The following is a 54,695-nucleotide window of genomic DNA, read 5'->3' as shown; positions in this document are numbered from 1 at the left end:
CAAAATAGCCCAGTCCATGGCATCCAACGGCGTACCTTCCGATCGCAAACCGATCCCGCCAAGGTAGCCGCACGGTGCAGGTGAACGCCGCCGAAGACCGTTGATCCGGCATTCCGAAGACCGGGTGTGCGACGAAATCATGAAGTCATGAACGACTCGGCAATGGTGCGACCGACGACCGCCACGGAACGCGACGAGCGGGCCAGCCAGAACGGTGGCCGGCCCACGCTGGAATTCCGGAAGCGGGTGCCGTACGACACGTATGTGCACGCCAGCACGCTGCACACCCTGCAACAGCCGCTCAGCGGTGACCCGGGGGAGATGTCGTTCCTGGTGGTCAGCCAGATCATGGAGCTGTACTTCGGTCTGCTGCGCCACGAGCTGACCCTGGCGCGTGACCACCTGCGCGGGGACCAGATCTGGGAGTCGCTCGCCCCGCTGCGCCGCGCCGGGCTGCACCTGGAGGGCCTGAACGCGGCCTGGCAGACGCTGCGCTGGATGACCCCGGCCGACTTCAACCGCTTCCGCGACCTGCTCGGCGAGGGCTCGGGCTTCCAGTCGGCGATGTACCGGCAGATCGAGTTCCTGCTCGGGCTCAAGAACGCGGCGCTGATCCGGCCGTTCCGCGGCAGCGAGGCCTACGACGAGCTGACCGCGGCGCTGCACACCCGCAGCCTGTGGGACGAGGTGATCGCGCTGCTGGAGCGGCAGGGCCACGACATCAAGCCCGACCTGCTCGACCGCGATGTCACCACCGACCACGACGCCGACCCGTCGGTGGCCGAGGCGTGGGTGCGCATCTACCGCGATCCCGGCCCGGACAACCACCTGCGGCTGCTGGGCGAGGCGCTGACCGAGCTGGCCGACCGCTTCGGCGACTGGCGTTACCTGCACCTCAAGGCGGTCCGGCGGACCATGGGCGCGAAGACCGGCACCGGCGGGTCGAACGGGCTCGCGTGGCTGCAGCGCAGCATGGACCGGCCGGTGTTCCCCGAGCTGTGGACCTCAAGAACCGATATGTGACGCGGCGCGCTGGTACTGGATGTCGGTGGTGAAGACCTCGAAGCCGAGCCGGCGATAGAGCGAGACCGCTGCCGCGTTGGACTCGTCGACGTAGAGCAGCGCGTCGGCCAGGCCCCGCCCGGCGAGGTGCTGCAGGCCGGCGATGCTGAGCGCGGCCCCCAGGCCCCGGCGGTGACCGGCCGGGTCGACGCCGAGCACGTAGATCTCGCCGATCGCGGGTTCGGTGCCGTCGGCGGGATGCACCTTGGTCCAGTGGAAGCCGAGCAGCCGGTCGTCGGCCGGGTCGACAGCGAGCAGGAAACCGGCCGGGTCGAACCACGGCTCGGCGAAGCGTAGCTGCAGGTCGTCCTCGCTCCACCGGCCCTGCTCGGGGTGGTGCGCGAAGGCCCGGGAGTTGACGTCCAGCCAGGCCTTGTCATCAGCGCCCGGCTCAAACGCACGGACCCGCACGCCATCGGGCAGCGGGACCTCGGGCAGGCCGGTCAGGCTGCGGCGCATCTGCCAGAGCACCCGGGCACGGGTGAAGCCGGCCTGCTCGGCGAACGCGCGGGCGCCGGGCTCGTCGCCGTGGGCCCAGAACTGCAGCTCACCGGGGCCGAGCGCGGCTAGCAGCGCGGTGGCGTGGCCGCGCAGCCGGTGCTGCGGGTGCACGACGAGTTCGCCGGCGGTGCCGTTCAGGTAGGCGTAGCCCGCCAGCTCGTCACCGTCGGTGCAGGCCAGGAAGTGGCGGTGCGTGATGCCGCGCAGGCCGAGCACGCCGTCCTCGGACAGCGGGGCGACACCGTCGGCCTCGTCCGCCGCGGTGGCCAACGCGAACACGTCGGCCACCTGGGCGGGGGTGAGCCGGTCGGTGGACCGGACGGCTGTCACGACCAGCTCAGACCGGCAGCGAGACGGGCTCGTTGTCCGGTAGCTGGCGGCCGTTGGGCGGGGCCACGAACTTGTAGCCGACCTGGCGCACGGTGCCGATCATCGACTCGTATTCCGAGCCGAGCTTGGCGCGCAGGCGTCGCACGTGCACGTCGACCGTGCGGGTGCCGCCGAAGTAGTCGTAGCCCCACACCTCGCGCAGCAACTGGTCGCGGGTGAACACCCGGCCGGGGTGCTGAGCCAGGAACTTGAGCAGCTCGAACTCCTTGTAGGTGAGGTCGAGCGGGCGGCCCTTGAGCTTGGCCGCGTACGTGTCCGGGTCGATGGTGAGTTCACCGGCGCGGATCGAGCCGCCGGCTCCCGAGGTGGCGTTGTTCAGCCGGCCCACACCCAGGCGCAGCCGGGCCTCGACCTCGGCCGGTCCGGCACTGGCCAGAATGACGTCGTCCACTCCCCAGTCGGCGTTGAGCGCGATGAGGCCGGCCTCGGTGACCACGGCGAACAGCGGCACCCCGATGCCCGTGGCGTGCAGCATGCGGCAGGTCGCGCGCGCCTCCGACAGCTCGGAGCGGGCGTCGACGAGCACGGCGTCCGGGCTCGGACCCGACACCAGCGTGCGCACGTCGCGCGGCGCGGTGCGCACCGAGTGGGGCAGCAGGTCCAGCGCGGGCAACACGGCGGAAGGTTCACCGGCGCGGGCCGTCACCAGCAGGAGGATTTCCACACTCACCTCGATCCTCGCGGCGTGGAGCCGCTCAGGTGACCCGGTCTGCACAGCACGTGCCGGCAAGCGGCAGATGCGGGGCATCCGGAGGTCTCGTCCCGGCGTCACCGACGGGTGGGCTGCGAATACCTTAACCGATGCCTTCGCCAACCCACCCCATTGAAGAACACGGAGTGACGCAGTAAACGCTCTGCCACGGGCCGGTCAGGAGCGCGATGCGGACGTTGCGGCCCGGGTCTGGCACCATCGCAGGCGTGTTCCCCACCACTCCGCGAGACAGCGATGCCTGGGACGACGATGTCTCCCGGGAGATCGCACGATCCGCGCCGGGCCGGTCCGCGGCCGGGTTCCATGCCGGTGACCGTTCGGAGGAACACGACCGCGAGGACGAGGAGGACTTCGAGGAAGAAGTTCGATTCGTTCCGGTACGCCGCCAGCTCTCGATCGCCATCGCCGGCTTTGCCGCCCTGCTCGGAGCCGGGCTGATCCTGGGCGCGCAGACCTCGGGCCCGGATGCGCGGTGGCCGTACGCCATCGTGATCTTCGGGGTCCAGGCGCTCTATGTCCTGGCCTTCACCATGGCGATCCGGCCGCCCGCCGCGGGCATCACCGCCGGGGTCTGCGTGGCCGCGGGGGCGGTGGCCGACTACGTCGCGGTGACCACCGAGCCGGCCGGCGTGGTGCGGCTGCTCTACGTGCTCGCCGGCGCCTTCGTGCTGGCCCTGATCGGCCAGACCATCCGAGCGCAGGACCGGCTGCAGCTACGCGATGCGCTCGGCGGCACGTTCGTGGTGGTGCTGGGGGTGATCTCGTTCGCCCTGCTGCTCGTGCTGACCCGCAAGCCGATCGGCACCCAGGCGGTGCTGGTCGGGCTGACCGCGGTGGGCATCGCGGTGCTGCTGGCGCACCTGATCGATGCGATCTGGCCGAAGCCGCGGATCGCCCTCCAGGTGCCGCGCGGCGCGACCGGGGTGGTGGCGGGCGCGATGCTGGGCACGCTGGCCGCCGCCGGGCTGGGCAGCGTGCTGGTGCTGCCGCTGACCCCGGCCAAGGGCGCGATCCTGGGCTTCGTGGCCGCCGGTGTCGCCTCGCTGGTCGATCTCGCGGTCAACTACTCCGAAGCGGGCCGAAGCATGGCCGGCGAGGCACCGACGTTCTGGGTCGCCCGGCACATGCAGGGTCCGCTGGGCGCGTTCTCGCTCTCGCTGCCGATCACCTACATCCTGACCGTCACGCTTCTTTAGTCGTGGCATTGGGCATATAGAGTCGCCAACCCCCGCAGCGGCACGATGAGGAGTCCTGGTGGCTGACGTGTACGGAACGGCCAAGCCGCGCAAACGCCGGGGCCGGCGGGGGCTCATCGTGCTCCTGGTGCTGCTCGTCCTGCTGGCCGCAGGGCTCGTGGTGGCCGACCGGTTCGCCGCCTCGTACGCCGAGCAGACCATCGGCGACCGGGTGTCCGAGCAGTTGACCCGGCAGCAGGCGCATGCCAACGAGCCGGACGTGTCGGTCGAGGGTGTGCCGTTCCTGACCCAGGTCGTCAAGGGGAACTACCAGGAAATCAAAATCCTGCTGGACAACTTCTCCGCCCCGGCCGGCAACAACCAGACGATCAAGATGGCGCAGCTCGACATCCGGGCCAAGGACGTTGACGCGCCGCTGGACACGCTGCGCAGCGGCACCGGCGAGATCACCGCGGGCACGGTGACCGGCACGGGCGCCATCACGTACGCGGATCTGGCCGGGTTGATCGGTCAGGACGGGCTGACCGTCAGCGAGAAGGACGGCAAGCTGGTCGGTGCCGCCCCGGTGCAGGCGCTCGGGCAGACCTTCAACGTCAGCGGGACCGCGACGCTGGAGGTCAAGGACGGCGTGGTGCAGGTGCGCTTCGCCGACGTGACAGCGGCCGGGCTGCCGGACATCCCGCTGGTCCGCAACCTCGTGGACAACTACGTGAAACAACTGTCCTACAACTTGGACGTCCCGGCGCTGCCGCTCAACCTCAAGGTGCAGAAGGTCGAGCCGCGCCCGGAAGGCCTGGTTGTCACCGCCGGTGCGAACAATGTGCCACTGAATTCCGGCGGGCTGTGACGTCCGACTCCATCCCGGATGCTGGTCGGCGGTGTTCCGGGCTCTGGAACCGCTGGTAGGGTCGCTTCCCATGAGCCTGTTGCTCACCAAGAGGCGCGCGGTCGACCTGTGCCGTGTGGCCGCCTGCCTGTGTCGCCCCGTCATCTGACGGGGCCATCCGGCATTTCTTCGCCCGGCAGTGGCGCCGTACGCAAAGCGTGATCCGTATTCCGGGTTGGCGCGCGTGCGACCTCTTTTTGATAGATCCGCGCGCCGGCTCACCATTCCTCACCTGACAAGGGAGCAATCCGATGAGTCGCGATACCGCACTCGTCTCTGCCGACTGGGCCGAGAAGAACCTGGGAACCCCGGGCATTGTGTTCGTCGAGGTCGACGAGGACACCACCGCGTACGACGGTGGGCACATCCCGGGTGCCATCAAGCTCGACTGGAAGACCGACCTGCAGGACCCGGTACGCCGGGACTTCGTCAACCAGGAACAGTTCTCCAAGCTGCTGTCCGAGCGGGGCATCGGCAACGACGACACCGTCATCCTGTACGGCGGCAACAACAACTGGTTCGCCGCCTACGCGTACTGGTACTTCAAGCTCTACGGCCACGAGCAGGTCAAGCTGATCGACGGCGGCCGCAAGAAGTGGGAGCTCGACGCGCGCCCGTACAGCAAGGACGCCGTGCAGCGCCCCGCCACCCAATACCAGGCCAAGGCCCCCGACCTGTCGATCCGCGCCTTCCGCGACGAGGTGGTCGAGGCCATCGGTGTGAAGAACCTGGTCGACGTGCGCAGCCCCGACGAGTTCGCCGGTCGTCTGCTCGCCCCGGCGCACCTGCCGCAGGAGCAGTCGCAGCGTGGCGGTCACATCCCCACCGCGATCAGCGTGCCGTGGAGCAAGGCGGCAAACGAGGACGGCACGTTCAAGTCCGACGAGGACCTCGCCAAGGTCTACGGCGACGCCGGTCTGGACGGCAGCAAAGACACCATCGCCTACTGCCGCATCGGCGAGCGTTCCTCGCACACCTGGTTCGTGCTCAAGGAACTGCTCGGCCAGGAGAACGTGAAGAACTACGACGGTTCCTGGACCGAGTACGGCTCGCTCATCGGCGTGCCGATCGCGCTGGGCGACGAGCCCGGAAAGGCGTGACCCGATGACCACCCCTTCGAACATTGCGGACGGCTGCGCCGCTCCGGACCAGTCGGCGCCCCTCCCCGCCGGCGTCGACCTGCAGAAGGAAACGGTGATCACCGGCATCGTGAAGAACGCCGAGGGTGAGGCGGTGGGCGGCGCGTACGTCCGCCTGCTCGACGCCACCGGCGAGTTCACCGCCGAGGTGGTCACCTCGCCCGAGGGCGTTTTCCGGTTCTTCGCCGCGCCCGGTTCCTGGACGCTGCGGGCCCTGTCGCGCCACGGCAACGGCGACCTCACCGTCGACGCCAACCGCGGCGTCAACGAGGTCGGCCTGAGCGTCGTTGCCGCCTGACCCACGCTCTGTTGAGGCGGGATCCCCGATCAGGGGGTCCCGCCTTGTGCGTGCGGGGACGGAAACCGGACGGTGAAGTCCGTGCCCCGGCCCGGCTCGCTGACCACGTCGATCGTGGCGCCGTGAGCCTCGGCGATCTTGCGGGCGATGGCCAGCCCGAGACCGCTGCCCCCGGTGGCCCGGCTGCGGGATTCGTCGGCGCGCCAGAAGCGGTCGAACAGCTTGGGCAGGTGTTCCGCCGCGATGCCGACGCCGGTGTCGCGTACCCAGATCGATGTCGCGTCGGCACCCACGGTGACCGAACCGCCGGCCGGGGTGTAGCGGATCGCGTTGGACACCAGGTTGCCGACGAGCTGGCGCAGCCGGACCGTGTCGGCCGGCAGCACCGGGTCACCGTCGATCGCCATGGTCAGGCGCACCCCGGCGGCCAGCGCGGTGCTGCGGTGGCTCTCCACCACGTGGGTCAGCACGTCGTACAGGTAGATCGGCTCGGGGTGGATGCGCAGCGTGCCCGCATCGGCGGCGGCTAGGTCGCTCAGGTCGTCGATGATGTGCTGCAGCAGCACGGCCTCCTCGTGCAGCAGCGTCAGCAGTTGGGCATCGGTGGGCGCGAGGTCGTCCTGGGCGGCTTCCAGCCAGCTGCGGATGTTTGACAGCGGTGTCCGCAGCTCGTGGGCCACGTCGCTGACCATGGCCCGGCGTTGCGCCTCGGCCTGGTCGCGGCGCTCGGTCGAGTCATTGAGCGCGCGGGCCAGCCGGCCGATCTCGTCATGGGTGGACACCGCGGCGGGCGCCTGCTGGTCGGCAGCCTCCGTGAGGGCACGCAACGGGCGGACGAGCCGGCGACCGGCCAGCACGGTGACGACGATCGTGGCGAGCAGGACGGCACCCGTCACCGACACGATCCGCACGGTGTTGGCCCGCGACAGCGTGAAGCGGGTCTGATCCGAGCCGGTGCCGGGGTCGGTCACGAACAGCAGGGCGGCCGGGGCGACGTACGGCTGCAGCATCGTTTTCCGGGATTTTTCGATGCAACTGCGGACGCGGGCCGTTCCCTCGGCATTGCTCGGTGAGTACACACCTCGCTGATACGCCTGCACAGTGTCGGGGAGCGGGGATTGGTTCTTCGCCACAAAGAAACTGAGGTCCGGTGCGATCTGCAGGACAAGGTTGTCCTCCAGGTTGAGGCAGGAGGCTGCCATCCGACCGAGTTTTTCCAGCGTCTTCTCCTCGGCAGGGGTGCGCTCGAACGCGCTGGTGCGGCAGTCCAGCGCTTCGTCGCTGGGATCGGGGGTGGTTACGGTGACGGAGAAGCGTCCGGTCGGCAGGGTCTCGATCTTCCCGTCAAGTCCCAGTTTGCGCAGGCAGACCAGCTCAACTTCGGCGGCCTTGCGCAGCGAGGCGCGCTGGTTCACGGGTACGAAAAACGGCCCGGCCGCCCGGCTGTCGATCCGGTCGGTGCCGCCGGTGAGCCCGAGGTCGAGGTTGAGCGGGTCGATCGTGGCGGACGGCCGGGCGGTGCGCAGCGAGGGACCTGTCGCGTCGGTGTCGGCGAGCACGAGCCGGTCCTCGGTCATCAGCGTGATCCGCCGGCCCAGCTTGGCGGCCCGCTCCTGGATCAGCGCCGGCGCCCCGGACCAGTCGGGGTGGGTGGCCGCGTAACCGACGAGCATGTCGTAAACGCCCTTGTCGTCGGTCAGCGATTGACCCTGCTCCTGGCTGATCGCGCGGGTGGCGGTGCGCGCGGCCAGCCAGGCGGTCGCACCGATCGCCGCGATCGCGATCAGCACCGACGTGGCCAGCAGCCGGGTGATGAGGCTGTGCCGCAGCGGTACGCGATTGCGGGTCATGTGCCGGCGGCCAGCTTGTAGCCGACCCCGTAGACCGTGATCAGCTGGGCCGGCCGCTGCGGGTCGACCTCCACCTTGCGGCGCAGGTTCACCACATGGACGTCGATGGTGCGCTCGGTCGAACTGCGGTCGATGCCGCGGGTGTGATGCAGCAACTGCGCGCGGGTGAAGACCCGGTCGGGCTGCTCGGCCATGGCCGCGAGGATGGCGAACTCGCCGCGGGTGCACTCGATGAACGCGCCGTCCACGCTCACCCGATGGCCGACCGGGTCGACGCCGATCCGGCCGATCCGGCGCAGTGCCGAGGGGGCGGCCGGGGTGCCCCGGGAGGCTCGGCGCAGCAGGGTACGTACCCGGGCCATCAGCTCGCGCGGGCTGAACGGCTTGGTCAGATAGTCATCCGCGCCCAGATCCAGCCCGAGCAGCAGGTCCTCCTCGGTGGTGCGGGCGGTCAGCATCAGCACCAGCACGTCGGACTCCTGGCGCAGCGTGCGGCACACCTGCAGACCGTCCAGGCCGGGCATCATCACGTCGAGCACCACCAGGTCGGGCCGCAGCCGCCGAGCCTGGTCGAGCGCCGTGCGCCCGTCGTGCACCACGACCGCCTCGTGCCCCTCGGCGATCAGGTAGCGGCGTACAACCTCCGCCTGCCGCGGGTCGTCGTCCGCCACCAGCACCTGAGCACCCATGGCGGCGATGATAGGACCGCTGTGCGCGTACGACGGAGTCATTCTGCGTTACCTGACATCTTCCTAACGATCTCGCGTGACGCTCATCGGCATGCAACACGACGCCCTGACCGAAGTCCTCCCGCTGGTTCCCGAACCGCCCCGCCGGCGGCGCCGGGTCGTGGGCTGGCTGCTCGCCGTTGTGCTGGCCGGCGCGGCGGTGGCCGGTGGCGTGGTGCTGGTGACCCGGCACCGTGCGGCCGCCAAGCCGAAGCCGGTCGAGGCGGTCGAGGTGGCAACCGCGAAGATCGAGCGCCGCGACCTGTCCACCACCAAGTCGATATCCGGCAGCCTCGGCTACGGCGCTGCCCATCCGCTGGCCGGCCACAGCGAGGCGACGGTGACCTGGCTGCCGTCAGCCGGCGCCACGATCAAGCGTGGCAAACAGCTGTTCCGAGCCGACGACAAGCCAGTGAGCCTGTTCTACGGCAGCATGCCGCTCTATCGGACGATCACCGGCGAGAACCTGCTCGGCCGGGACGTGCGGATCGTGCTGGAGAACCTGCGCGCGCTCGGCTACCGGACCGGCACGCAGCCGTGGGTCAAGGGCCAGAAGGACGGCGAGGCCGTGCTCACCAAGGATTTGATCGCGGCGATCAAACGCTGGCAGACCAACCTCGGCCGACCGGCGAACGGGCAGATCGCGGTCGGCGACATCGAGGTGCTCAGCGGTGCGGTCCGGATCGACGCGGTGTCCGTGCAGCCCGGCGCGCCTGCCAACGGGCCGCTCATGTCGGTCACCTCGACCCGCAAGGTCATCACCGTGGACGCCGAGCCCGCCGACGCCGCAACGATCAAGATGGGCGACCGCGTCACCGTGACCCTGCCCGACGACGGTACGGCAAAAGCCCGCGTCACTTCCGTCAGCCGGATCGTCGCCACCGAGGAAGGAACCAGCGCTCCCAAGATGGCGGTGTCGGTGATCGTCGACGATCCGAAAAAGCTCGCCGAGCTGGACTCCGCCGACGTCCGGGTCGACTTCCCCGGGCGAAGCGCCAAGGATGTGCTCGCCGCGCCGATCGAGGCCCTGGTCGCGCTGGCCGAGGGCGGGTATGCGGTGCAGGCGCCGTCCGGTCTGGTGGCAGTGCAGACCGGGATGTTCGCCGATGGCTGGGTCGAGATCAGGGGCGACGGTCTCGACGAGGGCACGGATCTGGTGGTGTCCTCGTGACCGCCGCCGTGCTTGCCGTTCGCGACGCCGGCATGGTGTATCCGGGCGGCGTGACCGCGCTGGCCGGGGTCAGCCTGCACGTCATGGCCGGCGAGCTGGTCGCGATCGTCGGCCCGTCCGGCTCGGGCAAGTCGACGCTGCTCAACATCATCGGCACGCTGGACCGTCCGACCTCGGGCACGGTGCTGATCTCAGGGCAGGATGTCGCAAAGCTGTCCGACCGCCGTCTGTCCCGGCTGCGCGCCCGGGAGATCGGCTTTGTGTTCCAGCAATTCCACCTCACCGACGGGCTGAGCGCTGCCGAAAATGTCGCGACCGGCCTGCTCTATGCCGGAGTACCCCGCAAGCAGCGTAAGCAGCTCGCTTTGCAGGCCCTGGCCCGCGTCGGCCTCACCCATCGGGCCTGGCACCGGCCGCAGCAGCTCTCCGGCGGCGAACGGCAGCGGGTCGCCATCGCCCGTGCCCTGGTCAACCGCCCGTCGCTGGTGCTGGCCGACGAGCCCACCGGCGCCCTGGACACCGCCACCGGCCAGGCCGTCCTCACGCTGCTGCGCCGCCTCAACGCCGACGGCACCACCATCGCCCTGATCACCCACGACCGGGACATCGCCGCCTCGCTGCCCCGCCAGATCGAGATCCGCGACGGCCGCCTGGTCCGTGACTCCCTGGGGGCAGGGAATTGAGCCCGCGTGACCTCTTCGGCCTGGGATTGATCGGCCTGCGCACACGTCCGGGCCGGGCGGCACTGTCGGCGCTGGGTATTTCGATCGGCATCGCCACCATGATCGTGGTGACCGGCATCCCGGCGTCCAGCCAGGCCGCGCTTCTCAGCGAGCTCACCGCGTTGGGCACCAACACGCTGCAGGCGGCGGCGCTGCCGGACCAGGACCCGCCGGCGCAACTGCCGGAGTCGGCAGTGGGAATGGTCAAGCGCATCGGCCCGGTGACGGCGGCGAGCGCGGTCGCCAACACCCATGCCATCGTACGGCGAAACGACCGCACCGATCGCAACGACGGCAGTGGCCTGACCGTGCTGGCCAGCCGTCTCGATCTGCTGCCGGTCATCAACGCCCGGATCCAGCACGGGAAGTGGCTGGACGAGGCAACTCAGGGGTTCCCGGCCGTGGTGCTCGGCTCGGTAGCCGCGTCCCGCCTCGGGATCACCGGTCTGCCCGCACCGCTCGTCGTCATCGGCGAGCAGAAGTTCAGCGTGATCGGCATCCTGGAAACGACCCCGCTGTCGCCGGACGTCGACCGCTCGGTGCTGGTCGGCTGGGACGCGGCGAAGTCCGTGCTCAAGTTCGACGGCCATCCCACGGTTCTCTACGTGCAGGCTGACGAACCTCACCTTGAGGCCGTACGGGATGTGCTGGCCACCACGATCTCGCCGGAGCGGCCCGGTCAGGTCGTGGTCACCCGGCCGTCGGACGCGCTGGCCGCCAAACGTGCCACCGAAAGCAGCTTCTCGGTGCTGTTCCTGGCGTTGGCCGCGGTGGCGCTGGTCGTCGGCGGGATCGGAGTGGCCAACACGATGGTCGTCTCGGTGCTGGAACGCCGGTCGGAGATCGGTCTGCGCCGGGCACTCGGAGCCACCCGCGGGCAGATCCGGGGCCAGTTCCTCACCGAGTCGGTGGTGCTCGCGACGATCGGTGGCCTGGCTGGCACGACGCTGGGCTCGCTCGCCACCGTCGGGTACGCGGCCTGGCAGGAGTGGCCGCTGGTCATCCCGCTGGAATCCGCGGTAGCCGGGGTGGGCGGTGCCGTGATCATCGGGGTGCTGGCCGGCGTCTATCCCTGCGTACGGGCGAGCCGTCTGACCCCCACTCAGGCGCTGGCGACAGTGTGAAGGCGGCGGCCGGAGCTTCTCGCTGCGGCCGCCGCGTTACTTACTTCTTGGCGGCGACTTCGCGCTCGCAGTCCGGCGCCAGGTCCAGGCCTTTGCTGATCGACTTGGCGTCGTTGTTGTCACCGCCGAAGGCATAGCTCAGCCCGTCCTCGGCTACTTCGACGTACTCGACGCCCTTGTCCTTCAGGCACCTCACCACGTCCCGGGCGAAGTCCTTGGCCTCCGGGTTCGCCGGATCTTTCTCCCAGGGCGGCAGCGGGTAGTACTGCGGCTCACAGATCCGGTTGGCGGCGTCGAACTTGGCCTGCTCCTTCTTCGACGCCGGCCTCGCCGCCCCCGCACCCTTCGCGGCCTGCTCCTTGGAGGCGCCGCCGTTCTCGACAATGCACTTGTTGTACGGCTCAAGCAACGCAAGGAACTCCTCCGACGTGGTGTCGAGGCGTTCGCGGGGCCGTTCCTTGGCGGCCTTCGACGGGGCCGGGGGCGGGCCGGCGCTGGTGAGGGTGGCTACCTGCGCGTCGGACTTGGTGGGCTGATCCGCTTCAGACCCGCACGCGGTAAGCGCGGCCAAGGCGACAGCGGCCACGAACAGGGTTTTCCTTCTCGGTGTGTATTTCACCGCGTCAGCCTGGTCAGCGGACGTTAGGAAGATGTCAGATCGCCTTGATCGCGGGTGGTCCACAGGGCGTTGGACCTGTGGGTGGCTGCGAGCGGTGTCGTGCGAGCATGGCGGGCGTGACCTCGCCCGCCGACCCACCTGCGCAACCATCGCCAGCCGAGCCTGCGCTGCCGTCGGCCGGGCCCGGACAAGCCGGACCGCAACCGGGGCCGTGGCACCTGCCGCCGGAGCCGAAGCGCAAGTGGCGTCCCTGGCTTGTCGCGACTGTCGCGGCTTGGGGGGTGCTGCTGGCCGGGGGCGCGATCTGGGCCGTACGCAATGATCCGCCGACCGTGGCCGAGCAGCGCACCATCGCCGACGCATTGCCGCTGGTCGGGCTCGTTACCGGGGTCGTGGTGCAGGCCGCCGACGCGCCGGATCGGACCGTGGAGATCGGCGCGCTGACCGTTGATCGGGGCTGCTCGATCACGCCGGTGCGGCCGGGCGTTGAGGCGCTGCGCGACGTAACCGTACGGGTGCGCGATGACCAGGTGCCCGGGGCGCTGGATTCGGTGGCTGCCGGCTTGCCCGCGGACTACCGCGCCGAGGTGCGCCACAACGAGGCCAGCACCAGGTTCGCTCTGCACGCCGACGCAGGGAACTTCGTGGGGGTGGACGCGTCGGCCGCGGGCAGCGCCACCGCCTTTACCGTGCAGGTGTCCACCGGGTGCCGCCCCCGCGATGCGAGCATCGACGCCAGCCCGGCGGCCGGGACCGGCACTGCGCCACCGGCGTTCCTTGACGTGCTCAAAGCGCTTGATGTGCAACCGAAGTACACGGTCAACGAGGCGGCGTGCCCGAACGGGAAGACCGCCCGGACGTTTCTGGTCGAGGGCGCGAAGGTTTCTCAGGATCTCGGCTGGGAGTTGGGCGGCGTCACCGGGGGCGCGGTGGTGATCCGGGCCGACGCGCACGAGTGGGGCTATCGGGTCGGCGAGGTGTCGCTGGTGGTGACCGAAAACGATGGGTCGGCGCGGATCAGCGGCACGGTCGGCTGCCGCTGAGGTGACGGGAGGCAACCTATTTACGGCGCTCAATTGGTGTTTTACGCTTCCGTAACAAACGGATTCGCACAGGATCCATCATGAGCGCACGTTGTTGCGCACTTGGAGGCCGCCGTGGAGCGTCGCACCTTTCTTGCCACAACAGCCACCGCCAGCGCAGTCGCGGCCGTTGGAATCAGTGAGCCGGCGTCGGCGGCAACCACCCTGACAGGCAACCGAGCGCCCCTGCACCCCGATGCCTTCCTCCGCCTCCCGCCGGGCTCGACCAGGGCCACCGGCTGGCTCGCCACCCAGCTCACCCACCAGCTCGACGGCATCAACGGCCGGATGACCGAGATCTCGCACTTCCTGGACTACCCGAACACCGGGTGGATCAAGCCGAACCTCGGCGGCTGGGAAGAGGTGCCGTACTGGCTGAAGGGGTTCAGCAGCCTGGGCTACGTCACCGGCGACGCCCGCGTGATCGCCGAGACGCAGCGCTGGATCAACGGCGTGCTCGCCACCCAGGCGGCCGACGGCTACTTCGGTCCGCAGGCGCTGCGCACGAGTTTGAACAACGGCCCCGACCTGTGGCCGCACATGCCGATGCTGCACGCCATCCGCAGCTACCAGGAGTTCACCGGCGACACCCGGATCGTGCCGTTCCTGACCCGCTTCTTCACCTACGTCAACGCCCAGGCGACCAGCGTGTTCTCGCAGAGCTGGGGCAGCTTCCGGTGGGCGGACACCCTCGAAGTGGTGTTCTGGACGTACAACCGGACCGGGGATGCGTTCCTGCTCGACCTGGCCCGCAAGATCCACGCCAACTCGGCGAACTATCTGAACAACCTGCCGTCGCCGCACAACGTGAACCTGGCGCAGGGGTTCAGGGAGCCGGCCGTCTACTCGGTGCTGTCCGGCGACCCGGCGCACCGGCAGGCCAGCTATCAGGACTACGCGACGATCATGACCCGGTACGGGCAGTTCCCCGGCGGTGGTTTCGCCGGTGACGAGAACGCCCGCGAGGGCTTCGGTGACCCGCGGCAGGGCTTCGAGACCTGCGGCATCGTCGAGTTCATGGCCAGCCACGAGATGCTGGCCCGGATCACCGGGGACCCGGTGTGGGCCGATCGCGTCGAGGACCTCGCGTTCAACTCGTTGCCCGCCGCGCTGGACAACGCACAGACCGGCATCCACTACATCACCAGTGCCAACAGCGTCGCGCTGCTGGACCGGCCGGGCACTCAGGGCCAGTTCCAGAACGGGTTTGCGATGCAGGCGTACATGCTGGGCATCGACAACTACCGGTGCTGCCCGCACAACTACGGCATGGGCTGGCCCTACTACGTCGAGGAGATGTGGCTGGCCTCGCCGGACGGGGGCCTGGTGGCGAACCTGCACGGCCCGTCGCGGGTCACGGCCAAGGTCGCGGCCGGTACGGCGGTCACCGTCGCAGCCGAGACGACATACCCGTTCGGGGACACGATCACGTACACGGTGAGCCCGGCGACGGCGGCGACGTTCCCCCTGTATCTGCGGGTTCCGGGCTGGTGTGCCGAGCCGAGTGTCACGGTGAACGGGTCGGCGGTGGCGATTGCGGGCGGGGCGTCGTACGCGAAAATCAGCCGGACCTGGACCAACGGTGACCGGATCGTCCTCAAGCTGCCGATGCGTGCGCGGACCCGGACCTGGACCGGCAACCACGGCTCGGTGTCCGTCGACTTCGGCGCCCTGACCTTCTCGCTCGCGATCACCGAGAACTGGTCCCGCACCGGGGGCACCGACAAATGGCCAACTCAGGAGGTACGTCCAGGTTCCGCTTGGAACTACGGCCTCGACGGCGCGACCAGCTTCGCGGTGACCACCGGGCTGGGCAACCCGGCGGACCCGTTCACCCCGGCCGGCGTACCGGTGAAAATCACCACCCTGGCCCGCAAGATCACCGGCTGGACGGCCGATTCTGATCAGATCGTCACGCCGTTGCAGGACAGCCCGACGCCCTCCAGCGAGCCGGCCGAGACTGTGACCCTGATCCCGATGGGGGCGGCGCGGCTGCGGATCACCTCGTTCCCGGTGATCGGCGCGGGCCGGCCGTGGGTGCCGCTGGGCGTGGCGTTCCGCCTCCAGAACCAGCACAGCGGCAAGGTGCTGGGCGTCGACCAGATGTCGTTGTCCGACAGCGCCCGGGTGGTGCAGTTCGCCGACAGCGGCACTGCCGACCATCTGTGGCAGGTCGTCGACAACGGCGACGGTTATGTGCGGCTGCGCAACGTCAACTCCGGCAAGGTGCTCGGTGTGGACCGGATGTCGGTGGCCGACGAGGCGCAGGTCGTCCAGTTCACTGACAACGGCACCGCCGATCACCTGTGGCAGGTGCTGGACAACGGCAACGGGTACGCCCGCATCCGCAACAAGAACTCCGGCAAGGTGCTCGCGGTCGACGGCATGTCCACGGCCGACTCGGCGAACATCAAGCAGTACGCCGACAACGGCACCGCCGACCACAACTGGCGCCTGATCCCCGACGGCACGGTGAAGCTGCAGGTCACCCACACCGGCAAGGTGCTCGCCATCCAGGACATGTCGCAGGCCAACGGCGCGCAGCTCACCCAGTGGCCGCCGACCGGCACCGCCGACCACGTGTGGCGCTTCGAGGACGCCGGCGCCGGCTACTTCCGGATTCTCAGCAACCTGACCGGCAAGAGCGTGGACGTCAGCGGCGCGGCAACCACCGACGGCGCACGGGTGACCCAGTGGGACTATCTCGGCGGCGCCAACCAGCAGTGGCGGCTGGCGTGGGCCGGGCCGGGGGTGTTCAAGGTGGTCGCGCGGCACAGCGGCAAGCTGCTGGAGGTGTCCGGGCAGTCCACCGCGGACGGCGCGGTCGTCACCCAGTGGGCGGACCTCAACCTCGCCAACCAGAAGTGGCGGATTGTTCCTGGCTAGTAAACGAGTGCTTGGGCGCCGTCGGACATGATCTCTTCGACGAAGACGGCGGCGCCCGCGATCCGGATGCCGGGCAGCACGTCCTCGGGGCCGATCCCGCGCCGGGCCGCGCACTGCGTGCACAGCGTCACCGTGCCGCTGGCCAGCAGCAAGTCGAGCAGGTCGGGCAGCGGTGCGGCGTGCGGCAACTCGAACTCGGCGGCGCGTCCGGGCACCGCGAACCAGGCCGACTCGCCGGTCAGCCAGAACGAGACCCCGACCCCGGCCGTGGCGGCGGTGCCGGCCACGGTGAACGCCTGCGAGCAGCGCTCCGGGGCGTCCGTGCCGGCGGTGACCTTGACGACGAGAAGGCGAGGCATGCCGGTGAGCATAGGATGGGCCGGTCATGGTTACTGAGATCGGGTACGTGAGCCTGCTGGTCGCCGGGATCGGCGCGCTGGCCGGCGGGTTGGGTTATCTGGCGATGCGCATTGCAAGGGGACGCTGGTGAGTTCTGAGACCGAAAGCCCACTGGGTCCGCCGCCCTGGCTGAACGCTCCGCCGGTCGAGCCGTATCCGTACGAGGACACGCACGATCTGCGGTCGGGTCCGGACCTGCACCCGGCGCTGCTGGGCCTGCTGCCGTTCATCGGGCTGTGGCGCGGGCGCGGTCAGGGTGGCTTCCCGTCGGACGAGGACTACAACTTCGCCCAGGAGATCCGGATCAGCCACGACGGCCGGCCGTTCCTGGCCTACGAGTCGCGGATCTGGCTGCTGGACGACGACTCGAAGCCGCTGGGCATGGGCGATCGTGAGGCCGGCTTCTGGCGCCCGGTGCTCAACGCCGACGGCCGCCCCACCGACGAGATGGAGGCGACGCTGACCACGCAGGACGGCGTCATCGAGATCTACGAGGGCGAGGCGCAGGGCACCCGGCTGGAGATGGCGACGGCCGGGGCCGGGCACACCGCCACGGGCCTCGCGGTCACCGGCGGTCACCGGTTGTTCGGCATCGTCGAGGGCGCGCTGCTCTACGCCCACGAGATGTCGGCCGGTGGCGACAAGCTGCGCCCGCACCTGTCGGCCCGGCTCATCCGCGTCGGCGGCTGAACCCGAGAAGTTCGAGCAGGCGCGGCGTCCAGGGTGACGCCGCGCGCTGCTTTCCGTCCAAGGTCCGAGCCTCGGCCAGGCCGCGCAAGGAACTGGCGAGCCAGATCGCGCCGGCCCGGTCCAGCTCCCCGACCGGGATCATCTTTTCCCCGGTACGTAACCCGAGCGCGCCCGCACAGCACATCAGCTGCGCCACCGTCGTTCCAGCCAGGATCCCGGCCCGCTCCGGCGGGACCGTGAACAAGGTGTCGCCTTCCAGCCAGACCAGGCTTGACGTCGGACCCTCCAGGGCGAACCCGTCGCTGGTCAGCCACAGCAGGTCATCGGCACCCTGCTGCTGAGCCCACCGCTTGGCCGCCAGGTTCTCGGCGTACGACAGAGTCTTCGCCCCCGCCAGCGACCAGGGCGGACGCCGGGTCACCCCGAGGTCATGGGTGAGCAGCCGGATCCCGGTGCTCCGCTCGGCGCGGATGCTCTCCGGCACCGCAGCGAGCGTGGCGAACGCGGTGGACGGCGTGACCACCAGCCGTAGCGCGCCGTCCTCGTGGGTGACTCCGGCCGCCAGCTCCGCCACGTTCTCCGGGACCGGGATGCCGAGCAGGGCCGCTGAGCCGGCCAGGCGTTCGAGGTGCCGGTCGAGCAGCCAGGGACCGTCCGGGCGTACGTGCAGGGTCTCGAACACGCCCTCGCCGTACAGCAGGCCGCGATCGGTGACGCTCAACTCACCTGTGCCCAGGATAACTCGCATAGCGGAGGCTACCGTTGCGCGAACTATGCTCGTACCGTGTCCGCCTCAGCCCTTGCCGAGATGCTCCGGGAGCGCGGCCTGCGATTGACCCCGCAGCGCCAGCTGATCCTGGAGGCGGTCCACGACCTCGGCCACGCGACCCCCGAGCAGATCCATCACTCCGTGCGCGAGCGCGCGGCGGGTGTCAACATCACCACGGTCTACCGCACCCTCGAGCTGCTCGAGGAGCTAGGTCTGGTCAGCCACACCCACCTGTCGCACGGCTCGCCGACCTATCACGCAGCGGGCCACGACCAGCACGTCCACCTCGTCTGCCGGGACTGCGGGGCGATCGACGAGGTCGACCCGGCCATCATGCTGCCGGTGACCGACAGGCTGCGAGCCGAGCGCAACTTCCGGGTCGACGTCGGCCACGTGTCGCTTTTCGGCGTCTGCGGCGACTGCAAGGAGCACTGATGACCACCGTTCTCATCGAGGACCTCGAGCCGCAGTCGGCCGACACCGGGGTCGCCGCTCACTACGGCGACCCGATGCGCGAGCAGCGCGTGCTGGACACCGCAGTGGGCCTGGTCGACCGGTCCAACCGCGAGGTCATCGCGGTGCCGGGCGACGAGCGGGCAAGCTGGCTGCACACGCTGACCACCCAGCACCTCAGCGACCTGCGCGCCGGACAGGGCTCGGAGCTGCTCGTGCTCTCCCCGCACGGGCACGTCGAGCAGCACGCGCTGGTGACCGAGGACGGCACCACGGCGTGGCTGGACACCGAGCCCGGCGCCGGGGCCGGCCTGCTCAAATACCTGGAGATGATGCGGTTCTTCACCCGCGTCGAGCCCCGTGCCGCCACCGCCGAGATCGGGGTGTTCTCGCTGGTCGGACCCGAAGCCGCAGCGACCGCCGCGAAGCTGCTCGGGGTGGAGCTGGCCGAGCCGCGCATCTTTGACGTGCCGGGGCCCAAGTTCGCCGCCGGTTCGGTGCCCAGCGAGCCGACCGCCCGCTACGACGTCAAGGCCTTCGAGGGCGGGCTGGCCCGGCGGGTGCCGCTCGGGGTGGACCTGCTGATCCACCGGGACCACGCCATGGAGGTGCTGGCCGGGGTGCCGCGCGCCGGGCTGTGGGCGTACGAGGCGATCCGGGTGGCGCACAAGGTTCCCCGGCTGGGCTGGGAGACCGATCACCGGACCATTCCGGCCGAGGCGGAGTTCCTGGCCCCGGCCGTGCACCTCGACAAGGGTTGCTACCGCGGTCAGGAGACGGTTGCCCGGGTGCATCACCTCGGCCGTCCGCCGCGCCGGTTGGAGCTGCTGCACCTCGACGGGGTGGCGACCGACCAGCCGCCGGCCCAGGGGACGCCGGTCACGCTCGACGGGCGCGAGGTCGGTTTCATCGGTACGGCCGTACGCCACCACGAGCTCGGCATGATCGCGCTCGCGGTGCTCAAGCGCAACGTCGCCGCCGACGCCCGGCTCACGGCCGGCGAGTCGGCCGCGGCCATCGACGCCGGTTAGAGGGCTCGCCGTGGCAGGATCTCGGTTATGACCGGGACCCTGATCACTGTCGCGCCCACCGGCGCGGAGAGCAGCAAGGCGGCCGTACCGGCGCTGCCTGTGACCCTGGACGAGCTCGTGGCCACCGCCAAGGAGTGCGAGGCGCTCGGCGCCGCCATCGTGCACGTCCACATCCGCGACGACCGGGCCGAGCCGACCCTCGACCAGGGCCGGCTGCGCGACACCGTGGCCGCCCTGCGCCAATCCACCGGCCTGATCGTGCAGCTCTCCTCGGGCGGCGCGGTCACCGACCCGGAGGCCGACCGGCTGGCGGTGCTCGACGCCGGTCCGGAGATGGCGTCCTGCACGATGGGCACTGTCAACTTCGGCGACGGGGTGTTCCTCAACCGCTGGGAGTTCATCGTCGACCTGCACACCCGGATGCAGGAGCGCGGCATCGTTCCCGAGTACGAGATCTTCGACCTCGGCCAGCTGACCACGCTGCAGATGCTGCTGGCCAAGCACGGGCTGCCGTACGGCGGGCACGTCCACGTCGACCTGGTGATGGGGGTGCCGGGCGGCATGCCGGGCACCGCTGACGCCCTGGTCGCCTGTCACCGGGTGATCCGGGACCTGCCGGCCGGGACCACGTTCTCGGCCACCGGCATCGGGCGCAGCACCCTGCCGGTCATGCTGGCCTCGCTGGCCGCTGGTGGGCATCTGCGGGTCGGCATGGAGGACACGTTGACGTACGCCAAGGGTCGCGCGGTGGAGTCGAACATGCAGCTGGTGGCCCGGGCTGTCGGGTTCGCCCAGCTCGCCCAGCGCCCGCCGCTGACCACCGCCGAGGCCCGCGAGCTGCTGGGAGTGCCGGTCCGATGATCCTGGCCGAGGTGGTGCGCTCGGGGTTCACCGAGTGCGTGCACGAGGGCTCCGTGGTGGTGCTGGATGCCGCCGGTGCGGTGGTGGCCGAGGCCGGCGACGTGACCGGGCCGGTGTTCCCGCGCTCGGCCAACAAGCCGTTGCAGACGGTCGGGATGCTGCGCAGCGGGCTTCGTACCGGGGAGCCGGCCGACCTGGCCCTGATCAGCGGAAGCCACTACGGCGAGCGGTTCCACGTGGAACGCGTCCGCCGGATCCTGGACACCGCCGGGCTGACCGAGGACGTGCTGCGCTGCGTGGAGTCGTTGCCGCTGCTGGACAGCGAGCGCGACCTGATCCTGCGCGAGGGCGGTGGCCCGTCGCGCATCCTGATGAACTGCTCCGGCAAGCACGCCGGCATGCTCGCCACCTGTGTGCAGGCGGGCTGGCCGCTCGATGACTACCGGGACGCCAAGCACCCGCTGCAACTGGCCATCGCCGAGACGGTCGAGGAACTGGTCGGTGAGCCGATCGCCGTGACCGGCATCGACGGCTGCGGGGCGCCGGTGTTCGCGTTCTCGCTGACCGCCCTGGCCCGCGGCTTCCAGCGGCTGGTGGCTGGGCCGCCTCCCTCGTACGAGCGGCTGGTGGCCGACACCATGCGCGCCGACCCGGAGCTGGTGGCCGGCACGGGCGCCGAGGACACCGTGCTGATGCGCGGCGTGCCCGGCCTGCTGGCCAAGGGCGGAGCTGAGGGTGTCGTCGCGGTGGCCATCCCCGGGGTGGGCGCGGTAGCCCTCAAGATCGCCGATGGCGCGATGCGGGCCCGGATGCCGGTGCTCGTCTCCGGCCTGCGCAAACTCGGCGTCGAGGCGGCCGTGCTGGACGAGCTGGCCGTAGTGCCGGTGCTCGGTGGCGGCGTCCGGGTGGGAGAAGTTCGCTCGGTGTGGTGACCGGCTTCACGCTAACTCTTGCTAGCGAAATGCTTGCAAGAGCTAGCGCTCTCCGGCTACCTTCGGGACATGGCCACCGGCAAGGACCTCCCGCAGGACATCGGATCGTTCATCCGTGACCTGCGGCAGACCGCAAAGATCTCGCTGCGTCAGCTCGCCGACAAGGCGGGTGTCAGCAACCCCTATCTCAGCCAGGTCGAGCGGGGCCTGCGCAAGCCCAGCGCCGAGGTGCTGCAGCAACTGGCCAGCGCGCTGCGGGTGTCGACGCCCGCGATGTATCTGCGCGCCGGCCTGCTCGACGGCGAGGGCGCGCAGGGTGTGCTGGCGGCCATTGCGGTCGATCCCGAGCTGACGATCGCGCAGAAGCAGTCGCTCACCCAGATCTACGAGACGTTCCGCAACGAGAACGCCCGGCAAGCGAGCGAGGCCCCCGGCGCCGGCACCACGGCCGCCGAAGTCTCGCAGGAGGGCGTCCCGGATGAGGACGAGGCCCTGCGCGACGCCATGCAAGACGTCGCTGTCGTGGAAGGTGGCGCAGCTCCCGCTCCGCGCCCCGCCCAGACCACCGAGCCCGAGGAGAAGTCATGACCGAGCAGACCAAGACCCGCATCCCCGCGCCGCTCTACGCCGCGGCCGGCGCCGGTGACCTCGCCTGGCAGGAGCTGCGCAAGCTGCCCGCCGTGGTGAGCCAGCTCAGCGACCGTGCCGTCGCGTCGCTCAAGACCGCGAACGACACCGCCAGCACCACCGCGGGCTCGCTGCGCGAGACCGCTGGCGCCACCGACTTCGGCAAGCTGCGCGACACCGCCGCCACCAGCGCGGTTGCCTTCGCGCAGGTGGCGCAGGAGCGCGCGGCGGCCGTCTACACCTCGCTGGTGGCCCGCGGCGAGCGCGTGGTCGGCACCGGTGTGGTCGAGGCCGCCGACGTGGTGAACGCCGACATGGTCGCCACCGAGGAGCCCAAGGCCGTCGAGGCCGCCACTCCCGAGGCTGTCGCCGCAGCGGCCAAGCCCCGCAAGCGCGTTACGCGCCCCGCCGGCAAGTGATGATCCGCGGGCCTCGGTGCAAGCCGGGGCCCGCGGCATAGACTCGTTGCCATGGTCTCCAGCGCGCCGCTGTTCTTCAGAGATGTGCAGTTCTACCTCGACGTGCTCGTCCTCATCGGTTCCATCGTGGTGCAGATCGTGGCGTTCGTGCACTGCGTCACCCAGCGCGGTGATGGCTTCCAGGCGATCGGCACGCTGCCCAAGGGCGCCTGGCTCGGCATTCTGGCCGTCTGCGTGCTGCTCACCCTGCTCGGCCGGGGCGGCGGCACCGGCATCTTCAGCCTCATCGGCGTGGCCGCGGCCCTGATCTACCTGCTCGACGTCCGGCCCGGTCTGCGCGACCTCTCGGACGGCAAGGGCTTCTGGTGAGGTTCCGCCGCCCGGCGCCCCCGGACGGCGGTCCTCGCACTCCCGGGCCCGGCCCCACCGCCCCGCGGACCGGCCGGCCCACGCTCCCGGCGCCGGTGACCCACCTGCTGGAAACCGCCTCCGGCGTACGGATCGAGCAGCTCGTCTCCGGCACCGGCGACCCGGTCACCGTGTTCGCCCACGGGCTGGCCGGCGACATCTCCGGCACCCGTCCCCTCGGCAGCGCCGTCACCGGCCGCCGGGTGTTCTTCCATTTCCGCGGGCACGGCCGCTCGTCGGCGCCCCCAGGGCCGTGGAGCTTCGCTGACCTGGCCGGTGACCTGCACGCGGTGGCCGAGCACGCCGGTGCCACCCGGGCGGTCGGGGTCAGCATGGGCGCGGGTGCGCTGTGCCGGCTCATCGCCGGGGATCCCGGCCGGTTCGAGCGGATCGTGCTCTACCTTCCGGCGCCGCTGGACGGGGTGCGGCCCCGGGCGGCCGAGGAGCGTCTCACCAGGCTGCTCACCGCGATCGAGTCGGGCGAGGCTGCCGAGGTGGCCGAAGCGGTCGAGCCCGAACTCCCGCCGTCGGTCCGCGACACCCCGACCGGGTGGAGCTACCTGCGGCACCGGGTCGAGCAACTGCAGCGCGACGGGCTGGCCCCGGAACTGGAGACGTTGTGGCGCGCTCCCGCTGTTGCTGACTTGGCGGCGCTGCGGTCGTACCCGGGGAAGGCTCTTGTTCTGGGTTGCCTGGGTGATGATCTGCACCCGGCGGCCTGGGCCGAGCGGGTGGCCGGTCTGCTACCGCAGGCGCAACTGCACGTGTACGACCGGCCCGCGGTGCTGTGGACGAACCGGCGAGAGTTGCGGGACCGAATCTCCACGTTCCTGAATACGCCGTAACCTTTGGCAGGCATCGAGCGGTGTTCCTGTCGTGCGGCTCACCCCCAAATCGGTATTCCTCGGCATCGTGGCCCTCGGGCTGCCGTTCGCCGTCTCGCTCGGCTGGACCCTGGGCACCCAGGACCAGCCCGCTGCGGTCGTGACCATGGCCCCCGGAGGCGCCGACGGCATCGGCTCGGCTCCCGTTCCGGCCGCCACCTCGGCCACCGGCACCGCCCCGGTCATCTCCCGGTCCTCCACCAAGGAGGTTGCGGTGATCGAACGCGTGCCTCCCAGCCCGCGGACCCGCCGCAAACCCTCCTCGGCGGCACCCTCGACACCGCCCACGGTCTCGCCCGCGCCGAGCACCGCCGTGCCGCCGGTCGCCACGCCCACTCAGGCCGACGACACCCCCGCCGGCGCGGCCCCCAGCCCATCGGCTTCGAGCACCTCGGCGCCTACCGGCCTCGGCGGACTGGTCGGCAAGCACTAATCTGACGAGCCGTGAGCGAATCTCGGCTGGGCAGCACCACGCGTGACTTCTTCACCGGCGCCGGCCTGCTGGGCCGCGGCCTCGGGCTCGTGCTGCGTTCGCCGCGGCTGCTCGGGCTGGGACTGCTGCCCGCGCTGATCGCCGGTGCCCTCTACACCGCCGCGCTGATCACCCTGATCACCTTCATCGGCGACGTGGCCGCAGCGGTCACCTGGTTCGCCGATGACTGGTCCACGGTGTGGCGCGACCTGCTGCGGCTGATCGCCGGCGGGGCCGTGCTGGGGCTGGCCGGGCTGCTCGGGGTGCTCACCTTCACCGCTGTCACGCTGCTGATCGGTGACCCGTTCTACGAGAAGATCTCCGGGTTGGTCGAGCGACGCTACGGCGGCGTACCGGACGAGGTCGAGGTGCCGCTGTGGCAGTCGCTGCGCCGCAGCCTGACCGACTCGGTGCGGCTGATCGCGCTGTCCGTGGTGGTTGGCATCCCGCTGTTCGCGGCCGGGTTCATTCCGGTGGTGGGCCAGACCGTGGTGCCGGTGATCGGTGGCGCGGTCGGTGGCTGGCTGCTCGCGCTGGAGCTGACCGGTGTGCCGTTCGAGAAGCGCGGCAAGCGGCTCAGGGACCGCCGGGTGCACCTGCGCGAGCGCCGTCCGCTGGCGCTGGGCTACGGCGTGGCGGTGTTCGTGTGCTTCCTGATCCCGCTCGGCGCGGTGCTGCTGATGCCGGCCGCGGTGGCCGGTGCCGCGCTGCTGTCCCGCAAGGTGCTCGGGCTGCCCACCGGCGTGACGACTACGCCGTCGCTCTGACCACCAGCTCGGTCGGCAGCACGACGGAGGTCGGCACGTCGGGCTCCTCGGCCACCAGACCGAGGACCTGGCGGGCCATCGTGCGGCCCATGTCCACGATGGGCTGGCGGACCGTGCTCAGCGGGGGATCGCTGAGCCGGCTGATCTCCACGTCGTCGAAGCCGATCACGGCGACGTCGCCGGGGATGTGCCGGCCGGACTCCTTGAGCGCCTGCAACGCGCCGTGGGCCATCATGTCCGAGGCCACGAACACCGCGTCCAGCTCGGGTTGCTCGCTCAGCAACCGGCGCATCGCCTGGATGCCGGACTCCCGGGTGAAGTCGCCGACCGTGACGTGCTCGGCCAGCCCGGCCTGGCGCAGCGTGGTCCGGTAACCGGCCAGCCGGTCGATGCCGGCCACCATGTCCTGTGGCCCGGCGATGGTGGCGATCCGGCGCCGGCCCAGCGCGACCAGGTGGCGTACGGCCGCAGCCACCCCGCCGAAATGGTCGACGTCCACGTAGGGCACCGGCAGCTCGGCCGGCGTCATCGGGCGCCCGCTGCACACCACCGGGATGCCCAGCCGGGCCAGCGCCCCGGGCAGCGGATCGGCGCCGTGCATCGAGGCGAACATGACGCCGTCCACGTGCCCGGCCATCGCGTAGCGCTCGACCCGGTCGTGGCTGGCCGCCGAGCCCGCCATCATCAGCACGAGCTGCTTGTTGGCCGCCTCGAGCTCGATGCTCACCCCGCGGATCACGGCGGGGAAGAACAGGTCGTCGGAGAACACCCGGCTGGCGGTCTCCGGCAGGATCAACGCGATCGACTCGGTGCGCTGGGTGACCAGGCTGCGAGCGGCCTGGTTGGGTACGTAACCCAGTTCCTCGACCGCCCGGTGCACCGCGTCGCGGATGGTGGCGGCCACCGTCGTCGAGCCGTTGACCACGCGGGAGACGGTCGCGCGCGACACCCCGGCTCGCCGGGCCACCGCCTCAAGCGTCGGCCGCTCCCGCGTCACCATCAGCTCACCCCGCCGTTCCGGTGCCTTCGAGACCGTTGCGCGCGATGACCTCGGAATACCACTTGGCGCTGCGCTTGGGCAGGCGCTGTTGCGTGGTGTAGTCCACGTGCACCAGCCCGAACCGCATCCGGTAGCCCTCGGCCCATTCGAAGTTGTCCAGCAACGACCACGCGAAGTATCCCCGAAGGTCCACGCCGTGCGAAATGGCATCCAAGCACGCGCGCAGGTGCGAGTCGAAATAATCGACCCGCTCGAGGTCCTCGACCTCGCCGGTGCCGGCCGAGGGACCCGTCAGGTACGCGGCGCCGTTCTCGGTGATCATCATCGGCACGCCGTAGTCGTCGTGGATGCGGTTGAGCAGCCGGGTCAGCGCTCCCGGCTCGATCTGCCAGCCGATGTCGGTGACCGGGCCGACCGGCTTGCGGAACGCGATGCCCTCGCTGCCCGGGGTGTCCAGGGCGGCGGGCTGGCCGGGCTGCGCCGAGACGTACGTGGGCGTGTAGTAGTTGATGCCCAGCACGTCGATCGGGGCGTTGATGATCGCCTCGTCGCCGTCGCGGATGTGCGACAGGTCGGTGAAGCGGCCCATGATCTCGAGAACGTCCTGCGGGTACGCCCCGCGGAACAGCGGTTCCAGGAAGACCCGGTTGCCGACCCCGTCGACGATGCGGGCCGCCGCCACGTCGGCCGGGTTGCCCGGGTCGAGCGGGGCCACCGCCGTCGGGTTCAGCGTGATGCTGAGCGTCTGCGCGCCGGCCGAGCGCAGCGCCTGTGCCGCCAAGCCATGCCCGAGCAGCAGGTGGTGCACGGCTTGGAAGGCCTGGGCCGGGTCCTGGATGCCGGGGGCGTGCACGCCGTTGCCGTAGCCCAGGTAGGCCGAGCACCACGGCTCGTTGAGCGTGGTCCACGTCTTCACCCGGTCACCGAGGCGCGCGTAGACGATCTGGGCGTACTCGGCGAAGGCCTCGGCGGTCTCCCGGTTGGTCCAGCCGCCCCGGTCCTGCAGGGTCTGCGGCAGGTCCCAGTGGTACAGCGTGACGACCGGGTCGATGCCCTTGCCGATCAGCTCGTCGGTGAGCCGGTCGTAGAAGTCCAGGCCCCGGACATTGACCGGGCCGGTGCCGTCGGGCTGGATGCGCGGCCAGGCGACGGTGAACCGGTACGCCCCCAGCCCCAGCCCCGCCATCAGCGCCACGTCGTCGACGTACCGGTGGTAGTGGTCGCACGCCACGTCCCCGGTGTGCCCGGCGAACACCCGGCCCGGCGTCCGGCTGAACGTGTCCCAGATGGACGGGCCGCGACCGTCCTCGTTCGCCGCGCCCTCGATCTGGTACGACGCGGTGGCCGCCCCCCAGACGAAGCCCGGGGGGAACTGGAGCCCCGATGCTTGTGGCTCGTCGCTGCTCTCCACCTCGACGGTTGCCGTCATGCGTCACCGCTCCCTGCGTGTTGGCCGCCGCGACCGGGGTCCGGGGCCGCTCAACTTAACCGGTCAAGCATACGGCTATCCGGGTACGGTCCGAAGGCTCCAAGAGGGGCCGGGCTAGCCGGTCTGCAGGGCGGTGACCAGGCGGGGATCGCCCACGATGGGTAGTTTGTCCACTTCGGTGCGGCGCATCAGAGCGAGCAGCAGCTCGCTGGCCGTGCCGCTGACCTCAGCGCGCGGGTGGTGGTCGTCGGTGTCGAGGATCGTGCCGGTGTCCAGCAGCGCGATGCCCGCACCGCGCGAACGCACGAACCACTCGTAGCTCGCATCGGTGGCGATCAGGTGCACCACGCCGTGCAGATCGGTCGGGCCCTTGCGGCGCCCGGCCGGCAGCCAGGTGTCGAGCACCTCGTTGACCCCGTCGGCGGCCAGCTTGGTCTCGATCGGGGTGGCCCGCCCGGCGGCCGACTCGGCGTCCCAGCGGTGCACCGAGACCTCGTGGGCGATCCGGCGGTGCCAGAACCCGGCTTTCTTCGGCTGGGGTGCCCAGTTCCAGGCCGGGTGCTCGGCGTCCAGGGCGTCAAGGGTCTCGATCGCGCCGGTCAGCTCGCGGCGCAGGGCGTCCCTGGCCTCGTCCCAGGCCAGCACCGGGTCGTCGCCGCGGGGCTCCGGGCGCGTGGTGACCCCGCGGGGCACCGTCTCGCGGATCCAGCGCAGCAACCCGATCAGATGTGCGGTGAGGTCGCCGGTCGTCCAATCCGGACAGCCGGGAACCACGACCTCGGGGCCGGTTTCGGCGACGGCGTCCTGCAGCGCCGGTCCGTCGGCGCGCAGCGCCGCCAGCCAGAAGTCCTTCGTCGCGTTGAGCCTGTTCATTCAGCATCTCCCGCTTGAGGAGGACCACCTGTGCATCACCGTTCGACCGCTCGGCCTAGGGTGAACGTCGTGCCTGACGTTAGTGCTGATCCCGCTGCCACCGCATCCGGAGCGCATGCCAGTTCGCTGGCGGCGTACACGACGCTACGCCTCGGCGGCCCGGCCGGCACGGTGACGGTGGCCACCGAAACGGACGAAGCCCTCGAAACCGTGCGCGCTGCGGGCCGCCGGAAGGAACCGGTCCTGGTGCTGGCGGGCGGCAGCAATGTGGTGATCGGCGACGAGGGCTTCCCCGGCGTGGTGCTGCTGCTGCGCACCCGCGGGATCCAGTTCGTCGACCGCGACGGGCGGGGTGCGCTGGTGCGGGTCGCGGCCGGCGAGCCCTGGGACGGTTTCGTCGCCGCCACGCTGGCCGAGGGCCTTGCCGGGCTCGAGGCGCTCTCCGGCATCCCGGGGTCGGTCGGCGCGACGCCGATCCAGAACGTGGGGGCCTACGGCCAGGAGGTCGCACAGCTCATCGAGGCGGTGCACGTCTACGACCGCGAGACCGATCAGGTCCACCGGATGTCGCTGCCGGAGTGCCGTTTCGCGTACCGGTCGAGCATCTTCAAGAACAACGACCGGTGGCTGGTCCTGGAGGTTGACTTCCGGCTGGACACCTCGCCGACCTCCGCGCCCATCCGGTACGCCGAACTGGCGCGTCAACTCGGCGTGGAGATCGGCGAACGGGTTGCCGCCGAGCGCGTCCGGGAAACGGTGCTCAAGCTGCGCGCGAGCAAGGGCATGGTGCTCGACCCGGAAGACCCCGACACCCGCTCGGTCGGCTCGTTCTTCACCAACCCGGTGCTGTCCGCGCAGCAGTGGGCGAGCGTGCAGGACCGGCTTGCCGACGCCGGCGAACCGCCAAGCTGGCCCGCGCCCAACGGCACCGTCAAGGTCCCCGCCGCCTGGCTGATCGAGAAGGCCGGCTTCGGCAAGGGCTACGCGGGCCGCGACGGGGTGGCCATCTCCTCGAAACACACGCTGGCGCTCACCCACCGCGGTGGCGGCTCGACGACCGCGCTGCTCGACCTGGCCCGCGAGATCCGCGACGGCGTGAAAGACCGGTTCGGCGTGGCGCTGCACCCCGAACCGGTTCTGATCAACTGTGCTCTTTAGCGGTAACCGAAAACCTGCGCCCAGTAGTAGGTGCCGTTCACCGCGCGCTGCACCCCGGCCCCGAACGACCGGACGTCGCAGTTGAGGATGTTGGCCCGGTGCCCCGGACTGGCCATCCACGCGTCCATCACCCCGGCCGCCCCCGAGTAGCCCCACCCGACGTTCTCGGCCGCCACGTAGTCGTAGCCGATGGCCTCGGCCCGCGACTCGAAGGTCGAACCGCGCCAGCCGATGTGCCCGAAGTCGCCGGTCGCCGCCATGTAGTGGGCCTGCCGGACGGAGGCGATGGTCAGCTCCTCGTCCACCGCGAGTTCACCACAGCCGTTCGCCACCCGCTGCTCGTTGGTCAGCGCGACCACCTCGGCCATCAGCACCTGCTCGGTGGTCGGCTGAGCAGCCGCCGCAGCGCCGGCCGGGCCTCCGGGTGCCGCCTGCGCGGGTACCGCGGTCACCGCTAGCAGGGCGGCCGGCGCGGCCGCGGCGAGGGCGATACGTCGTACGAAGTCGAACACGGTTCTTGCCTCCCGGTCCACGGCCGGGCTCCGATGTGGCCCGGCAGGGATATCGGACCCGGTGACTGAGCCGTCCGTCCCTTCTTTGGCCGTTTCCGCCGGTGCTGTCCGGGACTCGTGTCACGCTGTGGGGATTGCTGCGGGCAGGCGGATCTGCGCCCCGGCCCCGGTCTGCGGGTCGTAGGTGAGCTCCACCGACCCGCCGTGGCGGCCCGCGATGGCCTCGGCCAGCAGCATCCACACGGCGGTGCTGCGGCGCCGGTGCGGCGGCTCGGGAGCAGCCAGCATGCCCGCCATCAGGCTCTCCTCGGTGAACCTCTCGGCCCGGCGCGCGGTGACCGTGACATGCCAGCCACCGGCCTCGGGCACCGCGCTGACCGTGGCGCAGCGGTCGGCCGCATCGCTGGCGACCGTGCCGATCACGGCGTAGAACAGGTCTCGCAGCAGCCCGGCATCCGCCGAGATCGCCGGGCCGTCCACCGCCTCCACCGTGGCCTCGGTGTACGGCTCCCCGCTGGCCAGCAGCTCGGCCGTCTCGCGGATCAGCGCGGCCAGGTCGATCGTCGACGCCCGCAGCTCCAGGTCGTTTGTCTGCAACCGGCTCACCAGGGCCAGATCGGCGACCAGGGCCAGCATCCGATCGGTGTTGCGGCGCACCGCGGCCAGCGCGATCGAGCGCTCGGCGGGGGCGAGGTCGTCGGTGTCCAGGCTCTCGGTGAACGAGGCGATGGTGGTCAGCGGGGTGCGCAGCTCATGGGAGATAACGGCCAGAAAGCGAGCCTGGAGCGCGACGGTGTTCGAGGAGGTTCGCACGCTGAACTATAACTTTCCGTATATGAACCGACACGTCACGCTATCGTGAGCTTTGGCCGCGTCTGGGGCGACGCGCGGGGGAGAAGGGCACGGTGATGAGCAGACTGCTGGTGGTCGAGGACGACCCGGACATCGCGTTGGCTCTGCGGTTGCTCTTCAGCCGAGCCGGCTACGAGGTGGCCCATGCGGGCGACGGGCGGACCGGGCTCAAGGAGGCGTACGCGGAGCATCCTGATCTTGTGGTGCTGGATGTCGGTCTGCCGGAGATGGACGGCTGGCAGGTGCTCGAACGCCTGCGCGATGTCTCCGACGTGCCGGTGCTGGTGCTCACGGCGCACGGCCAGGAGGCGGAAAAGGTACGCGGCCTGCGCGGCGGTGCCGATGACTACCTGACCAAGCCGTTCGCCAACAACGAGCTGCTCGCCCGGGTGGAAGCCCTGCTGCGGCGCTCGTCGAGCGGGCAGAACAGCTGGGCCAGCCAGATCTACGACGACGGGCTGGTGCACCTCGATCCCACCAAGCGCCGCGTCTACGTCAAGGGCGACGAGAAGCGGCTCACCCCGACGGAGTTCCGGCTGCTCAACGCGCTGGTCCGGCACGCCGGGGCGGTGCTGAGCCCGAACCAGCTACTGACCCAGGCGTGGGATGACCCCACCGGCATCGGCCAGGAGCGCGTCAAGTTCGCGGTGCTGCGGCTGCGGCGCAAGCTCGGCTGGTCGGATCCCGATGAATCCCCGATCGAATCCGTCCGCGGTTTCGGTTACCGGTACCGCCGTCCCGGCGGCGATACCTGAGTCGCAACCGGTAGCGGTCCGGGTGTCCTCAGATGCGGCCCGGCGAGGTCGATGAGGGCTTAGAGAAACGAGCGGGAGGTAGGGCGTTGGAAGACCTTGGCGAGATCGTCGGCGAATTCCTCATGGAGAGCCACGAGAACCTGGACCAGATCGACCGGGACCTGGTGGCGCTGGAGCAGGAGCCGGGATCGCGAGACCTGATCTCCCGCATTTTCCGGGCCATTCACACGATCAAGGGTACGAGCGGCTTCCTGGCCTTCAGCCGGCTGGAGACGCTCGCCCACGCCGGTGAGTCGCTGCTCTCCCGGCTGCGTGACGGCGTTCAACCGGTCACGCCGACCACGATCACCACGCTGCTGGCAACCATCGACGGCGTGCGTAACCTGCTGGAAGCCATCGAGCAGAACAACTCCGAAGAGGGCGTCGACGTCGACGCGATCATCGCCGCGGTGCACGCGCAGATGAACGCCCCGGCCGACGCCGCCCCCGCCGCCCCGGCCGCACCCGCTGCCGAGACGCCCGAGCCGATCGCCGAGGTGCCCGCCCGTGAGGCGCCCGATCCGGTCGAGGGTCAGCGCCGCCCGCTCGGCGAGATGCTCGTCGAGTCCGGCGCGGCCGAGCCCTCCGACGTCGGGTCCGCGCTGCAGGCGCAGCTTGAGGGCGACGAGCGCAAGCTCGGCACGATTCTGCTGGAGGAGGGCAAGGCCCAGCCCGCCGCGGTCAGCGAGGCGCTGCAGGCCCAGACCCCCAAGCGCAGCGTGGCCGACAGCGCCATCCGCGTCGACGTCGACCTGCTCGACACGCTGATGAACATGGTTGGTGAGCTCGTGCTCGCCCGCAACCAGCTCGTGCGCGGCGTGATGGAGACCGGCGACTCCGGTCTGGTCCGCAGCGCCCAGCGGCTCGGCATGATCACCTCGGAACTGCAAGAGGGCATCATGAAGACCCGCATGCAGCCCATCGAGCACATCTGGTCCAAGCTGCCCCGGGTCATCCGGGACCTGAGCCAGTCGCTGGGCAAGAAGGTCGAGCTGGTCATGGAGGGCAAGGAGACCGAGCTCGACCGCTCGCTGCTCGAGGCGGTCAAGGACCCGCTGACCCACCTGGTCCGCAACGCCGTCGACCACGGCATCGAGGACGTCGAGCGGCGGGTCGCGGCGGGCAAGTCCCCGGAGGGCACGCTGACGCTGCGGGCGTACCACGAGGGTGGGCACGTCGCGGTCGAGGTGGCCGACGACGGCGCCGGCATGGACGTGGACCGGATCGCCGCCAAGGCCGTGGAGAAGGGGCTGCTGCGCGCCGAGCAGATCCCCGGCATGGACAAGCGCGAGATCATGGCGATGGTCTTCCAGCCGGGCTTCTCCACTGCTGCCAAGGTGACCAACGTGTCCGGCCGCGGCGTCGGCATGGACGTGGTCAAGACCAACATCGAGCGGATCGGTGGCGCGGTCAGCGTCGACTCGACGCTGGGTGAGGGCACGGTCTGGCGGCTCAATATCCCGTTGACCCTGGCGATCGTGCAGGCCCTGACCGTCGACTGCGGGGACCAGCGGTACGTCATCCCGCAGGTCGCCGTGCTGGAGCTTGTTTATATCGACGGTACGTCCACAAAGATCGAATACGCCTCGGGCGCCCCGGTCTACCGGTTGCGGGGCAAGCTGCTCCCGCTGGTGCGCCTGGACCGCGCCCTCGGCTTCGAGGTCGGCGGTGACCAGGGTGTCTACATCATGGTGCTGCAGGCCGACGGCCGGCGCTTCGGCCTGGTCGTGGACCGGGTGCTCAACACCGAGGAAGTCGTCGTCAAGGCGCTCAACAGCCGCCTCAAGGACATCGGCCTCTACTCCGGGGCCACCATCCTGGGCGACGGTAAAGTCGGCCTGATCCTCGACGTGTCCTCGCTGGCCCGCCGCTCGCACCTGGCCGCCGACGCCGACCGGGAGAACACCATCGGCATGTCCCGGGCCACCGGCGGCGGAGGCACTGGCGAACGCCTGCTCATCACCGCGGTCGGCGAGCGCCGGGTGGCGATCCCGCTCGACACGGTCACCCGGCTCGAGGAGTTCCCGCGCAACCGCATCGAGCAGGCCGGCTCGCGCGAAGTGGTGCAGTACCGCGGGCAGATCCTGCCGCTTATGCGCCTGTCGCACGTGCTCGGCGCGTACAGCGAGGCTGAGGAGGGCGACACCGTGTCGGTGGTCGTCTACAGCGAGGGAGGACGCAGCGTGGCGCTGGTGGTGGACCGGATCGTCGACATCGCGGAGAACTCGACCACGGCCCGTCGCGACGTCGAGGAGGACGGCCTGGTCGGCACCGCGGTCATCCAGCAACGGGTGACCGAGCTGCTGGACGTGCGCCGCGCGATCCTCGCCGCCGACCCGAACTTCTACCGCGAGATGTCCGACGAGATGCTGGTGGAGGCCTGAGATGGCAAGCCGTCAGTTCGCCACCTTCGAGGTGGCCGACCAGCTCTTCGGCGTCGAGGTGGACACGGTGCAGGAGGTGCTCTCGTACAACGAGTACACCCCGGTGCCGCTCGCGCCGCCCGCGGTGGGTGGGCTGTTCAACCTCCGCGGTCAGGTGATCGCGGCAGTGGACCTGCGGGTGCAGCTGGGCCTGGCCCGTCAGGCCCTGCAGGGCCCGGTGATGAACGTGATCCTGCGCGGCGACGGCGAGCCGGTAAGCCTGCTCGTCGACCGCATCGGCGAGGTCGTGGATCTCGACGACGACGCGTTCGAGCCGCCGCCGGACACCCTCAGCGGACCGACCCGTGAGCTGGTGGTGGGTACGTTCAAGCTGGACGGTCGGCTGATGCTCGCCCTGGACGCGAACCAGGCGGTCGACACGTATCGAGCCACCACCTGATGTACAGCCTGGTCAGCGCCCCCGTTCTCGGCTTCGACCTGACCCGCCTCAAGGGCGGGTCGGCCACGGCCGAAGTGCTGCTGCGCGCGTTGCGTCTCAGCGCCGGGGACCTGCCGATCCTCGCCGAGCGGCTGCCCGACGAGGGCGTACGCGGCCCGCTGTGGGTCGAGGTGGAGAGCGCGGCGCGCAAGCTGCCGTCGCTCAAGGGCATGAAGGCGGACGATCCGGCCAGCTCGCTGGCGCTTGTCGAACGGGCGCCGATCGGCTCGGTGGACGCGCTGCTGACTTGCCTGCGTTACGACGTGATGGCGTGGACCTGGGAGGGCAAGGGCCGCGACGCCAAGCAGAGCGAGGCGGCCGCCGCGGCGACCGCGCTGCTGTGCGACGCCGCGGTCGCCAGCTACCTGCGTGAGGTGCTGGACGACTCGACCCGGCGGATGCTCGGCGCGGGCTGGGTGTCCGCGCTGCGCAAGCTGCCCGCCGGCAAGCCGATCGATCTGGGCCCGCACCACTACACGGTCTCGGCCCTGCTCGACCGGTTGCGCTCGATCACGCCCAAGGACCTGGCCCGGCTCACCCAGTCGGCCGAGGACGCGCGGCGTACCGCCGGGGGCTGGTCGCCGGCCGTGCATTCGGCGTCCTGGGCGGCGTACCTGTCCGACCGGGTACGCACTGCCGCGGCCGCGCAGATGCTGCTCGTCCAGGCCATGGACACCGCCGCCATTCCGCTCGCCGAGCGGGCCGGTGGCGTCTGGAACATGCTCAGCGGCGCGGTCCAGGCGCTGGTCGTGCGCGACCTGCTCGACACGGCCACCGCTCACCGGCTGCTGGCCCCGGTGATCGCGGCCCTCGGCCCTGCGTGGCTCGGATGAAGGCCCTCGAGGCCCGGAAGGACGGAGGGCAGAGATGATCAAAGTACTCGTCGTCGACGACTCCGTGGTGGTGCGCCGGCTCATCGTCGACTCGCTCGGCGGGATGCCGGACATCGAGGTCGTCGGCACCGCGGCGAACGGGCTGCTGGCCCAGGCGAAGATTGACTCGCTGCGGCCGGACGTCGTCACCATGGACATCGAGATGCCCCAGATGGACGGCATCCAGGCGGTACGGGAGCTGCGCAAACGCCACCCCCGGCTGCCGGTGATCATGTTCAGCACGCTGTCGGCGGCCGGCGCCAGCGCCACGCTGGAGGCGCTGTCGGCGGGGGCTACCGACTACGTCACGAAGCCGTCGAACGTGGGGTCGGTGGCACAGTCCATTGCGGCCGTACGGGAACAGCTCGTACCTAAGATCCATGCGCTCGCCGGTCGCCGGGCCCCAGCCGCCCGCCCCGGCCCCGCGCCGGCCCGGCCCGGTCTCGCACCGCCGCCACCCGCGCGTCCCGGGCTCAGCCGGCCCGGCCTGACACCGCCTTCCGGGCCCACCGCGCCACCGGTCAAGGCCGTACGCCGGGGCGGTCCGCCGGGACGCGTGGACATTCTGGCGATCGGCTCGTCCACCGGTGGCCCCGACGCCCTGACCAAGGTGCTGCAGGCGCTGCCCAGGGAACTGCCGGTGCCGATCGTGGTCACCCAGCACATGCCGCCGGTGTTCACCCGGATGTTCGCCGAACGCCTGGACCGCAGCACGCCGCTGCACGTGGTCGAGGCCGGCGACGGCATGGAACTGACCGCCGGCACGGTCTACATCGCCCCCGGTGACAAGCACCTCGTGCTGCAGCGCCGGGGTACGGCAACGCTGACCCAGCTCAGCGGCGCGCCGCCGGAAAACTCCTGCCGTCCGGCGGTGGACGTGATGTTCCGCTCGGTGTCGTCGCTCTATGGCGCCTCGGTGCACGCGACGGTGCTGACCGGCATGGGATACGACGGACGGAGTGGTGCGAAGGTGCTGCGTGACGCAGGCGCCGAAGTCCTGGCGCAGGACGAGGCGAGTTCGGTGGTCTGGGGGATGCCCGGCGCCGTCGTCGGGGCCGGTCTGGCCGACGAGGTGCTACCGCTGGATCGGATCGCGGCCGCGTTGATCCAGCGGGTCCAGGTCGGCCGCGCGCCCCGGGCGACGGTGGTGACCCGATGACTCTGTCGCAATCGGACTTCGAGTTCGTCTCCGCGCTGGTCCGGCGCGAGGCGGCCATCGTACTCGCCCCCGGCAAGGAATACCTGGTCGAGGCGCGGCTGATCCCGGTGGCCCGGCAGGTCGGGGCGGCCAGCGTCGGCGACTTCCTGGCCGGGCTGCAGCGCAAGCCCAACCCGGCCGACCAGCGCCGGATCATCGACGCGCTGACCACGAACGAGACGTCGTGGTTCCGCGACCGCGAACCGTTCACCGCGCTGACCGACGTGGTGCTGCCCGAACTGGTCAAGAGCCGCGGCCCGGCGCGCAAGATCCGGCTGTGGTCGGCGGCCAGCTCCAGCGGTCAGGAGGCGTACAGCCTGGCCATCACGCTGCAGGAGAACCTGCCGCCCGGGTGGTCGTACGAGATCATGGGCAGTGACATCTCCACCGAGATGGTCAAGCGAGCCGAGGCCGCCGAGTACAGCCAGGTCGAGGTGAACCGCGGCCTGCCCGCCACCCAGCTGGTGCAGTACTTCGAGCGGGCCGGCGCGCACTGGCGCATCGCCCCGCACCTGCGGCGCAACGTGTCGTTCCGGCACATGAACCTGACCGCGCCGCTGCCGGCCATGCCGCCGTTCGACGTGATCTTCCTGCGCAATGTGCTCATCTACTTCGACGTCGCGACGAAGAAGTCGGTGTTGCGCAACGTCGCCCGGCTGCTGCGCCCGGACGGCTGGCTGTTCCTCGGCGCTGCCGAGACAACGATCGGCATCGATGACAACTACGAACGGGTGGCGGCTGGCCGGACCTCTGCCTACCGGGTCCGAAGCGCGGTGCCAGCCGGTGCCGTCAGGAAGGGGTGAGCTGCGGTGCGCGCCATGGTGATCGACGATTCCCGAGCGATGCGGATGATTCTCAAGCGCATCGTCGCCAAGCTGAACTTCGAGGCGGTGGAGGCGGGCGACGGCCAGGAGGCCCTCGACCTGCTCGCCACCATGACCGAGGTGCCCGAGCTGGCCCTCATCGACTGGAACATGCCGAACATGAACGGGCTCGAGTTCGTCACCAAGGTCCGCGCGGAGTCGCGGCTGCGGGAGATGACGCTGGTCATGGTGACCACCGAGAGCGAACAGAGCCAAATCGTGCGGGCGCTCGCCGCGGGTGCCCACGAATACGTGATCAAGCCTTTCACCGAAGGCGCGATGATCGAGAAGCTGGCCCTGCTGGGCCTGGTACCGACCGGAGCGAACTCATGAGCGTCGAAACCGTGGTGACCGAGGACGACCTCGCCGAGATGGTGGAACAGGTCTGGGCTTCCTACCTCGACCCCGAGGGAGTCAACCCGCTGATCCCGACCGGCGACGACAAGCAGACCACGGAGGTGCACTCGACGGTGTCGATCACCGGCACCTGGCACGGCCACCTGGTCTATGCCTCGTCAACCCAGGCGGCCCGCAAGGCGGCGGCGGCCTTCCTGGCGATGGAGGTGGAGGAGGTCGGGCAGGAGGACATCTCCGACGTGCTCGGCGAGCTGGCCAACATCGTCGGCGGCAACGTCAAGGCGATGCTCCCGGCCGGGTGCTTCCTGTCGCTGCCCACCGTGGTGATGGCGCCCGACACGGCTTCGTACTACCCGGCCGCCGAGCGGATCAGCGGCCTGTGGGGCGTCTGGGACGGCGAGCCGATTTCCATCTCGATGTGGCAGAGCGTGAAGCAGGGGGAAACGGCATGAAGATTCTGATCGCGGACGACAGCCGGGTGATGCGGCAGATCGTGACGCGTACGCTGCGCCAGGCCGGGTTCGATGGCCATGACCTGGTGGAGGCGGCGGACGGCCAGGAGGCGCACGACAAGGCCCAGTCGGAGCAGCCGGACCTGGTCATCTCGGACTGGAACATGCCAGAGATGACCGGCATCGAGGTGCTGCGCAAGCTGCGCGCCGCGGGCAACCAGGTCAAGTTCGGCTTCGTCACCTCTGAGTGCACCGAGGAGATGAAGAGCGCCGCGGAGAGCGCCGGCTCGGCTTTCTTCATCGTCAAGCCGTTCACAGCAGAGCAATTTGACGAGGTCTTCTCTCCTATTTTGGGATGATATAGCTATGTCTGACACCTCGGTTATCCCCGTCGCCCTGACCGTTCGCAACCTCTTCGAGGACCTTCTCGGCCGCGACGTCAACGTCGCTCCGGGCGACCCCATGACCGCAGATGACCTGCCCACGGGCGTGTTCGCGATCTACACGGACACCTCCCAGCAGCTCTACGCGGTCCTGGGCATGACCCTGTCGCTGGCGGCCAACGCGGGCGCCGCACTGGGCCTGCTCCCCGCCGGCGCAGCCGAGGACAGCATCGACGAGAAAACCCTGTTCCCCAACCTGGCCGAGAACGTCTTCGAGCTGTGCAACGTCCTGACCAGCCTGCTCAACCGGCAGGGCGCCCCGCACATCAAGCTCTACCAGGTGATCACCCCGGGCCAGTCCCTGCCCAACGATGCCCGCGCGCACCTGCTGGCGCTGGGCAAGCGGCTGGATCTGACGATTGAGGTGGCTCGCTACGGCAAGGGGAAGTTCTCGCTGTCGCTCGCCTGAGAAACGCGGTACGGGCCGGGAAGCAGATTGCTGCTCCCGGCCCGTTCTTCGTATCGGGTGCCGAGTGGCGATGGGGTAGTCATTAGTCATCGGGGGCTTGGCTCGGGGCCGCAGGCAGGACCGGGCTAGCCTGCGTCGATGCTGGCTTCGTTGGGGGAGCGCTGCGCCAGCACCCCGCCCGGCAGATGCGCCAGGTCCTCGTCGCGCCGTAACCGCGTGGCCGCCCGGCTCAACGTGCGCCGGGCCGGGTCGAAGCGCTTGGGTGCCGCCGCCATGGTGTACCGGATCAGCTGGCTCGGAGCCGGCCGCGGCTTTCCCGACAGCTCGTAGCCGTTGGCCACCAGCCGGCTACCCAAGGCGGCTTCGCACAGCGCGATTTCCTCGGCTGTCAACCGGGTCTCCCAGCTGCGTACCCGCTGCGTGGTTACCGGTGTGTGCGTACGGGCGTGCCAGGTTTTGAAGGATGGAACCGCGACGCCCGCGACCGCCGAGGGTTCCGCCATGGCCGGGTCGTAGTCCTCGCCGAGGTATTCGCACAGTCTGGTCAGGCCGCCGTGCGGGTCGGACACCAGGTCTTCGTAGCGCAGCTCGAACCATTGCGCCGGGTCCAGTTTGCGCGCGGCTCGGCGGGCGTCGTCTACGGCTCGGGCCCAGGCGGCGACGGTGGCGTAGATGTCCTTGCGGTGCCAGGACATTTCCTTGAGCGAGGCTACGCAGTCCCGGCCGTCGCGGACGATGTTGATGAACTGGGCGTCCGGGAAGAGCCTGAGCAGGATGTCGACGTTGTGCAGGTAGGCCGGCCGCTTGTCGCCCCAGCGGGGTTTGTCGAAGCGCTCGGCGTACATCTGGAAGATCGTGCCCAGCACCGAGCCGAGCGTGCCCTGGGCCGCGGCGATTCTCTCCACCGTCTGGTCCGGGTCCAGGCCCAGGTCGCAGAAGCGGGTCTCGCGCTGGTTCACGATGCGCCGGGCCAGGGCGCGGCGGCTGTCCGGCAGGCTCAGGTCGCCGAAGTCGCGGCGTTCGCGGAAGGCGGCGAGCACGAACCGGGTTTCCGGCGGGATCGCAATTCTCGGGTGGGCGTGCAGCATGAGCTGCAGCATCGTGGTGCCCGATCGAGGGCAGCCGACGACGATGATCGGGCGGTCGCTGGGCACCGTTCACCTCCGGGGGGCAGTCGCTGACCGGAGGTAACATATGGTACGAAACGGAAAATGTTAACGAAGTGTCAAGGCGTGTCGGTGCCCGTTTGGTCACTTTCGCCCCCGGGGGTGGGCCTGACCCGGGTGCCCGGCCCCTCCGTCTTGCCGTAGCCCGCGGTGATGAAGCGCAGGCCGGCCAGCAGTATCGCGGCGATTGGCACGGCGATCAGGAACCTGATCAGCACCTCGCCGAGGTCGATCTCGTCGAGCACATAGCGATACAACGCCGGCGCGCTGATCAACAGCGCGAACAGCAGGACGGAGGGCCGGATCACGGTGGTCAGCTCCGGCGCGCGGGACGGCGGGGCAGAGCCGCCATCGGTACGACATCAGCAGCGATCCGTGCACACAACATCGCCGCCCACGAGTGCGGCGTGGCCGGCTTGCTGTCCAGCGACACGATCGGCAGGTCGAGCCCGAGCACTGTGGCCGGGTCGGAGGTGATGTCGACGTTGTGCACCACCAGCGCCTCGACATCGCCCAGCGCCCGCAGGTGCCGCGCGGTGTCGGAGGTCTTGCGGGTCGCGTCGACCACCGCCCACGTGGCGGTCGCCCCGATCGCCTCGCACATGTCGTTCACCCAGATCGGGTCGGTACGCCCCACCGTCGCGTCCACCACCACGATCCACGCGTGGTCGGCGCTCCGTAGCTTCTCCGCCTTGGCCTTCGCCGCCTCCGGGTCGCCCAGGATCCGCGAGGAGTGCATGCCGGTCCCCGCCGCCGTGGGCCCGCCCATGAGCAGGTGCGTCTGGTCGAGTCCGGCCTGCTCGCAGAGCTTCTTGCCGATCGGGATGGCGTGGTCGAAGTCGCCGGCCAGCACCAGGATCTCGCCCGGCGCATCCGGGACGCCCGGCGCCGACGGGCGCATGGCCAGCGCGTTGAGCACCCCGGCGTAGGTGTCCCCGCCGGTGATCTGCGCGACCATGTCCGGCGGCATGCCGACCCTGAGCAAATTGTGCTGCACGGTGTCGTAGCCGCGCATCGGTGCGGGCGAGGACGGCACGGTGGCCGGGTGCAGGGTGGTGGCGGGCACCGCGGACACCGGTCCAAGCCCGAGTCCGCCCAGCGTCTCGGCCAGGCTGGTCGGTGCCGGTGAGGTGGGAGCGAGTCCGTACGCCGCAGCCGCGGTGCGTGGCGGCGCCGGGTTCTGGGCCGCCCGGTTGGCCGCCGAGTTCTGCGGGGCCGCCGGAGTGTCGTTGACGCCCAGGCCACCCATGAGCTCGGCCAGCGACGGTACGGACGGCAGCGGCTTGGTCGCCCCGCCGTTCATCGCTGCGCCGTTGGTGCCGTTGGCATGCCCGTTCACCGGCAACCCGGTGGCCTGCGCCGGGCGGAACGGGCGCACGCTGGGCCCGTCGGAGTCCTCGAGGCCGGCCAGCGGGGACGCGGCGGGCCGCGGGGCCGGACGGTTCATCGCCTCGGCCTTGTCCAGGTTGGCCATCAGCTCGGCGAAGGCGGACTGCGGGTCGCTCAGCCCGCGCGCCGAAGCGGGCGTGCCGGCCGCGAACGGATGGGGAGCTGGTGCCCCCACGGCCGCCGCCGCGTCACCCATCCCGGCGCCGCGGCCCATGGCTCGGTCCATCCCGCCCGGCGCTTCGTCCGGCGTGATCCGGTCCCGCGACTCGGCGCGGGCCAGCAGTTGTTCCAGCGACTGGGGTCCGTCGTCGGCGGCGGCCGGAACCGCTCGCCGGGGCGTGGCGTCGCGCTCGTCGGCGTCCGGCACCTCGACCGACAGCTCGTAATGCTGCTTGGCGAAGAATCCGCCGAAGCCGCCCGTCCGGACCTTGTCCGCCGAGATGATCCGTACCGAGGAGCCGTACTCGTCGCGCACCTGCGCCAGCAACGGCTCGATGGCCGGACCCTCAAGCAGCACCCGCGTAGGCACCGTTCACCACCCCCATGGTTTCTATCTGTGCGGTGGAACCCGAGATTTCTGAGTAGGACAGCACCTGCACGCGGCGTGAGCCGGCCCGCAGGAGACGCATGAGTGGCAGCCGCAGCTGCGGGGAGCAGGCCAGCACCGGGGTGATCCCGGACTGCTCGGCGGCCTCGACCAGCCGGGCCGCCTCGCTGACGATCGCCTCGGCACGCATGCCGTCGATCGCCATGAACGCGCCGGTCTCGCTGGGCCGCAGCGATTCGAGCAGCTGCTGCTCCAGCATCGGGTCGAGCGTGATCACGGTGAGCCGGCCCTGGCTGGTGTACTGCGCGGCGATGGCCGGGCCCAGGGCCGAGCGGGCGGCCTCGACCAGGCCGTCGTGGTCCACCGACACCTTGGCGCGCAGCGAGAGCGATTCGAAGATGCGGACCAGGTCCCGTACCGGCACGCCTTCATCAAGCAGGGCTTGCAGCACCCGCTGGATCTGCCCGAGGCTGAGCAGCGCCGGGGTCAGTTCCTCGACCACCACGGGGTGGGTGCGCTTGACCATGTCGGTCAGCGAGCGCACGTCCTCGCGCCCGAGCAGGCGGCTGGCGTTGGTCCGGACGATCTCGGCCAGGTGCGTGATGATCACCGAGGCCCGGTCGACGACCGTCGCGCCGGACAGCTCCGCCTGGTAGTGCAGTTCGGCCGGAACCCACTTGCCCGCCAGCCCGAACACCGGTTCCACCCCGGCCCGTCCGGGCAGGGCCTGCAGTCCGTCACCGATGGCTAGGACGGTTCCCGGAGGTGCCTGGCCGGTGCCGGCGTCAACCCCGGAAATGCGGATGGCGTACGAGCTCAGCGGCAGGTCCAAATCATCGCGGGTACGCACCGGCGGCATCACGATGCCCAGCTCCAGCGCCATCTTGCGCCGCAACGCCCGCACCCGGTCCAGCAGGTCCCCGCCGTTGGTGTCGACCAGGTCGACCAGGTCGGGTGAGAGCGCCAGCTCCAGCGGGTCGACGCGCATCTCGCCGAGCAACTGTTCGGGCGAGTCCGGCGAGGGCCGCTCGACCTCGGGCACCGCGGCCAGCGCGGCCTCCGGCTCGGGGTCCTTGAGCTTCTGCGCGATCAGCAGCACCACCGCGCCGATGATCAGGAAGGGCAGCTTCGGCAGGCCGGGGATCACGCACAGGCCCAGCGCCGCGCCACCGGCGATCCGCAGGGCCAGCTTGTTCTGACCGAGCTGGGCGGTGACGCTGCTGCCCATGTCGCCCGAGGTGGCCGAGCGCGTGGTGATCAGACCGGTGGAGACCGACAGCAGCAGGGCGGGGATCTGCGACACCAGGCCGTCGCCGACGGTCAGCAGGCTGTACTGGTTCATCGCGTCCGCCGGGGACATGCCCTGCTGCAGCATGCCGACCGCGAACCCGCCGACCAGGTTGATGACGGTGATGATGATCGCCGCGATGGCGTCGCCCTTGACGAACTTGGACCCACCGTCCATCGCGCCGTAGAAGTCGGCCTCGGCGGCGACGTCGGCCCGGCGCTTCTTCGCCGCGGCCTCGTCGATCAGCCCGGCGTTGAGGTCGGCGTCGATCGCCATCTGCTTACCGGGCATCGCGTCGAGGGTGAACCGGGCCCCGACCTCGGCGACGCGCTCGGCGCCCTTGGTCACCACGATCATCTGCACGATGATCAGGATCAGGAAGATCACCAGGCCGATGACCAGCGAGCCACCGACCACGAAGTCGCCGAACGCGTGGATCACCTTGCCCGCGTCGCCGTCGCGCAGCACCAGCCGGGTCGCGCTGATGTTGAGGGCCAGCCGGAACAGCGTCAGGACCAGCAGCAGGGCGGGGAAGACGGAGAAGTCGAGCGGCCGTTCCACGAACATCGCGGTCAGCAGTACCAGCAGGGCGACGGTGATGTTCGTGGCGATCAGCAGGTCGAGCAGGAAGGTCGGCAGCGGCACGACCATCATGACGATGATGCCGATCACCCCGACGGGTACGGCAAACTTGCTGAGGTTGCGGTTTTTCACGGCCCCCCTTCCACCTGCCGATGGTCCCTCAGCTCGGCGGCCTATGTGAGTAAATCTCCCAGATACGTCTTAGGTCCTATGCGGCTGCTGGGGCCGGGTTGGGGTTGCGGTGCATCCCAGCCGACGCACCCTTGGACTTCAGGCTCATCACGAACGCCAGCACCTTGGCCACCGCGCCGAAGAATTCGGCAGGGATTTCCTGGCCCACCTCCACGCTCTTGTCCAAGGCCCGGGCGAGCGCGATGTCCTGGATCAGGGTGATCCGGTTCTCGGTGGCCACGTCGCGGATCTTCTGCGCGATCGCGCCCTGGCCCTTGGCGATCACCCGCGGCGCCCCATGCTCCGGGTCGTAGCGCAGCGCGACCGCCACATGGGTCGGGTTGACCAGCACGACGTCGGCGGTCGGCACGTCGGCCATCTGCCGGTTGCGGGCCATCGCCATCTGCTTGGCCCGGATGTGACCCTTGACGTGCGGGTCGCCCTCGGTGTTCTTGTTCTCCTGCTTGACCTCGTCCTTGGTCATTCGTAGCTGCTTGTTGGTGCGCCGGCGGACCACGAAGTAGTCGGCCGCCGCCATCACGATGCCCGCCACCGAGGCGGCCCGGATCAGCGACAGCACGGCGTCGTTGACCACCCCGAGCAGCGAGCCGATCTGCAGGCGCCCGGCGGTCATCAGCAGCGGCACGATGTCCTTCATCGTGCTGTAGAGCACCGCAGCCAGCACCCCGGTCTTGATCAGCGCCTTGCTGCCCTCCCAGAGCGCCTGCGGCCCGACCATCTTCTTGATGCCAGGCAACGGGTTGAGCCGGTTGAACTTGGGGATGAACAGCTTGGTGGCGACCCGGATGCCGCCCTGCGCGCCGGCCGCTGCGATGCCCACCGCCATCATGGTCAGCGCCAGCGGCAGCACCGCCCAGGCCGCGCTCATCAGGGCGTTTTTCATGATGCCGAGCGCCACCGCCGGATCGGGGTTGGCGATGACGTCGGGGAGCTTGGCCATCAGCTCCTCGGACTGCGCCATCGCCGACTTCAGGGTGCGCGGCAGCATGATGCTGGCGGCCAGCATGCCGAACCAGGCACCCACGTCCTGGCTGCGCCCGATCTGGCCTTCCTGCTTGGCCTTCTTGAGCTTTTGCGGTGTGGGTTGTTCGGTCTTCTCCCCGGACACGGATCACCCCCCGCCGCTGAGGTGCAGCACGGCATTTACCGCCTTCTCCACCAGGCCGTCGAGGGCCTTGGGCAGGATCGCGATGGCGGTGCCGGACAGCGTGAGGACCAGGAAGATCTTGGCCGGGAAGCCCAGCTGGAACGCGTTGAGCGCTGGTGCCACCCGGTTGAGCAGGCCGAACGCCACGTCGGTGAGGAACAGCACGGCGATCAGCGGCCCGGCGATCTGCAGCGCTGACACGAACATCTCGCCGACGCCCTCGGTCAGGAGCCGGTTGAACGTCGCCATCGAGAAGCTCGCGTCCAGCGGCAACGTCTTGTACGACTCCATGAACCCGCGCATGATCAGCTCGTGGCCGTTGCTGGCGAACAACAGCGTGGTGGCCACCAGGTTGTAGTACCGGCCGAACACCGAACTCTGGTTCTGTGACAGCGGGTCGTACGCCGAGGCGAGGGTGAAGCCGCCGAACACGTCGAGCAGGTCACCGGCCGCCTGCACCGCGGCGAAGAACAGGTACGTGATGAAGCCCAGCGCCGCCCCCACGAAGATCTGCAGCGCGGTCGCAGCGATGATCGCCGACGTCTCGATGACCGGCACCGCCGAGCTCAGATACGGCGCCATCGGCAACGCAATGCCGACCGAGAGCAGCACTTTGACCTGCGCCGGGATCAGCCGGGAGCTGAACGGCGGGCAGAGCATGAGCCAGGCCCCCGCCCGGGCAGAGCCGAGGAAGACGGCGAGGAGCTGCCCGATCGGGACGTCCCAGTTCATGCGTACGAGCCCACCAGCGCCGTGATGATCAGCCCCCACCCGTTCACCAGCACGAACAGCAGCAACTTGAACGGCATGGCAACGGTGACAGGAGGCAGCATCATCATGCCCAGTGACATCAGTGATGCCGAGACCACCATGTCGATGATCAGGAACGGGATGAAGATGACGAACCCGATGATGAACGCGGCGCGCAGCTCGGACAGCACGAACGCGGGTACCAGCGTGGTCAGCTCAACGTCGTTGATGTTCGCCGGCTTCTCCTGACCCGACACCCGCACCAGCAGCGCGAGTTCGTCGTCGCGGGTGCTCTTGGCCATGAAGTCGCGCAGCGGTTGCACGCCGTCCTTGAACGCCTGGGACTGCGTCTTGTCCCCGGCCAGGTACGGCTGCACGCCCTGCTCGTTCACCTGGCTCAGCACCGGGCTCATGATGAACAGGCTGATGAACAACGCCAGCCCGGCGAGCACCTGGTTGGGCGGCATGCTCTGCAGCCCCATCGCGTTGCGGGTGATCCCGAGGACCATGAAGACCTTGGTGAAGCACGTGCACAGCAGCAGCACCGCGGGCGCCACCGAGAGCAGGGTGAGGCCCAGCACGATGACCAGGGACGTGGCCGGTTTGCTGCCGTCGGGGTTCGTACCGTTGATGTTGAAATCGATGGTGCCGCCGCCGCTCGGCCGGACGGTGGGCGCGACCGGTGCGGTGGGTCCCGGGGCCTGCGGCACTTGATACTGCACGGCCGCCGGGAGCGGTTGGGGCGTGGCTTGAGCCGCCGCGGCAGGCAGAATTCCGCCGAGGGCAAGCAGAAAGATGATGGCCATTCGCCGCCACATGTCAGCGCCTCGATGTCCGGTCGCGCAGAAAGTCCAGCGCCGAGTGCCAGGTGCGCGGCGACAGGATGGAGCCGTCCAGCTTGCCGCCGTGATGCGGCAGCACCTCCGGCAGGCTCGCCGTGGTCTCGTGCTTCTTGTGCGGCAGGTGGAACAGCCCCTCGTGCTCGAAGGCGGCCAGCTCGGTCTCGCCTAGCAGGCTGATCTGGGCGTCGGTGACGCCCAGCACGAGCGCGCGGTCGGCCACCTGGACCACCGCTATCGACGAGCCGCGGCTCAGCGATTGGCGGTTGAGCACCACGAGGTTGCCGTGCCCGCGCCCGACGCCGCCGCGCCGCACCACCCGGGCCAGCCCCCACATCAGGCCGAAGATGACCAGAAGCGAGAAGCCGACGCGCAGGACCAGCTCGAACAAGGTCTACTCCCGTTCGCTGCCGGGGGCGACGATCTCCGTGATCCGGATGCCGAAGTTCTCGTCGATCACGACGACCTCGCCGCGAGCCACCAGCCGGCCGTTCACCAGCAGGTCCGCCGGGCTGCCGGCGGCGCGGTCCAATTCCACGATCGCGCCCGGGCTCAGCGACAGCAGCTCGCGCACGCTCATCCGGGTCCGGCCCAGTTCGGCCGAGACCTCCATTTCGACGTCGTGCAGCATGTCCAGGCCGCCGCGCATGGGTGCCGCGCCCGAGCTGCTGCGGGTGGCCATGCCTGCGGGGGCGCCGTCGGACGGCCATGGGCTCAGGGCCAGCGCCAGCACGGCCCGGACCTCCCCGGTGTCCAGCAGCGGTACGGCCACCGCGTTGTCCTTGGCCGCGATCGCACTCAGCGCCACGGCCGGCTCCATCAGCTGACCCGGGTCCAGCACCGTGGGCCCGAAGACCCGCGAGGCGGCCTCCAACGCCGGGCGCACCGCGGCGGTCAGGTCCAGCTCGCCGAGCGGGCTCTCCTTGAGCGCGTCGGCCAGGTCCTGGCCCACCACGACGACCACCTCGCCGGTGGCTGCGCCGCTGAACCTGGCGGTGATCGCTTGTCCGGTGGTCAGCATGCCGCCGGAGGCCGCCACGGGGGCGCCGACGGTGAGTGCGCGACTGGTCGGCAGCACCGCGAGGGCCGCGTCGGCTGCGTTCCGGACCAGCGCGAGCTGTGGCTCGGTGATCGTGGGCGCGGTCATCTACGTTCGTCCTCCTTGGGCGCCGGCACCACCAGACACGCGAGCCGGGCCCCCTGGTTGCCGGGAACGGCGTGAGCGAAAACGGTCTCGTTCACAGTTACCTCGAGCGGCACGCTGGTCGGATGACCCAGCGGCACGACGTCGCCGGGGCGTAGATCCACGATGTCATCGGTACGCATCCGGATGGGCTGGAATCGGACAGCTACGTCGATTGGCGCGGCGGAAAGTCCGGCCGTGAGGTTGCGCAGGCTGGTTTCGCGTACCATGCGCTCGGCCGGCGTCAGCTCGATCAGTTCCTGCTTCTCCAGCACCGGCAGGATGGTGTTGAACGGCAGGCAGATGCTGGCCACGCACTCCTCGGTGCCGATCTTCATCTCGAACGACGCGATCACCACGGCGTCCCCGGGCTGATGCGCGCGAAGGAACTGGGCGTTGTACTCGACCTCTTTGAGCTTCGGGCGGATATCCACCAGGGTCTCGAAGCCGTAGCGCAACTCGCCCAGCATCCGCTCCAGCAACCCGCGCAGCAGCGGCATCTCGACCTCGGTCAGCGGCCGCTCCGGCTGGGCCCCGCCGGGACCGCCGAGCATGTGATCAATCGCGGTCATGACCGCCGAGGAGGCGATCTCCAGCAGGACCGTGCCGGGCAGCGGGTCGATGGACACCACGGCGATGACGGTCGGGTTGGACAGCGAGGCCACGTACTCGTCGTAGTTCAGTTGCTCGATGGAGACCAGGGAGGCGCTGCTGACCACGCGCAGGCGGGTGGTGAGCAGGGTGCCGCAGCTGCGGGCGTACGTCTCGAAGGCGATCTGCAGCGTGCGTACGTGCTCACGGGACAGCTTGATCGGTTTGCGGAAGTCGTACGTCGTGGGGCCGGTGTTGCCCCGGCGCGACATCTTCCCCGGGGAGCGCGTTGGCGACGTGGTCACGTTGTTCCCATCGGCTCACTCCCGCAACGGCTGAGCCGGTAGATGCAAAGAGCGGGCCTGCCGTGTGGCGGGCCCGCTCTGCGAGGTACTGGCTTACTGCGTGACGAACTGGGTGAAGTAGATGTCCATGATGATCTGCTTGCCCTCTTCCTCGTACGCCTTCTCGATCTTCTTGAGCAGCTCCTCCTTGGCGGCCAGGCGGCCCTTCTCGGTGGAGAGATCGGCGACCGTCATGCCGGTGTACTGGTCGATCGCCAGGTCGGCGGCCTCGCTGAGGTCAACCGTCTCGGTGCCGGCGTCAGCCGTCTCCTGCAGCGAGAAGCCCAGCTTGAGGTAGTGCCCGTCGGCCAGGTTGATCGTGATCGCCGTCTCGAGCGTCGCGATGACGCCCTTGGTGGGCTCCTTGGCCGCAGCCTCAGCCGAGCTCGACTTGAAGAACATGAAGTACGCGCCCGCGCCGCCGCCGCCGAGCAGCACGACGGCCGCGATGATGATGAAAAGCATCTTCTTGGACTTCTTCGGCGCTTCCGCCGCTGCGTCCTTCTCGTCCTTAGCCATTCGAAGCTCCTCTCGGTGTCAGTCGTGGGTGGTGGCGCCGGTAGCCGGCTCGGAGTTTGAATCGGTAGTGGGTTCGCCCGTCTTAGCGGCGGAAGCCGCCTCAGCCGAGGTCTCACCGGTATGCAACTTTGCGTCGTCCCCGGCCGCCGAGGGCAGCAGGGAAGCCTGGTCGGCCTTGAGCGTGGTCAGCACGACCACGTCGACTCGCCGGTTCATGGTGACGGCCCGCGGGTCCTTGGGGTCGATCAGCGGTTTGGTGTCGGAGAAGCCGACAGCGCTCATCCGGTTCTTGGCCAAGCCGTGCGCGATGAGGTAGCGCACGGTCGTCGAGGCCCGAGCCGCGGACAGCTCCCAGCCGCTGGGGTAGTACGTGGTGGTCGCCTTGAGCTGGTTGGTGTTGCCGTCGACCTCGATGTTGTTGGGCAGCTTGGCCAGCGTCGGCGCGATGGTGTCGAGGATCTTGCGGCCACCGGCCTGCAGGTCGGCGCGATTGCCGGCAAAGACCACCTCGTTCGTCACGATGGTGACCACCAGCCCGCGCTGGTCGATGGTGAACTTGACCTGGCCGAGCAGCTTGTTCTTCTTCAGCGCGTCGGCGAGCTTGTTCTCCACCTTCTTGAGGTTCTCGGCCTCGGCGGTGGCCGCCTTGGCGTCCTCGCTGGCCTTCTTGCGGCTCGCCGCCTGCAGCGCCCGCTCGACCGCCTTCTGCTGCTCCTTGGTCATGCCCTCGGTGCCGCCGGAACCGTCGCCCGGGTTGGTGCCCGGGTCGATCGGCACGACGTTGGTGGACTGACCGGCGCCGTCAAGCGTCGAGATGTTGCCCTGGAAGGCGGCGCTGGAGGCGCCGAACCCCTCGGAGAGGCCGGCTGCCAGCTCGGCGAACTTCTTCTGATCGACGCTGCTCATCGAGAACAGCACCACGAACAGAACGAACAGCAGGGTGAGCATGTCGGCGTACGACACGAGCCACCGCTCGTGATTGACGTGCTCCTCGTGCTCCTCGTGGCCGCCCTTCTTCTTGCGGCCGCCCCCTGCGGAACTCATGTGATTACGCCGCCTTCTTGTTCGACGCAGCCTCGGCCGCCTTCGCGGCGTCCGGCGGCAGCAGGGAACGAAGCTTCTGGGCCACCAGGCGCGGGTTCGAGCCGGCCTGAATGGCGAGCACACCGTCGATGACCAGCTCCATCTCCTCGGCTTCGATGCCGGACAGACGGGTCAGCCGGGCCGCGACGGGCAGCCAGATCAGGTTGGCCGAGAGCACACCCCACAGCGTGGCGACGAACGCCGCGGCGATGGAGTGACCGAGCGTCTCGGGCTTGTCCAGGTTCTCGAGCACGTGCACGAGACCCATGACCGTGCCGATGATGCCGACGGTCGGGGCGTAGCCACCCATGTTCTCGAAGATCTTCATGCCGGCCTTGTCGGCCTTCTTCTTGGCCGCGACCTCGGCGTGCAGGATGTCGTGCAGCTCCTCCGGGTCGGTGCCGTCGATCGCGAGCTGCAGACCGCGCTTGAGGAACGGGTGCTCGACGGTCTTGACCGCGTCCTCCAGCGCCAGCAGACCTTCGCGGCGGGCCCGCTCGGCCAGCTTGACGATGTCGTCGACCAGCTTGGTGGGCGGGGCCACCTTGGCCAGGAACGCCTTCTGCAGCAGCTTGCCGACGCCGATCGCGTCCTTCATCACGCCACCGGCCATACCAGCGGCAAACGCGCCACCGAACACCAGCAGCATCGACGGGATCAGGATGATGGAGGCCGGGTTGCCGCCCTCCAGGATCTGAACAACGAAGACGATGATCAGTGCGACGACTACACCGATGATGGTGGCGAGGTCCATGGAGTCAGCGGTCCTTCCGGTGCAGTGGCAGAACGGTCGCGGTGGTCTGCGACAGCTGCTCGTCGGCGATCGGGGCAGCGGCGGCCGGCTCGGCCTCCATGCGGCTCGCTTGGGCGATAAGCGAAGCGCGGTAGTAGCGCACCGAGTCGATGAACTCGGGCACGGACTCGGCAATGACGTACTTGGTGCCGTCCACCAGCGTGATGACCGTGTCCGGCGTGCAGTCCACACGCTCGACCAGGTCGGGGTTGAGGGCGAACACGGCTCCGTTGAGGCGGGTTACGAGAATCACGACATCCGTCCTTGGGGCGTCTATTGGCTGGTGGGCCGTCCGTGGCCCGTCATATGACCATTCGGCGGAACTTCGGTTGCCGATGAGCGCGTAGCGGTCGCAAACCGGGTGCGAGCCGGCCCGGATACGCAAAAGCCGGGGCGGGCTGGTGGCCCGTCCCGGCTTCTACCGGCTGTGCGTTATCAGCGCTTGAGGTTGACGAGCTCCTGCAGGATCTCGTCAGAAGTGGTGATGATGCGGCTGTTTGCCTGGAATCCGCGCTGCGCGATGACCAGGTTGGTGAACTCCTGGGCCAGGTCGACGTTCGACATCTCCAGCGCGCCGCTGGTGATCAGGCCGAGACCGGCCGAGCCGGCCGCACCGACCTGGGCCAGACCCGAGTTCACGGTGCTGCGGAACATCGAGTCACCGATCTTCTCCAGACCGTTGACGTTGTTGAAGTTGGCCAGGGCCAGCTGACCCAGCGACTGCTTGAGACCGTTGGAGAAGACACCGACGATCTGACCGGTGTTGGACACCGTGTACGAGCTCAGGATGCCCGCCGCCGAACCGTCGGACGCGCTCACCCGCGCCTCGGTGTTACCGCTGTAGTGGGTGAGATCGGTGATGTCGACCTCGTAGCCGTCCAGCGTGATCGAGTTGGTCGAGGGCTTGCCGTTGGTGAACGTGATGGGCACGTTGCCGCCGTCCGGCGTGGTCGCCGTCCAGGTGGTCGCGTCGGTCTTGGTCAGCGTCACGTTGAGCGTGCTGGAGGCGCCGTTCTCGTCGACCACCGGGATCGGGATCACCTTGGCGCTGGTGGCGTCGGCCGGGGCCTCGTACGACAGGTTGCCGGTCAGCGTGAACTTGGTCGTCTGCTCGGGCTTCAAGCTGATGCCGATCGGCAGCTTGATGTTGCCCGGGGCGCCCGCGGTGTTCACGTTGCCGTCGGTGTCGGCCGACCAGCCCTGCACGATCTGGCCGTTGGGGGTGGTCAGCGAGCCGTTGGCGTCGAAGGTGAACGAGCCGGCGCGGGTGTAGACCGACTCACCGCCGCTCTTGACCACGAAGAAGCCGTCACCCTGGATCATCATGTCGCCGGCCTTACCGGTGGTCTGCGCGGCGCCCTGGCTGAAGTTGGCGTTGATGCTGGCCGTGCGCACACCCAGGCCGACCTGCGCCGGGTTGGTACCGCCGGCGCCGTTCTGCGGGGCGCCGGCCGCGTTGACCATCTGCGACAGGGTGTCCTGGAAGACGGTCTGGCTGGACTTGTAACCGGTGGTGTTGACGTTGGCGATGTTGTTGCCCGTCACGTCCATCATCTGCTGGTGCGCGCGCAGGCCACTGATGCCGGAGAAAAGGGAACGCAGCATAGGTCAGATTTCCTTCGTGGTAGCGGAATCATCGGAGGTGCCGTCCGCGGCGGGGCTCGGCGTTGCTGCCGGAGCGGCCGGGGTAGCGGCGGGCGCCGGGGCAGCCGGAACCGCCGGGGTGGCGGCCGGAGCGGTGGCGGTGGCCGCGGGCTGCGCGGGGGCAGCCGGTGCGGTTCCTGCCTGCTGGACTTCCGTGACCTTGGACAGCTGCACATCCATGTTCCCGACCACGAGCGTCGGTTCGCTGTCTCCGTTGAGCTTCGTCTTGGTGACGACGCCCGTCTGGGTGACGCCGTCGGCGTCCTGGTACGTAACCGTTTGGCCGACCAGCGAGCTCGCGCCGATCAACTGCTGGGCCTGCATCATCTGGGCGATCTGCCCGAGCTTCTCGACCTGGGTGAACTGCGCGGTCTGGGCCAGGAACTGCGTCGAGTCGGCCGGGTTGCTGGGGTCCTGGTACTTCAGCTGGGCCACCAGCAGCTTCATGAAGGTGTCCTGGTCGGCCACCGACTTGCTCTTACCGGCGTTGACCGTCGTCCCGTTCGAATACGTCGACGTCGAGCGAGCTGTTTTGTCGTCGTAGACGTTGCTGACGATTCCATTGATCGGTGAGGTCATTGACCGGCCCTCCTGCGTAGGCGTTGGTGGCCCTCGCACATCAGGTTCGGCCGGGTTGAGGATTCGCTTAGCCCCTTTTTCGCCTCAGGCTTCGACGTCCAGCAAGCTGTTGCTGGTGGGGCGCGAGGGCGCCGGTGCAACGGTTTCGGCAGAGGCGGCAGAGCCCTTCCCAGACCCGTTTCCGGTACGTCCACCGCCCTCGTTTTCGCCGTTCAGGAACGCGAACTGCTGGCGCGCCTGATCCTGCTGCGACCCTTGGCGCAGATCGAGGTTCGTGTTGCTGAACCCGGACTGCTCCAGTTCCCGTCGTAGCTGGTCGAGCGAATCGCGCAACGAGTCGTGCCCGGCATCGGTGGAGCTGGACAACTGCAGGTTGATCTCGCCGTTGCGGATCTCGGCGACCACCCGCACCGGCCCCAGGTCGACCGGGTGCAGGTTGACGGTCAGCCGGTGCACGCCGTCCGCGTCGAGCTTCAACGGCGTGATCCGGGTGGCCAACTGCATCGCAACCGGTCCGGGCAGCGGCGGCGCGGGCGGCGGCGTGACGTTGGCGACCGATGCCGCGGGCGCGGCCGGGGCGGCCGGGGCGGCACCCGTGATGCCCATGGCCCCGGTAACCGGGTTGAAGCCCTCCGGTTGGCGCTGGCCCTGCTGCCCCGCGTTCTGCCCGCCGGTTGCGTCGCCACCGGTCTGCCCGGCGGTGGCCGGCGGTTGGTCACCGGCCGGTGCGGCGACATCGGCGGGGACCGCGGTGGCCGAATCGGTGCTGATCGCGGCCTCGGCGGTGGAGGCCAGGTCGGCTGCGGCGGTCGCGCTGGTGGAAGCGGCAGAAGCCGGCCCCACCGGTACGCCCGCAGCATCCGTTCCCGTCCCCACCCCGGCGGCCACCGTCGCATCCACGCCAGCC

The 54,695-nt window shown here is 69.7% G+C and carries 64 protein-coding genes (1 of these 64 running past the window's edge); 34 read left to right on the top strand and 30 right to left on the bottom strand.

Translation table 11 applies throughout. The annotated features are described in order from the left end of the window. Window positions 1-27: the 5' end (the start) of an Lrp/AsnC family transcriptional regulator gene (locus TFC3_RS30630; protein ID WP_067508960.1), read on the bottom strand. The gene continues 408 nt to the left of window position 1, outside the view; 27 of the gene's 435 nt are visible here — the first part of the coding sequence; it begins with the start codon at window positions 25-27; its stop codon lies beyond the left edge, outside the window. 120 nt (window positions 28-147) lie between these two features. On the opposite strand from TFC3_RS30630, the gene TFC3_RS30625 reads away from it, so the two are divergent. Further along, window positions 148-1,023, top strand: a complete 876-nt coding sequence (locus TFC3_RS30625) for a tryptophan 2,3-dioxygenase (RefSeq protein WP_067508958.1) — start codon at window positions 148-150, stop codon at window positions 1,021-1,023. Here the strand turns inward: TFC3_RS30625 and mshD are convergent. After that, the gene (gene mshD / locus TFC3_RS30620) at window positions 1,006-1,893 is read right to left on the bottom strand and encodes a mycothiol synthase (protein ID WP_082772615.1); all 888 of its coding nucleotides are present in this window, start codon (window positions 1,891-1,893) and stop codon (window positions 1,006-1,008) included. The two genes, TFC3_RS30625 and mshD, sit on opposite strands and share 18 nt — an antisense overlap. 7 nt (window positions 1,894-1,900) lie before the next feature. Next, window positions 1,901-2,617: a response regulator transcription factor gene (locus tag TFC3_RS30615; protein WP_067508954.1), complete on the bottom strand. Its 717-nt coding sequence runs from the start codon at window positions 2,615-2,617 to the stop codon at window positions 1,901-1,903. A gap of 254 nt (window positions 2,618-2,871) precedes the next feature. Here TFC3_RS30615 and TFC3_RS30610 point away from each other — a divergent pair, with 254 nt between their 5' ends. From TFC3_RS30610 to TFC3_RS30595, 5 genes are all read left to right on the top strand, one after another. After that, complete coding sequence (locus tag TFC3_RS30610; protein ID WP_082772688.1) at window positions 2,872-3,861, top strand: hypothetical protein; 990 nt, start codon at window positions 2,872-2,874, stop codon at window positions 3,859-3,861. 58 nt (window positions 3,862-3,919) lie between these two features. Further along, the gene (locus TFC3_RS30605; protein WP_067508950.1) at window positions 3,920-4,708 is read left to right on the top strand and encodes a DUF2993 domain-containing protein; all 789 of its coding nucleotides are present in this window, start codon (window positions 3,920-3,922) and stop codon (window positions 4,706-4,708) included. A 70-nt stretch (window positions 4,709-4,778) separates the two neighbouring features. Then, the gene (locus TFC3_RS40575) at window positions 4,779-4,856 is read left to right on the top strand and encodes an Ms5788A family Cys-rich leader peptide (RefSeq protein WP_311772860.1); all 78 of its coding nucleotides are present in this window, start codon (window positions 4,779-4,781) and stop codon (window positions 4,854-4,856) included. Between the two features lie 142 nt (window positions 4,857-4,998). Next, window positions 4,999-5,847 carry a sulfurtransferase gene (locus TFC3_RS30600; RefSeq protein WP_067508949.1) on the top strand — a complete coding sequence of 283 codons (849 nt, stop codon included), beginning with the start codon at window positions 4,999-5,001 and terminating at the stop codon, window positions 5,845-5,847. Between the two features lie 4 nt (window positions 5,848-5,851). Next, window positions 5,852-6,184 (top strand): DUF1416 domain-containing protein, encoded by a 333-nt coding sequence (locus TFC3_RS30595; RefSeq protein WP_067508947.1) that lies wholly within the window; start codon window positions 5,852-5,854, stop codon window positions 6,182-6,184. Window positions 6,185-6,213: 29 nt separating this feature from the next. Here TFC3_RS30595 and TFC3_RS30590 read toward each other — a convergent pair whose 3' ends face one another. Both TFC3_RS30590 and TFC3_RS30585 read right to left on the bottom strand, forming a co-directional pair. Next, the gene (locus TFC3_RS30590) at window positions 6,214-8,034 is read right to left on the bottom strand and encodes a cell wall metabolism sensor histidine kinase WalK (protein ID WP_067508945.1); all 1,821 of its coding nucleotides are present in this window, start codon (window positions 8,032-8,034) and stop codon (window positions 6,214-6,216) included. Next, window positions 8,031-8,723: a response regulator transcription factor gene (locus TFC3_RS30585; protein WP_067508943.1), complete on the bottom strand. Its 693-nt coding sequence runs from the start codon at window positions 8,721-8,723 to the stop codon at window positions 8,031-8,033. The genes TFC3_RS30590 and TFC3_RS30585 overlap by 4 nt, the downstream gene beginning before the upstream one ends. A 91-nt stretch (window positions 8,724-8,814) precedes the next feature. Here TFC3_RS30585 and TFC3_RS30580 point away from each other — a divergent pair, with 91 nt between their 5' ends. From TFC3_RS30580 to TFC3_RS30570, 3 genes are read left to right on the top strand one after another with little or no spacing between them, the layout of a single operon-like run. Continuing rightward, window positions 8,815-9,933 carry a hypothetical protein gene (locus tag TFC3_RS30580; protein WP_153040545.1) on the top strand — a complete coding sequence of 373 codons (1,119 nt, stop codon included), beginning with the start codon at window positions 8,815-8,817 and terminating at the stop codon, window positions 9,931-9,933. Window positions 9,934-9,965: 32 nt separating this feature from the next. Continuing rightward, the gene (locus TFC3_RS30575) at window positions 9,966-10,616 is read left to right on the top strand and encodes an ABC transporter ATP-binding protein (RefSeq protein ID WP_153040607.1); all 651 of its coding nucleotides are present in this window, start codon (window positions 9,966-9,968) and stop codon (window positions 10,614-10,616) included. After that, window positions 10,613-11,779, top strand: coding sequence for an ABC transporter permease (locus TFC3_RS30570; protein WP_067508940.1), 1,167 nt, complete (start codon window positions 10,613-10,615; stop codon window positions 11,777-11,779). Before TFC3_RS30575 ends, TFC3_RS30570 begins: the two co-directional genes overlap by 4 nt. Before the next feature lie 40 nt (window positions 11,780-11,819). Here the strand turns inward: TFC3_RS30570 and TFC3_RS30565 are convergent, their stop codons facing one another. Beyond that, entirely contained in the window at window positions 11,820-12,398 is a 579-nt protein-coding gene (locus tag TFC3_RS30565; protein ID WP_153040544.1) for a hypothetical protein, read from the bottom strand. A gap of 116 nt (window positions 12,399-12,514) precedes the next feature. Between TFC3_RS30565 and TFC3_RS30560 the strand changes: the two genes are divergently transcribed. Further along, window positions 12,515-13,441, top strand: a complete 927-nt coding sequence (locus TFC3_RS30560) for a hypothetical protein (protein ID WP_153040543.1) — start codon at window positions 12,515-12,517, stop codon at window positions 13,439-13,441. 114 nt (window positions 13,442-13,555) lie between these two features. Further along, window positions 13,556-16,366: an RICIN domain-containing protein gene (locus TFC3_RS30555; RefSeq protein WP_082772686.1), complete on the top strand. Its 2,811-nt coding sequence runs from the start codon at window positions 13,556-13,558 to the stop codon at window positions 16,364-16,366. Here TFC3_RS30555 and TFC3_RS30550 read toward each other — a convergent pair. Next, window positions 16,363-16,737, bottom strand: a complete 375-nt coding sequence (locus TFC3_RS30550) for a DsrE family protein (RefSeq protein WP_067508936.1) — start codon at window positions 16,735-16,737, stop codon at window positions 16,363-16,365. The two genes, TFC3_RS30555 and TFC3_RS30550, sit on opposite strands and share 4 nt — an antisense overlap. 14 nt (window positions 16,738-16,751) lie before the next feature. On the opposite strand from TFC3_RS30550, the gene mtfM reads away from it, so the two are divergent. Together mtfM and TFC3_RS30545 are read left to right on the top strand one after the other, a co-directional pair. Then, window positions 16,752-16,856 carry a small membrane protein MtfM gene (gene mtfM, locus TFC3_RS40245; RefSeq protein WP_304438988.1) on the top strand — a complete coding sequence of 35 codons (105 nt, stop codon included), beginning with the start codon at window positions 16,752-16,754 and terminating at the stop codon, window positions 16,854-16,856. After that, window positions 16,853-17,455, top strand: coding sequence for an FABP family protein (locus TFC3_RS30545; protein ID WP_067508934.1), 603 nt, complete (start codon window positions 16,853-16,855; stop codon window positions 17,453-17,455). Before mtfM ends, TFC3_RS30545 begins: the two co-directional genes overlap by 4 nt. On the opposite strand, the gene TFC3_RS30540 is transcribed toward TFC3_RS30545, so the two are convergent. Further along, window positions 17,436-18,176, bottom strand: coding sequence for an aminotransferase class IV (locus TFC3_RS30540; protein WP_236718551.1), 741 nt, complete (start codon window positions 18,174-18,176; stop codon window positions 17,436-17,438). The genes TFC3_RS30545 and TFC3_RS30540 overlap by 20 nt on opposite strands. A 63-nt stretch (window positions 18,177-18,239) precedes the next feature. Between TFC3_RS30540 and TFC3_RS30535 the strand changes: the two genes are divergently transcribed. The 10 genes from TFC3_RS30535 to TFC3_RS30490 all read left to right on the top strand — a co-directional run bounded on the left by TFC3_RS30535 (window position 18,240) and on the right by TFC3_RS30490 (window position 25,078). Then, the gene (locus tag TFC3_RS30535) at window positions 18,240-18,659 is read left to right on the top strand and encodes a Fur family transcriptional regulator (RefSeq protein ID WP_067508932.1); all 420 of its coding nucleotides are present in this window, start codon (window positions 18,240-18,242) and stop codon (window positions 18,657-18,659) included. Then, window positions 18,659-19,708: a folate-binding protein YgfZ gene (locus TFC3_RS30530; protein WP_067508930.1), complete on the top strand. Its 1,050-nt coding sequence runs from the start codon at window positions 18,659-18,661 to the stop codon at window positions 19,706-19,708. The genes TFC3_RS30535 and TFC3_RS30530 overlap by 1 nt, the downstream gene beginning before the upstream one ends. A gap of 27 nt (window positions 19,709-19,735) precedes the next feature. Further along, on the top strand, window positions 19,736-20,569 hold the full coding sequence (locus TFC3_RS30525) for a 3-keto-5-aminohexanoate cleavage protein (protein ID WP_067508927.1): 834 nt from the start codon (window positions 19,736-19,738) through the stop codon (window positions 20,567-20,569). Beyond that, complete coding sequence (locus TFC3_RS30520) at window positions 20,566-21,501, top strand: asparaginase (RefSeq protein WP_067508925.1); 936 nt, start codon at window positions 20,566-20,568, stop codon at window positions 21,499-21,501. Before TFC3_RS30525 ends, TFC3_RS30520 begins: the two co-directional genes overlap by 4 nt. Before the next feature lie 69 nt (window positions 21,502-21,570). After that, complete coding sequence (locus tag TFC3_RS30515) at window positions 21,571-22,089, top strand: helix-turn-helix domain-containing protein (RefSeq protein ID WP_067508923.1); 519 nt, start codon at window positions 21,571-21,573, stop codon at window positions 22,087-22,089. Further along, on the top strand, window positions 22,086-22,547 hold the full coding sequence (locus TFC3_RS30510; protein WP_067508921.1) for a hypothetical protein: 462 nt from the start codon (window positions 22,086-22,088) through the stop codon (window positions 22,545-22,547). Before TFC3_RS30515 ends, TFC3_RS30510 begins: the two co-directional genes overlap by 4 nt. Before the next feature lie 51 nt (window positions 22,548-22,598). Continuing rightward, the gene (locus TFC3_RS30505) at window positions 22,599-22,916 is read left to right on the top strand and encodes a DUF2516 family protein (RefSeq protein WP_067508920.1); all 318 of its coding nucleotides are present in this window, start codon (window positions 22,599-22,601) and stop codon (window positions 22,914-22,916) included. Beyond that, window positions 22,913-23,800: an alpha/beta fold hydrolase gene (locus tag TFC3_RS30500; RefSeq protein ID WP_067508918.1), complete on the top strand. Its 888-nt coding sequence runs from the start codon at window positions 22,913-22,915 to the stop codon at window positions 23,798-23,800. The genes TFC3_RS30505 and TFC3_RS30500 overlap by 4 nt, the downstream gene beginning before the upstream one ends. Before the next feature lie 31 nt (window positions 23,801-23,831). Continuing rightward, complete coding sequence (locus TFC3_RS30495; protein WP_067508916.1) at window positions 23,832-24,272, top strand: hypothetical protein; 441 nt, start codon at window positions 23,832-23,834, stop codon at window positions 24,270-24,272. 11 nt (window positions 24,273-24,283) lie between these two features. Then, window positions 24,284-25,078, top strand: a complete 795-nt coding sequence (locus TFC3_RS30490; RefSeq protein WP_067508913.1) for an EI24 domain-containing protein — start codon at window positions 24,284-24,286, stop codon at window positions 25,076-25,078. On the opposite strand, the gene TFC3_RS30485 is transcribed toward TFC3_RS30490, so the two are convergent. From TFC3_RS30485 to TFC3_RS30475, 3 genes are all read right to left on the bottom strand, one after another. Continuing rightward, complete coding sequence (locus TFC3_RS30485; RefSeq protein WP_067508911.1) at window positions 25,062-26,078, bottom strand: LacI family DNA-binding transcriptional regulator; 1,017 nt, start codon at window positions 26,076-26,078, stop codon at window positions 25,062-25,064. The genes TFC3_RS30490 and TFC3_RS30485 overlap by 17 nt on opposite strands. A gap of 4 nt (window positions 26,079-26,082) precedes the next feature. Continuing rightward, window positions 26,083-27,507, bottom strand: coding sequence for a GH1 family beta-glucosidase (locus TFC3_RS30480; protein ID WP_067508909.1), 1,425 nt, complete (start codon window positions 27,505-27,507; stop codon window positions 26,083-26,085). Between the two features lie 114 nt (window positions 27,508-27,621). After that, the gene (locus TFC3_RS30475; protein WP_067508907.1) at window positions 27,622-28,380 is read right to left on the bottom strand and encodes a maleylpyruvate isomerase family mycothiol-dependent enzyme; all 759 of its coding nucleotides are present in this window, start codon (window positions 28,378-28,380) and stop codon (window positions 27,622-27,624) included. Window positions 28,381-28,449: 69 nt separating this feature from the next. Between TFC3_RS30475 and TFC3_RS30470 the strand changes: the two genes are divergently transcribed. Continuing rightward, window positions 28,450-29,538, top strand: a complete 1,089-nt coding sequence (locus TFC3_RS30470; protein ID WP_067509880.1) for a UDP-N-acetylmuramate dehydrogenase — start codon at window positions 28,450-28,452, stop codon at window positions 29,536-29,538. Here the strand turns inward: TFC3_RS30470 and TFC3_RS30465 are convergent. Together TFC3_RS30465 and TFC3_RS30460 are read right to left on the bottom strand one after the other, a co-directional pair. Beyond that, on the bottom strand, window positions 29,535-30,050 hold the full coding sequence (locus TFC3_RS30465) for a CAP domain-containing protein (RefSeq protein WP_067508905.1): 516 nt from the start codon (window positions 30,048-30,050) through the stop codon (window positions 29,535-29,537). The genes TFC3_RS30470 and TFC3_RS30465 overlap by 4 nt on opposite strands. 120 nt (window positions 30,051-30,170) lie before the next feature. Then, complete coding sequence (locus TFC3_RS30460; protein ID WP_067508903.1) at window positions 30,171-30,863, bottom strand: sensor histidine kinase KdpD; 693 nt, start codon at window positions 30,861-30,863, stop codon at window positions 30,171-30,173. 95 nt (window positions 30,864-30,958) lie between these two features. Between TFC3_RS30460 and TFC3_RS30455 the strand changes: the two genes are divergently transcribed. The 10 genes from TFC3_RS30455 (at window position 30,959) to TFC3_RS30410 (ending at window position 39,152) form a co-directional block, all read left to right on the top strand. Then, the gene (locus TFC3_RS30455; RefSeq protein ID WP_067508902.1) at window positions 30,959-31,657 is read left to right on the top strand and encodes a response regulator transcription factor; all 699 of its coding nucleotides are present in this window, start codon (window positions 30,959-30,961) and stop codon (window positions 31,655-31,657) included. An 86-nt stretch (window positions 31,658-31,743) separates the two neighbouring features. Beyond that, window positions 31,744-34,080 carry a chemotaxis protein CheW gene (locus TFC3_RS30450; RefSeq protein ID WP_067508900.1) on the top strand — a complete coding sequence of 779 codons (2,337 nt, stop codon included), beginning with the start codon at window positions 31,744-31,746 and terminating at the stop codon, window positions 34,078-34,080. A 1-nt stretch (window position 34,081) separates the two neighbouring features. Further along, complete coding sequence (locus TFC3_RS30445; RefSeq protein ID WP_067508898.1) at window positions 34,082-34,519, top strand: chemotaxis protein CheW; 438 nt, start codon at window positions 34,082-34,084, stop codon at window positions 34,517-34,519. Further along, window positions 34,519-35,391 carry a hypothetical protein gene (locus TFC3_RS30440; protein ID WP_067508896.1) on the top strand — a complete coding sequence of 291 codons (873 nt, stop codon included), beginning with the start codon at window positions 34,519-34,521 and terminating at the stop codon, window positions 35,389-35,391. Before TFC3_RS30445 ends, TFC3_RS30440 begins: the two co-directional genes overlap by 1 nt. Before the next feature lie 34 nt (window positions 35,392-35,425). Then, window positions 35,426-36,589 (top strand): chemotaxis response regulator protein-glutamate methylesterase, encoded by a 1,164-nt coding sequence (locus TFC3_RS30435; protein WP_067508894.1) that lies wholly within the window; start codon window positions 35,426-35,428, stop codon window positions 36,587-36,589. Further along, window positions 36,586-37,431, top strand: coding sequence for a protein-glutamate O-methyltransferase CheR (locus TFC3_RS30430; protein ID WP_067508892.1), 846 nt, complete (start codon window positions 36,586-36,588; stop codon window positions 37,429-37,431). The genes TFC3_RS30435 and TFC3_RS30430 overlap by 4 nt, the downstream gene beginning before the upstream one ends. A gap of 15 nt (window positions 37,432-37,446) precedes the next feature. Then, window positions 37,447-37,824: a response regulator gene (locus tag TFC3_RS30425; protein ID WP_232234522.1), complete on the top strand. Its 378-nt coding sequence runs from the start codon at window positions 37,447-37,449 to the stop codon at window positions 37,822-37,824. Beyond that, entirely contained in the window at window positions 37,821-38,300 is a 480-nt protein-coding gene (locus tag TFC3_RS30420; RefSeq protein WP_067508890.1) for a chemotaxis protein CheX, read from the top strand. Before TFC3_RS30425 ends, TFC3_RS30420 begins: the two co-directional genes overlap by 4 nt. Beyond that, entirely contained in the window at window positions 38,297-38,659 is a 363-nt protein-coding gene (locus TFC3_RS30415) for a response regulator (protein ID WP_067508888.1), read from the top strand. Before TFC3_RS30420 ends, TFC3_RS30415 begins: the two co-directional genes overlap by 4 nt. 7 nt (window positions 38,660-38,666) lie before the next feature. Next, window positions 38,667-39,152, top strand: coding sequence for a hypothetical protein (locus tag TFC3_RS30410; RefSeq protein WP_067508886.1), 486 nt, complete (start codon window positions 38,667-38,669; stop codon window positions 39,150-39,152). 125 nt (window positions 39,153-39,277) lie between these two features. On the opposite strand, the gene TFC3_RS30405 is transcribed toward TFC3_RS30410, so the two are convergent. The 17 genes from TFC3_RS30405 to TFC3_RS30325 form a co-directional block, all read right to left on the bottom strand. Beyond that, window positions 39,278-40,306 carry a sulfotransferase gene (locus tag TFC3_RS30405; RefSeq protein WP_067508884.1) on the bottom strand — a complete coding sequence of 343 codons (1,029 nt, stop codon included), beginning with the start codon at window positions 40,304-40,306 and terminating at the stop codon, window positions 39,278-39,280. 71 nt (window positions 40,307-40,377) lie between these two features. Beyond that, on the bottom strand, window positions 40,378-40,626 hold the full coding sequence (locus tag TFC3_RS30400; RefSeq protein WP_067508882.1) for a hypothetical protein: 249 nt from the start codon (window positions 40,624-40,626) through the stop codon (window positions 40,378-40,380). Window positions 40,627-40,631: 5 nt separating this feature from the next. Then, the gene (locus TFC3_RS30395) at window positions 40,632-42,236 is read right to left on the bottom strand and encodes a hypothetical protein (RefSeq protein ID WP_067508880.1); all 1,605 of its coding nucleotides are present in this window, start codon (window positions 42,234-42,236) and stop codon (window positions 40,632-40,634) included. Next, a complete protein-coding gene (locus TFC3_RS30390) occupies window positions 42,214-44,256 on the bottom strand; it encodes a flagellar biosynthesis protein FlhA (protein ID WP_067508878.1) in 2,043 nt (680 codons plus the stop codon). The genes TFC3_RS30395 and TFC3_RS30390 overlap by 23 nt, the downstream gene beginning before the upstream one ends. Window positions 44,257-44,332: 76 nt before the next feature. Further along, a complete protein-coding gene (locus TFC3_RS30385) occupies window positions 44,333-45,424 on the bottom strand; it encodes a flagellar biosynthesis protein FlhB (RefSeq protein ID WP_067508876.1) in 1,092 nt (363 codons plus the stop codon). 3 nt (window positions 45,425-45,427) lie between these two features. Beyond that, window positions 45,428-46,195 (bottom strand): flagellar biosynthetic protein FliR, encoded by a 768-nt coding sequence (gene fliR, locus TFC3_RS30380; RefSeq protein WP_067508874.1) that lies wholly within the window; start codon window positions 46,193-46,195, stop codon window positions 45,428-45,430. Next, window positions 46,192-47,019 carry a flagellar type III secretion system pore protein FliP gene (gene fliP / locus TFC3_RS30375; RefSeq protein WP_236718549.1) on the bottom strand — a complete coding sequence of 276 codons (828 nt, stop codon included), beginning with the start codon at window positions 47,017-47,019 and terminating at the stop codon, window positions 46,192-46,194. Before fliP ends, fliR begins: the two co-directional genes overlap by 4 nt. 13 nt (window positions 47,020-47,032) lie before the next feature. Further along, the gene (gene fliO / locus TFC3_RS30370; protein ID WP_067508870.1) at window positions 47,033-47,443 is read right to left on the bottom strand and encodes a flagellar biosynthetic protein FliO; all 411 of its coding nucleotides are present in this window, start codon (window positions 47,441-47,443) and stop codon (window positions 47,033-47,035) included. A gap of 3 nt (window positions 47,444-47,446) precedes the next feature. After that, window positions 47,447-48,199 carry a flagellar motor switch protein FliN gene (gene fliN, locus TFC3_RS30365; protein ID WP_067508868.1) on the bottom strand — a complete coding sequence of 251 codons (753 nt, stop codon included), beginning with the start codon at window positions 48,197-48,199 and terminating at the stop codon, window positions 47,447-47,449. Beyond that, a complete protein-coding gene (locus TFC3_RS30360) occupies window positions 48,196-49,131 on the bottom strand; it encodes a flagellar motor switch protein FliM (protein ID WP_236718546.1) in 936 nt (311 codons plus the stop codon). Before TFC3_RS30360 ends, fliN begins: the two co-directional genes overlap by 4 nt. 93 nt (window positions 49,132-49,224) lie before the next feature. Continuing rightward, complete coding sequence (gene fliL, locus TFC3_RS30355) at window positions 49,225-49,689, bottom strand: flagellar basal body-associated protein FliL (protein WP_067508864.1); 465 nt, start codon at window positions 49,687-49,689, stop codon at window positions 49,225-49,227. Window positions 49,690-49,707: 18 nt separating this feature from the next. Continuing rightward, window positions 49,708-50,733, bottom strand: a complete 1,026-nt coding sequence (locus TFC3_RS30350; RefSeq protein WP_067508863.1) for a flagellar motor protein MotB — start codon at window positions 50,731-50,733, stop codon at window positions 49,708-49,710. 4 nt (window positions 50,734-50,737) lie between these two features. After that, window positions 50,738-51,526 (bottom strand): flagellar motor protein, encoded by a 789-nt coding sequence (locus tag TFC3_RS30345; RefSeq protein WP_067508860.1) that lies wholly within the window; start codon window positions 51,524-51,526, stop codon window positions 50,738-50,740. A gap of 4 nt (window positions 51,527-51,530) precedes the next feature. Further along, entirely contained in the window at window positions 51,531-51,818 is a 288-nt protein-coding gene (locus TFC3_RS30340; RefSeq protein WP_067508858.1) for a flagellar FlbD family protein, read from the bottom strand. Between the two features lie 182 nt (window positions 51,819-52,000). Further along, complete coding sequence (locus TFC3_RS30335; protein WP_067508856.1) at window positions 52,001-53,170, bottom strand: flagellar hook protein FlgE; 1,170 nt, start codon at window positions 53,168-53,170, stop codon at window positions 52,001-52,003. A gap of 3 nt (window positions 53,171-53,173) precedes the next feature. Next, window positions 53,174-53,788 carry a flagellar hook assembly protein FlgD gene (locus tag TFC3_RS30330; RefSeq protein ID WP_067508854.1) on the bottom strand — a complete coding sequence of 205 codons (615 nt, stop codon included), beginning with the start codon at window positions 53,786-53,788 and terminating at the stop codon, window positions 53,174-53,176. Between the two features lie 84 nt (window positions 53,789-53,872). Beyond that, window positions 53,873-54,695, bottom strand: an 823-nt coding sequence (locus TFC3_RS30325) for a flagellar hook-length control protein FliK (RefSeq protein ID WP_236718543.1), incomplete at its 5' end; no start/stop codon positions are given.

Origin of the sequence: Actinoplanes sp. TFC3 (genome assembly GCF_001553785.1) — a bacterium.
GTDB lineage: Bacteria > Actinomycetota > Actinomycetes > Mycobacteriales > Micromonosporaceae > Actinoplanes.
This window is presented reverse-complemented; position numbering and strand designations above follow the sequence as displayed.

Bases quoted from the DNA above. Each gene is read 5' to 3' on its own strand.
- TFC3_RS30430 (WP_067508892.1), top strand. From the start codon at position 36,586: ATGACTCTGTCGCAATCGGACTTCGAGTTCGTCTCCGCGCTGGTCCGG.
- TFC3_RS30585 (WP_067508943.1), bottom strand. From the start codon at position 8,723: ATGGGTGCTCAGGTGCTGGTGGCGGACGACGACCCGCGGCAGGCGGAG.
- TFC3_RS30595 (WP_067508947.1), top strand. From the start codon at position 5,852: ATGACCACCCCTTCGAACATTGCGGACGGCTGCGCCGCTCCGGACCAG.
- TFC3_RS30625 (WP_067508958.1), top strand. From the start codon at position 148: ATGAACGACTCGGCAATGGTGCGACCGACGACCGCCACGGAACGCGAC.
- TFC3_RS30415 (WP_067508888.1), top strand. From the start codon at position 38,297: ATGAAGATTCTGATCGCGGACGACAGCCGGGTGATGCGGCAGATCGTG.
- TFC3_RS30590 (WP_067508945.1), bottom strand. From the start codon at position 8,034: ATGACCCGCAATCGCGTACCGCTGCGGCACAGCCTCATCACCCGGCTG.
- TFC3_RS30335 (WP_067508856.1), bottom strand. From the start codon at position 53,170: ATGCTGCGTTCCCTTTTCTCCGGCATCAGTGGCCTGCGCGCGCACCAG.
- TFC3_RS30510 (WP_067508921.1), top strand. From the start codon at position 22,086: ATGACCGAGCAGACCAAGACCCGCATCCCCGCGCCGCTCTACGCCGCG.
- TFC3_RS30345 (WP_067508860.1), bottom strand. From the start codon at position 51,526: ATGGACCTCGCCACCATCATCGGTGTAGTCGTCGCACTGATCATCGTC.
- TFC3_RS30445 (WP_067508898.1), top strand. From the start codon at position 34,082: ATGGCAAGCCGTCAGTTCGCCACCTTCGAGGTGGCCGACCAGCTCTTC.
- TFC3_RS30525 (WP_067508927.1), top strand. From the start codon at position 19,736: ATGACCGGGACCCTGATCACTGTCGCGCCCACCGGCGCGGAGAGCAGC.
- mtfM (WP_304438988.1), top strand. From the start codon at position 16,752: ATGGTTACTGAGATCGGGTACGTGAGCCTGCTGGTCGCCGGGATCGGC.
- TFC3_RS30580 (WP_153040545.1), top strand. From the start codon at position 8,815: ATGCAACACGACGCCCTGACCGAAGTCCTCCCGCTGGTTCCCGAACCG.
- TFC3_RS30425 (WP_232234522.1), top strand. From the start codon at position 37,447: ATGGTGATCGACGATTCCCGAGCGATGCGGATGATTCTCAAGCGCATC.
- TFC3_RS30575 (WP_153040607.1), top strand. From the start codon at position 9,966: ATGGTGTATCCGGGCGGCGTGACCGCGCTGGCCGGGGTCAGCCTGCAC.
- TFC3_RS30435 (WP_067508894.1), top strand. From the start codon at position 35,426: ATGATCAAAGTACTCGTCGTCGACGACTCCGTGGTGGTGCGCCGGCTC.
- TFC3_RS40575 (WP_311772860.1), top strand. From the start codon at position 4,779: ATGAGCCTGTTGCTCACCAAGAGGCGCGCGGTCGACCTGTGCCGTGTG.
- fliR (WP_067508874.1), bottom strand. From the start codon at position 46,195: ATGAACTGGGACGTCCCGATCGGGCAGCTCCTCGCCGTCTTCCTCGGC.
- fliN (WP_067508868.1), bottom strand. From the start codon at position 48,199: ATGACCGCGCCCACGATCACCGAGCCACAGCTCGCGCTGGTCCGGAAC.
- TFC3_RS30440 (WP_067508896.1), top strand. From the start codon at position 34,519: ATGTACAGCCTGGTCAGCGCCCCCGTTCTCGGCTTCGACCTGACCCGC.
- TFC3_RS30455 (WP_067508902.1), top strand. From the start codon at position 30,959: ATGAGCAGACTGCTGGTGGTCGAGGACGACCCGGACATCGCGTTGGCT.
- TFC3_RS30480 (WP_067508909.1), bottom strand. From the start codon at position 27,507: ATGACGGCAACCGTCGAGGTGGAGAGCAGCGACGAGCCACAAGCATCG.
- TFC3_RS30530 (WP_067508930.1), top strand. From the start codon at position 18,659: ATGACCACCGTTCTCATCGAGGACCTCGAGCCGCAGTCGGCCGACACC.
- TFC3_RS30520 (WP_067508925.1), top strand. From the start codon at position 20,566: ATGATCCTGGCCGAGGTGGTGCGCTCGGGGTTCACCGAGTGCGTGCAC.
- TFC3_RS30550 (WP_067508936.1), bottom strand. From the start codon at position 16,737: ATGCTCACCGGCATGCCTCGCCTTCTCGTCGTCAAGGTCACCGCCGGC.
- TFC3_RS30475 (WP_067508907.1), bottom strand. From the start codon at position 28,380: ATGAACAGGCTCAACGCGACGAAGGACTTCTGGCTGGCGGCGCTGCGC.
- TFC3_RS30420 (WP_067508890.1), top strand. From the start codon at position 37,821: ATGAGCGTCGAAACCGTGGTGACCGAGGACGACCTCGCCGAGATGGTG.
- TFC3_RS30330 (WP_067508854.1), bottom strand. From the start codon at position 53,788: ATGACCTCACCGATCAATGGAATCGTCAGCAACGTCTACGACGACAAA.
- TFC3_RS30505 (WP_067508920.1), top strand. From the start codon at position 22,599: ATGGTCTCCAGCGCGCCGCTGTTCTTCAGAGATGTGCAGTTCTACCTC.
- TFC3_RS30410 (WP_067508886.1), top strand. From the start codon at position 38,667: ATGTCTGACACCTCGGTTATCCCCGTCGCCCTGACCGTTCGCAACCTC.
- fliL (WP_067508864.1), bottom strand. From the start codon at position 49,689: ATGGCTAAGGACGAGAAGGACGCAGCGGCGGAAGCGCCGAAGAAGTCC.
- TFC3_RS30350 (WP_067508863.1), bottom strand. From the start codon at position 50,733: ATGAGTTCCGCAGGGGGCGGCCGCAAGAAGAAGGGCGGCCACGAGGAG.
- fliP (WP_236718549.1), bottom strand. From the start codon at position 47,019: ATGGCCATCATCTTTCTGCTTGCCCTCGGCGGAATTCTGCCTGCCGCG.
- TFC3_RS30600 (WP_067508949.1), top strand. From the start codon at position 4,999: ATGAGTCGCGATACCGCACTCGTCTCTGCCGACTGGGCCGAGAAGAAC.
- TFC3_RS30485 (WP_067508911.1), bottom strand. From the start codon at position 26,078: ATGGTGACGCGGGAGCGGCCGACGCTTGAGGCGGTGGCCCGGCGAGCC.
- TFC3_RS30515 (WP_067508923.1), top strand. From the start codon at position 21,571: ATGGCCACCGGCAAGGACCTCCCGCAGGACATCGGATCGTTCATCCGT.